This window comes from Pseudoalteromonas sp. TB64 (assembly GCF_000498095.1).
Taxonomy (GTDB): Bacteria; Pseudomonadota; Gammaproteobacteria; order Enterobacterales; family Alteromonadaceae; genus Pseudoalteromonas.
This window is the reverse complement of sequence record NZ_AUTQ01000079.1, coordinates 1-40,836: the sequence shown is the minus strand read 5'-3', so window position 1 is coordinate 40,836 and position 40,836 is coordinate 1. Positions and strand designations below refer to the sequence as shown.

Here is a 40,836-nt window from a genome sequence, read left to right as displayed (position 1 = left end):
CTGCCGGTATTAACATGGTAAAGCATGGTAATCGCAGTGTATCGAGTAATTCAGGCTCTGCCGATTTACTAAAAGCCTTGGGCATTAATATAGATATGAGCCCAGAGCAAGCAGCAAAATGCCTTGAGCAAACTAACTTTACCTTTTTGTTTGCACCGCACTATCACAGTGGTGTACGCCATGCGATGGGTGTGCGTACAGCGCTTAAAACACGTACTATTTTTAATATTTTAGGCCCGCTTGCTAACCCAGCGGCACCTGAAGTGCAATTACTCGGCGTGTATAACGAAGCGTTGTGTATGCCAATGGCACAAACTCTTAAAACCCTTGGCACAAAGCGCGCTATGATTGTTCACGGCTCGGGCACTGACGAAATAGCCCTACATGGTCCAACTACGGTTGTTGAGCTAAATAACGGTAATATTACCCAATATACGCTTAACCCAAGTGACTTTGACCTTGCAAACTATTCACTTGAACAGCTCGCTGGTGAAGGTCCACAATACAATGCAAAAGCAAGCCTCGCTATTTTAGAAGGTAAAGGCACAGAAGCCCACAATGCGGCCATTATTGTAAACGTAGCCGCACTGTTATACCTAACTGGTAAAGCACAATCATTAAAAGAAGGCGCGCAACAAGTACAAACATTATTAAGTTCAGGGCAAGCCATGAACACGTTAAATAAAATTATTGAGGTAAGTAATGGCTAATGTATTAGATAAAATCGTTGCTGATAAAAAATTAGAACTAATTGAGCGTAAAGCCGCACGCCCGCTTGAAAGCTTTAAACAGCAAGCAGTGCCTACAAGCCGTGATTTTTACAAAGCACTCGCAGCACCTGGCACACAGTTTATTTTAGAATGTAAAAAAGCATCTCCTTCAAAAGGCTTAATTAGAGAGCCATTTGATTTAACCGAAATCACCTCGGTTTATAAAAAATACGCTACCTGTATGAGTGTGTTAACTGATGCTAAATATTTTCAAGGCAGCTTTGACTACCTCGAATTTGTGCGTAGCCAAGTAGAACAACCGCTTATCTGTAAAGACTTTTTTATAGATGAGTACCAAGTGTACATGGCACGTATTTATGGCGGTGACGCTATATTATTAATGCTTTCAGTACTAGATGATGAAAGCTATAAAGCACTGTATGCCGTTGCCGATTCACTTAATATGTCGGTATTAACCGAAGTAAGTAATGAAGAAGAAGTACACCGCGCACTTGCGCTTGATGCACAAATTATTGGTATTAATAACCGTGATTTACGCGATTTAAGCACCAATTTAGCCACTACCGAAAAACTACGAAAGCTTATTCCGGCTGATAAAGTGGTTATTTCGGAGTCGGGGATTTACACCCATCAAGACGTAAAACGTTTAGCTCCTCTATGCGATGGCTTTTTAATTGGCAGCTCACTTATGAGTGAGCGTGATTTAGAGCAAGCATGCCGCCGTGTTATTTTTGGTGACAATAAAGTATGTGGTTTAACACGTAGCCAAGATGCACAAGCTGCGTATCAAAACGGTGCTATTTACGGCGGTTTGATTTTTCATCCTAAATCGCCACGCTATGTCGATTTAGATTGTGCAATAGAGCTTAGTAAAAGTGCACCACTTAATTTTGTTGGTGTGTTTGTCGATGCTCCAATTGAGCAAGTTGCTCAATACGCAAGTGTGCTAAAATTGGCGGCAGTTCAATTACATGGTCAAGAAAGTGACGATTACATCGCCGCTTTGCGTACACAGTTACCAACCGGCTGCGAAATTTGGAAAGCACAGGCAGTTAAAAATACATTACCTACTCCAGTAAATGGGGTTGATCGTCATCTTTACGATACACACAGCGACACTCAAGCTGGCGGTACTGGTAAAGCATTTGATTGGTCGGTGCTTAGCGGCGCAACCACACCATTTATGCTCGCTGGTGGCTTAAATCCAGATAATATTAAAGATGCGCTTTTTAAAGGTGCCTTAGGCCTTGATTTAAACTCAGGCGTTGAAGAATCTGCGGGTAAAAAGTGCCCTAACAAATTACATAATGCTTTTACAAGCATCAGAAATTATTGAGGTTAAAATGCAAAATCCAGCTTATTTTGGCGAGTTTGGCGGTATGTTTGTACCTGAGTTACTTGTCCCTGCGCTTAAACAGTTAGAAAACGAATTTAACAAAGCACAAAAAGATCCTGAGTTTCAGGCAGAGCTAAGTAAATTATTAAACGAGTATGCGGGTCGTCCTACCCCACTTACTTTAACGCGCAATTTAGTTAAAAATCCAAAAGTAAAACTGTACCTAAAGCGTGAAGATTTACTACACGGCGGCGCACATAAAACGAACCAAGTACTTGGTCAGGCGTTACTTACTAAGCGTATGGGTAAAAAACAAGTTATTGCTGAAACAGGTGCCGGTCAACACGGTGTTGCAACAGCGCTAGCGTGTGCCTTACTGGGTTTAAAATGTCGTATTTATATGGGTGCAAAAGACGTTGATCGTCAGCAACCTAACGTATTTAGAATGAAGTTAATGGGCGCAGAGGTTATTCCGGTAACAGCGGGTTCTGGCACATTAAAAGATGCAGTAAATGAAGCGCTGCGTGACTGGTCAGCAAACTACCAAGACGCACATTACCTACTAGGTACAGCTGCGGGTCCTCACCCATTCCCAACAATTGTACGCGAGTATCAAAAAATTATTGGTGAAGAAGCCAAACAACAAGTACTTAAAGCAGAAGGCCGTTTACCTGACGCTGTTATTGCCTGCGTTGGTGGTGGTTCAAACGCGATTGGTATGTTTACCGACTTTATTGACGAGCCAGGCGTTAAATTAATTGGTGTTGAGCCTGCTGGTAAAGGGCTTGATACAAATGAGCACGGTGCAACAATTTGTAAAGGCACAAAAGGCATATTGCACGGTACTTATACGTACATTATGCAAAATGATGATGGCCAAATTGAAGAGTCTTACTCTGTATCAGCGGGTCTTGATTACCCAGCTGTTGGTCCTCAGCATGCATTTTTACACGAAACTGGTCGCGCTCAATACGTTGGTATTACCGATACAGAAGCGCTTGATGCGTTTCAATCGCTTGCTAAAAATGAAGGGATTATTCCGGCACTTGAATCAAGCCATGCGTTAGCTTATGCGCTTAAGTACGCAGAGGAGCTAACCGAGGAAAGTGTTATAGTGATTAATTTAAGTGGTCGTGGCGATAAAGATTTAGCACACGTTCACAATGTACTAACTGAAAGAGGTCAGCTATGAGCCAAGTAAAAACGGATCATTACGGCAAAATGTTTGCAGCGCTTAACGAGCAAAAACAAGGTGCATTTGTACCATTTGTAACGATTGGCGACCCAGGTAAAGAACAAAGTATTGCGATTATTAAAAGTCTGATTGACGGCGGCGCTGATGCGCTTGAGCTTGGTATTCCGTTTTCAGATCCAATTGCAGATGGTCCAGTAATTCAAAAAGCTAATATTCGCGCCCTCGATGTGCACATTAACACACAAGATTGCTTTGATATTATTAAAGAAATACGTGAGTATAATGCCGATATTCCAATTGGCTTATTATTGTATTCAAACCTTGTGTTTAAACGCGGTATAGAAGCATTTTATAAAGATGCAAAAGCAGTAGGCGTAGACTCAATTTTAGTGGCTGATGTGCCTTTACATGAATCTAAAATGTTTAGAAAGTCAGCTATGGATAACGGTGTAGACCCAATTTTTATTGCAACACCAAATGCAGATGACGACACACTTCGCCAGTGCGCCTCTTACGGTCGTGGTTACACGTATTTACTATCGCGTGCAGGTGTTACCGGTACCGATACTAAAGCACAAATGCCTGCTGGTAATATTGTTACTAAATTAAAAGAATACCATGCAGCCCCTGCTCTTTTAGGGTTTGGTATTTCAACGCCAGATGATGTAAAAGCGGCTCTTAATGCAGGAGCAGCCGGTGCTATTTCAGGCTCTGCCGTGGTTAAAATTATTGAAGCTAACCTTAATGATTTACCTGTAATGACCGCGCAGCTAAAAGCTTTTGTAGCCGATATGAAAGCAGCTACATCGCTATAATCTAACTAGGGCGTGTTTTATACGCATTAAAAAAGGGCATTTTAAATGCCCTTTTTTTGTTTTTTAAAAAATCAAACGCTGTATCAATATCCAAACGTTTTAAAAGCAAATTAGTGAGCTTGGTGTTTACCCTCTAAAATCTCTTCAATAAATTTAGCATTAAATGCTTCTAAATCGGCGGGGCTTCGGCTTGTTACTAAGCCTTTATCTACACATACTTCTTGGTCAACCCAATTAGCGCCTGCATTAATTAAATCGCTTTTAATACTTGGAAAAGAGGTAATAGTACGGTCGCGCAATTTATTAATTTCAGCTAACAACCACGGAGCATGGCAAATTGCAGCAACGGGTTTGTTTTTTTCTGCTCCAAAAAAGCCATCAATAAAGGCTTTAGCATCTTTATCTTGACGTAAACTGTCTGGGTTAAATAAACCACCAGGGAGCATAAGCGCGTCGTAATCAGCGGGGTCTGCGTTTGTGACTAGTTTATCTACTGTTACTTTATCGCCCCACTTGTCTTCATCCCAGCCCGTAATTTGACCTTCTTTAATTGATACTATTTCGATGTTTGCACCGGCATCAAGTAATGCGCTGCGTGGAGATAAAAGCTCACTTTGCTCAAACCCATCAGTGGCTAAAATTGCGATTTTTTTGCCCTGTAAACGTGTGCTTGTTTGTAATGTACTCATTGAGATCTCCTTATTTGATACTAACCTGCATAAATTTTTGAGCAATTTAACGTCGTTAAATAGACCCCATATATAAGCAAATTGGTATTGTTTTAAAATATGTTCGAAACACACAGTTAAACAGCATAATGCATGCCGATTACAAGCGGTTGAAAATTAAGGAATAAATTAGAATAGAGTTTATGATGCTATGTAAATTATTTAGAGATTATGAATAATGTACATAAGTGCGAATCTATTTCCAACTCATGTAATTTAACGCCACCAAAAGCGAGGTATAAAACCTCACCTACAACATATACCTGTAGGTGCGAATTTACTTCGCGCTCATGTAACTTATCTATCAATACGGGGTTTAAAACCTTAAATAAATTTAAAGCAGATCTTTTAACGCTTTAGCAGGCTTAAAAATAGCTTTGTTTGCGCCTTCTATTTCAATTGCTGCGCCTGTTTGCGGGTTACGCCCAGTACGCGCTGGGTAATAACTTAGTGCAAACGTACCAAAGCCATTAATTTGAACTTGATCGCCTTCAGAAAGCGATTTAGTAATCACTTTTTGCAAGCTTGAAAGTGCAGCTTGAGCATCTTTTTTTGTTAATTCACTTTTGTGTGCAATGGCAGCAACGAGCTCTGCTTTATTCATTTTAGGCTCCTAAATACACGCCAAATCAGTGTTGGTTAAGCGTGGGAATACGATTATAAAAAAAATACCAAACCAAATTGGTAATAAAGCCACGCAGGCTAAGGGTTACAGGGCAACAAGTCAACCTTGTAGTTGCTAAGCTTTATGTGGTAAAAAGTCTTTGACTCTTTCTTGTATAATTTAGGTAGTATATGCACGCATTAATTGAATACATTCCACTCATACTGTTTTTTGCAGTGTTTAAACTCGTCGATATTTATTGGGCTACTGGTTTATTAATGGCTACAACGTTCATTCAAGTTGCTTATAGCTACTTTAAACATGGCTCTGTGCCTACTCGCCACTGGATATTTTTTGGCATTGCTGCCGTGTTTGGTACGCTAACGCTGGTACTTCATGATGAGCAATACATTAAATGGAAAGCAACACTCATATACGCAGGTTTAAGCTTAACGTTACTTGTTAGCCGTTATGTACTTAAAAAAAATCTAGTTAAAAAAGCGCTTAGTTCAATTCTCGAAAACGCTAACGATACAAAGCAAGCTATTGTTGTTCCAGAGCCGTTATGGGATAAACTTAACTTAATGTGGGTTGCTATTACTGCGGGTATAGCTGGGTTGAATATTTATATTGCGTATAACTTTTCGCTCGACTTTTGGGTCAACTTTAAAGTATTTGGCTTAATGGGTATTACCTTTGTAAGTATTTTTGCCACTATTATTGCCTTGTACAAATACCTCCCTAGTGAAGAAGAACCTGCAAAATAATTTTATAGATCACTTTGTAGATTACTAATCTCGTCATAAAAATGTCGTCTTAGCTTGATAGCTTATTAAAAAAACAAGTTGAGACGACCTTGAACGCCAATCAATATCGCTGGTTTGAATTCACCCTTATTTTTGTATTACTCCCCTTGTTGGGCTTTGGATTACGCGAGCATTTAGCTAACTGGCTTATCCCTGCACTTATTATATTAATGAGTGTGTGTTGTATGTTGCTACTGGGCGATCCCCATTTTAAACGTTTTAGGCTTACAAGCCTTGGGCAATTTTCTGCTGTTAAAAAACGTGTGTTTAGCTTCTTTTTTTTAGGTGCACTGTTCTCAGGTATGTTTTACGGGATTATTCATCAGGGCAACTGGTTTACCCTTCCCCGCAACTCGTTTAATGATTGGCTTTTACTGCTGTTGCTCTACCCAATACTGTCGGTTATCCCTCAAGAATTAATATTCAGAACCTACTTTTTTCATCGTTATAAACGAATCATGCCCAAAAAAGCGGTGCGTATAATAGTAAGTGCAACTGTATTTGCATTGGCGCATATTGTGTATGCAAATTGGATTGCAGTAGGTTTAGCGTTTTTAGGTGGTTTGCTGTTTGCTTATACCTATGCACAAAGTCGCTCAACCTTTGTGTGTGTTATTGAACATAGTTTATGGGGGCTCTGGATGTTTACCCTTGGAATTGGCAGCTACCTTGACTCTGGTGCATTTAATTAAAGTGACCTTTATTTAAAGTTACACAAAAAAGCCGCGACAAGCGCGGCCTTTATATTTAATTTTATACTTAAAAACCAAATATTTTTAAACCAAAAAACTTAGTCGCTACGGTGTTAATAAATATCACAGCTAATATAACTGGAATAAACGTTGAAAGTGAAAAATTAACGTATTTTTCCATAAAGCTGCCCGCATAATTAGGCGAGCCTAAGCTTAATTCCTGCGTTAAACGTGCTTTTTTCCAGCGGTACATAACAAACAAGCACACCATTAAGCCGTTAAGCGGTAATATAGTGTCGTAAAACACATCAACAATAATATCAAAAAAGCTTTTACCTTCACCACCATAACTAGTTATTGATGTAAGGCTATCTACCATACCAAACGACATGGTACATAAAATAGTAAGTAACCCCGTAGAAAGCGTTAAAATACCCAATGCTTTTTTACGGCTAATACCTTTACGGTCGCTTAGCGTTGCCGTTGGTACTTCTACTATAGAAACAAGTGAAGTGATAGCGGCAAAAAATACAAGTAGAAAGAATGAGAATGCCACAATAGATGCACCGGTATATCCAATATCATTTTGTAACGCTAATAATATTTTAGGTAAATAAACAAATATCATAGAAACTGATGAATCAGAAAGTGAAGCTGGGTCGGTGTTAGGATCAAAACTAAATATAGCTGGCAGCACCATTAAACCTGCAACAAATGCGACTAAAGAGTCGGTAATTGCAACCATTTTAGCGCTTCCTACAATATCGTCTTTTTTAGATATATAAGACGCGTAAGTCATTAAAATACCCATACCGAGCGATAATGAGAAAAATGCTTGGCTTAATGCGCCATTAAGTACACTTGCACTCATTTTAGAGAAGTCAGGAATAACGTAATACTCAACTCCTGCCATAGCGTTATCTAATGTTAATACATAAGTTACCAAGGCAAGCAGCATTACAAGCAGTGCTGGCATTATAAATTTTGCTGCTTTTTCAATACCTTGCTTAACACCACCTAATAATATTAAATTAACAATAATTACCACAACAGCCATGTAACCAAATACAGTGTAACTATTAATAAAGATATCAAAATGTTCCGGCTCAGCGAGTGAGTCTAAGTTACCCAATGCTGTTTGTGTTAAGTAACCAAAAATCCACACAGTGATTACCATATAAAAAACAGCAATCATAAATGGCGTTAATACTGCCATAAAGCCTGCAAGCTTCCACTTTTTATCGTTGTTAGCTAAAAGCTTGTACGCGCCAAGTGGATCTTTTTGGGCATTTCGACCCATCGCCATTTCGGCCATCATCACTGGTAAACAAATAAATGCGACAAATAATGCGTAAATTAATAAAAATGCGCCACCACCATTTTTGGTAGCAGAAACAGGAAAACCAACTAAATTACCAATACCGACTGCCGACCCTGCAGCAGCAAGTATAAATCCGAGGCGGGAGCTGAAGTGCTCTCTATTTTCGCTCATGCATTAACCTTGTTATTATTTTGTAGTATTTCAGCGACTCTACCAGTGTTTTACAGCGTTTTTCAAGCAATTACAGTGTAAAAATAAAATCGTAGTGTAAACTTTCAAAATAACGCTTTTAATTCACCAATTTTCAACGCTGTGGTAGTATTAATTTAATCAAATTTAACAATTTTTATGAGATTCCTTATGTTGTACATGATTCACTCAACAGACGTTGAAAACAGCTTAGAGTTTAGAAAAGCAGCACGCCCAGCACATTTAGCACGCCTTAGTGAACTTGATTCGCAAAACCGCTTACTTACTGCGGGTCCTTTTCCGGCAATTGATAGCGAAGATCCTCAAGAAGCGGGCTTTACTGGTTCATTAGTTGTTGCTGAATTTGAATCATTAGAAGCAGCACGAGAATGGGCTGCAGCGGACCCTTATGTTGCTGCCGGCGTTTATGAAAATACCGTTGTTAAACCATTTAAAAAAGTATTCCCTGCTTAGAAATGTGAGTAAACTCTGAGGCAGTGCTTTGCGCTACAATTCAGGGTTTGTTCACTACATTTTAATTAAAATTGCTAATGTAGAAGCTAATTAACGTTTTTACTTGAATTTTAGCAACTTAGTTAATTAAACTAAGTAGGTCTGGTCTAGGAGTTTCCATTATGCGCGTATTATTAAGCCTTAGCTTTATTGCTTGTATTAGCTTTGCAAATTTTGCTCAAGCAAATACAACAACGACTCAAACAGTACAAGCTGAGGTAAACAAAAAGAAAGCCGTAATACTTGCAAAGGAAACTATAGGTGGTAAGACCTTAAAAATTACCGAGAAAACAGATTTTTATACTGTACGAATACTCAAATCTGACGGCCACGTCGTTGATTTACATATAAATAAAAAAACCGGCGAAGTGAAGAAGGATTAAAAATGCGAATTTTAGTTATAGAAGACGATTTACATTTAGCAGACAACCTACGTAATGCCCTAGAAAAAGAGCGTTACAGCGTGGATTTATGCCACGATGGTGAAGCAGGTCTTTTCCACATTACAGAATACCCGCTTGATATGGCCGTAGTTGATTTAGGTTTACCTAAAATAGACGGTATTGAGCTAATTAATAAAGCACGTGCACAAGGCATAACCATTCCTATTTTAATCTTAACAGCGCGCGACCGCTGGCAGGATAAAGTAGAAGGTCTAGATGCTGGTGCAGATGACTACTTAACAAAACCATTTCATGTTGAAGAATTAATCGCACGTTGTAATGCATTAATTCGTCGTAGTGCAGGTAAAGCAAACCCTGAAATGACTGCGGGTCCTATTAAAATTCATACGCGTTCACAACAAGTATGGGTTGACGATAAAGAGCTAAGCCTTACCGCATATGAATACAAAGTACTTGAATACTTAATGGTTAACCCACAAAAAGTTATTTCTAAATCAGAATTGACTGAACATATTTACGATCAAGATTTCGACCTTGATTCAAACGTAATTGAAGTATTTGTTTTACGTTTGCGTAAAAAGTTAGACCCTGATGGTGTACTAAACCCAGTTGAAACACTACGTGGTCGTGGTTACAGGCTCAAAAGCCAGTGGTAATACCGCAAATATCGTTAAAAATAAGGCAAGGATTTATCCTTGTCTTTGTTTTATTAGTCGCCCTTCCTATATTATTTTATTCCATTGGCAAAGCATATTATGCCTCACTGGTTGATGCGACAGAAAAAACCCTCGAAGCTCAATTATACTCATTAATCTCTGAAGTCGACTTTACTGAGAACGGTATTGTTATGCCTAGTACTATTTTGGCACCAGAGTTGAATAGGTTAAATTCAGACACTTATGCAATGATTTACCGCGATGATGAACCTATTTGGCACTCTGAATCGGCTGTAAACCTAGATTTTATTCCGCAACAAATTCAAACCAAAGCTGGCGCGGCTGATTTTCGTCGTGTTGAATTTAAAAAATCAGCGTATTGGCAATTAAGCTTAACCGTTATTTTAAACAATATTGATCAATCAGAACAAGCGCGGTTTATTTTAGTTAAGCGTAACGACGCTCTCGTAAGATTAATGGATGGGTTTAAACAAACATTGGTTGATTGGATGTTTATAATGGGTGTTGCTATTGCGGGACTCATGGCGATTGGTTTTATTTGGAGCGCACGCCCCTTACAACGCCTAGATAAAGAAATTAAAGCAATTGAATCAGGTGATATTCAAGAAATTAAAGGGCTCTACCCAATTGAGTTGCAAACAATAAAAGCAGATCTAAATTTATTACTTGAGTCGCAGCAACGTCAAAAAGAGCGTTATAGAGCGTCATTAAGTGACTTAGCGCATGCTCTTAAAACACCGCTTGCGGTATTAAAATCAAGCCCATTAGCTAATGATGCCGACGCACAAGAGCAACTTGATCGCATTAATGTGATGATCGAACATCAATTAAAACGTGCGGCAACGGGCGCATCAGACACATGGAAAAAACAAACGCCTATTAAACCAGTGCTCGATTCTATTTTAAGTGCAATGGCAAAAGTTTACCGCGATAAAGACATTATTTTTAATTGCACTGTTTCTGATAAAGACTACTTTTTAGGTGATCAAACTGATTTATTAGAGCTACTTGGTAACCTGATAGATAACGCCTGTAAAGCATGTCGCTCACAAGTAGAAATACAAATAGTACAAAGTAAAACACTTTGTATTGGCATAAGTGACGATGGTCCTGGTGTGCCTGAAGACAAGCGAGAGTCTTTACTTACACGCGGTACCCGCCTTGATACATACGAAAGCGGTCATGGTGTAGGTATGGCAATAGTCTCTGACTTAGTAAAATCATATAACGGTGTACTAACTATAACAAAATCAGATAACTTGGGCGGCGCTCAATTTATTTTAGAGTTTAATTATAATGATAAAAAATAATTATTTATTACATCATATAGTAGCTTTATTTTTATTAGGGTTTAGCTCGTTTAGTTTTTCGGCTCAAGTATGTAGTTTGCCAGAAAACGCAACACCAAATGTAGCAAAGCGATATATTCAATGCCTTGATAGCGAAATAAATAAGGTAGAGCAAGTACAAGCTACTTGGATATTAAAACGTAAATTTGAGTTAACAAAAATAGAAGAAGAAACAGGTAATACACAAGTATTGCCTTTATTTATGCGCAGTATAAGTAACCACGAAAAGTATATAAAAAGTAGTTGCCAATGGCGCTATATATTAAAATCACCCAATGGAACTGCTGCTGCGATTAGCTATAAACTCTGTGAAATTGAGCTAATGAAGCAATTTACAGACGTATTAAAAACACCAGTTTAATATAGTACGATTAAAATAATGAGGGCAAAAGATTAAACTTTAATTTTTTGCCCTGCTAAAAACACACAAAATGGTACACAGTAAGTTAATATAGCAGGTAATACTTTTAAATTAGCGTCTGCAAACAATGCATCATACTGATTAATAACAAGTAAAACAGACCCGACAACAAGCGCCACCTTTGCTGCCATAAATAGCATTCTGCTTAGTTTACTATTTGAGGTATTAATTTCATCTACTATTAATGTGCCTTCAATTTTGCTCATTATTATTCAACTAATTTTAACTTAGCAGCATGCTTTTTCAAATAAGTAATAATATCCATCGACTCATATAGCCATTTTGTTTTATTACCAGCCTGAATAATTTTTAAACATGGTACCTGCTTTTTACCGCCCTCTTTAACAAGCTCTTCATTATATTCACTCACAAGCGATGTTTCGCGCAGCTCAACATTTAGCTCTTGATGGTTAATATATTTGACGACCATTTTACAAAATGGGCAATATTCTTTATAAAATAGCTCTACACGTAACGATGATTCTAAATTACTCATTATATTCTCCTTAGCGTTGATGCATGTATTATGGACTTAAATAAAAAACAAAAAATGATATTATGCATATAATTAATGTCATTTTGTTCAATTTTGGTAGGTGCAGTATCGATATATTAGCCAATGTACTAAAAGAAATTAGACTCAGTTCTCGCACATATTTTTGTGCCGACTTTGAAACACCTTGGGGTATGGATATTCCTAGTAGCCAGCATGGTGGCTTTCATATTGCTGTTACGGGCGAGTTTTACGTCTATATAAAACAAAACCATAAACATATTCATTTAAAAGAAGGTGACATTATTGCGTTTCCTTTAGGTGCCGCACATCAATTAAGTGATAACAATACAGATAAAGCAGCTGATTCATTGCTAAACGGTGAAAGCGTTGTAGAAGATATACTAAGCGGGAACAACCCTTTTGAACCCAAAGGACTTAGTAATTCATTAAATACTGTTTTATGCGGCGCATTTAATTATGACACTTCACTTAATCACCCACTGTTTAACGACTTACCTGAATATATTCATATTAAGTCGAGCGAGTTGCCGTGGTTACAAGGCTTGGTTAGCGTGCTCTCTAACGAGACCCGTACAGCTAAACCAGGCTATTCAGTATTAGTTGATAGATTAACAGAGGTATTATTTATTCAACTACTTCGTGCCCACATGCTTGAAAAAAATGCTGATAGCGGTTTTTTAAGCGCACTAAACGATTCCAAAATTAACGCTGCTTTAATCGCCGTTCATCAAGATTTGCAAGGCAACATAAATGTAGGGCAGCTAGGCGAATTAGTAGGAATGTCGCGCACTAGCTTTAATCAACGCTTTACAAAATTAGTCGGCGAGTCACCAAAAACATATTTAACTAATTTTCGCTTACAAAATGCTAAAAATAGCTTACTTAATAATAACAGCCCTATAATTCAAATTGCGGAAAATGCCGGATACAGTAGCGAAGCCGCTTTTAGTAAAGCTTTTAAACGCTATTACAAAGTCCCTCCAGGCTCGGTTCGCAAAAAATCTGCCGAGCAAACACTTGACAACTAACAGCGCTCAAAACAAACTACCTACTGATAGGTTAATCAAAATAAAGAGATAATATACATATGCATCAACCAGTAATTATTATAGGTGGCGGGATCGCCGGATTATACAGTGCATATCAATTGCAGCTGCTCAACATTCCTTACTTATTATTAGAGGCTAAATCGCAATTAGGTGGTCGAATACTTGCGGCGCAATCAACGGCTAGTAGCGATGTTAGTTTTGATTTAGGACCAACTTGGATTTTCCCTCACCAGCCAAAAATTCAAGAACTCGTTAAATCACTTAACTTACCCGTGTTTGAGCAATACACAAAGGGCGATGTTTTATATCAAGCGGATAGTACCGGCAAGCCTCAGCAAATAGCGGGCGCTGGTGAAATGCAGTTATTTAGACTTCGCCATGGCATGTACACACTAATTAATGCGCTACATAAACAACTAGACCCTAATTCAGTTCTATTAAATCACCGTGTTACCGAGCTAAAAAAGAGTAATGGTCGTTGGCACTTAGTTGTTAATAACAATGGGCAGTTAAAACACTTTAGCAGTGAGCATATAATGGCTGCTATGCCACCTCGTATGGTCGCTCATCATTTAACACCTGAGTTCTGGGCTGACAAAACACTAATTAACCGTTTAAATTCAGTGCCAACGTGGATGGCAGGGCAAGCTAAGTTTATTGCTATTTTTAAAGATGCTTTTTGGCGAAATACAAACTTGTCAGGACAATGTTTTAGCCGAGTAGGTCCAATGGTTGAAATACACGACGCCAGCGCCGCAGACAATAGCTCACCCGCATTATTTGGGTTTATAGGTGTGCCCTACTCAGCTCGTAGTCAAATATCAACAGAGCAACTAAAACAAGCCTGTATTACACAGCTTGCATATTTTTATGGGGATGATGCATACAACGCTACAGCATATTTTATTAAAGATTGGGCTAACGATGAATTTGTAGCTGATAAAAACGATCAAACTCAGCCATCGCAACATCCCGACTTTAACTTTACGGGGTTGAATGAGCAGTTAAATAGTTTAAATATACACTTTGTAGCAAGTGAATTTGCAAAGCAAGAAGCGGGATATTTAGAGGGTGCAATAAATGTAGTTGATGAAGTTATTGAGCTTTTAAAAGTATAGTTTTAAAAATAAATGTTTTAGTTACTTAGAGCTGTAATCTACAGCTCTAAGTATTTTTAATGCAGCAGTTAAAGAGCCGTTAATTAACTCTTAGTTACTTCTTCACCACTGCCAAGTAAGGTAGCAATCCATTTACCTTCAACACTGGCTTCTAAACCTATTTTTACAATCATTGTTAATGGTACAGATAAAAGCATACCGACTGTACCTAATAACCAGCCCCAAAATATTAATGACAAAAATACAACTAACGTAGAAAGACCTAGCCCTTTCCCTAAAAATTTAGGCTCTACAATGTTTCCCATGACGGTATTTATAGTTAAGTACCCTGCGCCAACAAGCCCTGCGACTAAAGGTCCTTGGGTGATCAATGCAAGTAATACTGCCGGTACNCGGCAGCGATAATAGACCCAATGTTAGGAATGTAATTAAACATGAAGGCAAGCACACCCCACAATATAAAGTAATCTACATCTAAAATCCAAAGGTAAAATGCAGCTATTATACCGGTACCCAAACTTACTAGCGTTTTAATTGCAAGGTATGAGTTTATTGATTCTAAAAAACGATCTATTTGTTTCATTTTACTGTCTGGATCTTCAAGTGCCATATGTATTTTATTGCTCAACATAGGTCCTTCAAACAACATAAAAATAACCGTTAAAATAATCAAAAACATGTTTGCCATTACGCCACCTAAACCAGTGAGCATATTGGTGGCTACATCAACCATTTTGCCAGGGTCGAACATATTAATTAACTGTTCTTTATTAATTAATATGTTGTACTGAGAGGCTAAATCAACAAGCCATACAAACTCTTCTTTAAGCTGTACTTTGTACTCAGGAAGTTGCTGCGAAAAATCATTTATAGACTGCCCAACCAGCCCACCAAGGCTCACACCTAAACCTACAATAATAAGCACCACTAACATAACAGCAACGCCTTTAGGAATTCGGTAGCGTGCGAAAAACTTAATAAGTGGATTACAAATAATGGCAATAAACGCCGCCAAAATAAACGGAATAATAATTACACTTGCTGCTTTTATGCCTGCGAGCACTACCACTAAGGAAGCAAAAACTATTAAGCTTTTATTTACTCCAGTTAAACTTGCCAATTCATTAATCCTTTTATTATTTATATGCCTTAAGTGTAAGGCAAAAGCTAATTAAATGAAATATTTACCAAGTGATCATAAAAACCTACCCCACGTATATATGTAGCAAAGCAATTAATTAGCGAGTATACATTTTAATCACTTGCTACTATTTTACCGTAAGGATTAATAATGCATATATTTATTACCGGCGCGACAGGTTTGATTGGCTCACATTTATGCCCATTTTTACTTCATCATAATCAAGTAACCGTTCTTAGTCGCAACCCTGCAAAAGCAAATGCACTCTTGAGTCACAAAGTGCATGCTATTAGCGATATAAATTTAGTTGATTTTAATAGTGTTGATGTTGTTATTAACTTAGTTGGAGAACCGATTGTTAATAAACGTTGGAGCGCAAAGCAGAAAAAAATAATACGAGACAGTCGTATCGATATCACACAACAGATAACCTCTGCCATAAAAGCCTGTTTTAACCCTCCTCATACATTTATTTCAGGCAGTGCAATTGGATTTTACGGTCGTCAGAATAGTGATTTTATTGATGAAAGTTTTGATAATCCACACGATGAATTTAGCCATCAACTCTGTAAAGATTGGGAAGACGCAGCAATAGCAGCACAGTCAACTCAAACCCGAGTGTGTTTATTGCGTACAGGTATTGTATTGGCTAAAAAAGAGGGAGCTTTAAGCAAAATGCTACCTGCGTTTAAATTATGTTTAGGCGGTCCTATCGGTAATGGCAAACAAGGTATGTCGTGGATACATATAGACGATATGACACAACTGATTCTATTTGTTATTGAACACAGCGAATTATCAGGTCCTATTAACGCAACAGCACCCAACCCAGTGAGTAACGCAATATTTAGTAAAAGTTTAGGAGAGGCATTATCACGCCCCGCATTTATGACAATGCCGGTGCCTGTACTTAAATTATTAATGGGAGAAATGTCAGACCTTTTAACTACGGGTCAGTTTATAATCCCAAGTAAAGCACTAAATCACGGCTACAAATTTCATCATTCTGAATTAAAATCAGCACTAAATAGCTTGGTTTAGCTTACGTTAATAACAATAAAGTTATAGTTATCAATAGGGACAAAAACCAAAACAAAAATCAGTACTTTTTACCCATATGGATATTAATTAATTAGTGCATAATGCTTAGCTTAATTTGGTCAATGTACTATTATTAATGTCGAAACTAGCAATTTTTTAGTAATAAAAAATTAAAATTTGGCTTTAGGTACAACACATTTAATTGAAATTAGTAGATTCAAAATAAACAAATATAACTGTCTAACACTACACATTTTATAAAAGAGAAAAACTAATGCTACATCTTCCTACAGTGATCTGTTTCTCTTTTATATTGAATATAATAATAGGTTTGTTTTTTTTCTCTGTGCATAACTTTAAAAAACAAACATCTTTTTTATTGCTTGGCTGTGCGTGTATTACATTTGCTATTGCGGAATTACTTGCTTGCTTACGCTTATTTATTAACGCGCCATTTGTAACACATTATATTGCCAGTATTTTTATTGTTTTAAGCCCTCTTTTAATTATTATAGGCTTACACAAATACAAACATACACAACAGCTAAATTTGCTCCCTATATACTGCATATTAGCTTTTTCAGCTTTACTACTATTGGGAATCTATCAGTACGAAGCAGGTCAAATGCTCATAAGTATGATTGTTGCAGGGCTATATTTTTACGCTGCATATATTATAAAAATTATGAACTTTGTTGCCAAATTACAAAAAAATGCACTGATTTTTTGTTTTTTAGCACATGGTGGAGTGATGTTGTTTCAAGTTACTCTACTCGCTATGCCTACCCAAAGTAACCACGCATCTTTACAAATAGTGCTGGCGAGCCATTTAATATTGGCTACATGCAGCGCATTAATATTGCCTTTTTTATTATTTTCAAATACTGAATACACACTATCAAGTATTGCTAATACTGACTTGTTAAGTCAGTTATTCAATCGTCGCGGTTTTTTTAATAAAGGGAAAGAGCAATTAAATAACCCTAACAATGCCAACAAAAGTGTTTCTATAATTATACTAGATATCGATTTTTTTAAGCGTGTTAACGACCGTTATGGTCACGAAACAGGCGACAATGCCATTAAATGGATTGCTCAAAATATAAAAGAGCAATTTAATGATATTGGCATTAGTGCTCGTATAGGCGGCGAAGAGTTTGCTATTTTATTGCCTAATTGCACATTAAGTGTAGCAAGACAATACGCTGAGCAACTACGAGAAAATATTAGTAGCAATCCTTTTTATTTTAAGGGTAACCATATTAACTTATCGGTTAGTGCCGGAGTTAGTAATGCAATTAACGGTGAAGTCAGTATTAAAGATTTACTGTCTCTTGCCGACAAGCGCCTTTATTTAGCAAAAGAAACCGGTCGCGATAAAGTTGTAACCTATGATGAAAAAAACTTATTAATGCAGAACTAATCGTTAATTGCAAACCAATCGCTTATAAACACTTGGCAGGTTTAACTTTGAGTTACAAATAACTTATCTATAAAATTGCTAGGTTTTATAGTTGTTTCAGGTAATGGTAATTATCTAAGCTAATCCGCTATACCTTTAAATATTCGACCGATAACTCTTAATATCCATAAAAACAATTCTATTGGTAGCTCTATCATACACTCAAGAGCATCGAGGAATTTATTTTCGCGAGCTTTCGTTGATCTTACTTTACTCGGCCAACAAAAATAGGCTATTACAAAGCAAGCAATACCACATAACATGCTGAATAAATTAAATCCTAAGTAAATAAAATACATTCCGGCAAAAAATAAGAAAGTAGCAATCAACGCTCTCAGTATTTCCATGATTAAGCTATCCTTGGTTTTATAGCGAACCTGAATTACCCGCTTTACATTTTTATAGATTAATTAGGTTTTTATTTAAATTCAATAATTTATCGCTATATTTTATTGTAAATTACAACAACGTTTTTACTCGTTCTAAATCAAACACAACACAATTGTAACTAGAGCATGTTGATTTTTCAGGATTAATATTTGTTTAATGTCGGGCAATAATCACGACACGTGGTTTGTAACCTAATGGACTCAGTAATCTTTCTGCGTTGTTATAATGACTTATATCCTTGTAAGAATAAGTAAAAACCGAGCAAAGCTTTCACCCCTTACCCACTTCCATGTAGCAACAAAGAGTTAATCGTCTCTAAAAACACCTCATGAGCAGCGTATGTATGGCGTTTAAACGGCGTTATCGCCTGTTTATAAAGATTAGGCACACTACATAGTGCTTTACCTACAAACCAACACACTACTGCAAATTTAACTTTCAAAGATAAACACAACTTAACTAACATCATAAAAAAAGCCCTTCATACGAAGGGCTTTGACATACACACAATAAAATTAATTACACTACTTACAAGAGAGCGTTGCCTCATCGGCTTTATTTGGTACTAATTGAATATTAGCCACAGATATTGATGCTTTGCTATTACTGCGTAAACTAAATGGGCTTGTTAAGCTCGCAAAATTAACACCCTGCTTAGCAAAACAACCTAAATCGATTGAAACCGACTGCCACTCATTTTCTATGCTTTTATCAACAATGTCGGCTAAATCAATGCTAGCGCCACAACTACCAGAGCAAGTCATTGCAAGTACTACGTCGTTAGTCAGCGCATCATTTAGTTTTATGTCGAAACTAATAACACCGTTTGCTTCAAGGTATGCAATCGTGTCCTCAGCAAAGCTTGTTACTATTTCAGCACTGGCTTTTTCTGCACCGCTAAAGTCAAATTGGCGTGCGTCTTCTTGCACTGTTTTGTCTTCAGTTCGGTATTTAATCGCGCCAAATTCGTGGGTGCTACTTGATACATCTAATATTTTATCACCAGACTTTAACAACAAACGCCAAGGTGCAACGGGCGCGCCTACTAATACATTCATATTGGTAAGTGCTGAGTTATCAAGTTTTGAATCTTCATCAAGGTCATCAGCCAAAACGTTTTTATCGCCATATGCTAATCCAAAACCATAAGGTAATAATGGGTCGTAGTTTTCGTCACCTTTATTTACTGCTGTTTGAATTGCTGTTTTAGGCCATGAAAACGACAACTTACCTGTAAAGTTATACTGAACTTTATCATCAGCTGATTTAAGTAATACATCGGCAATACCTGCGCCCTCTGTACCTGGCAACCAAGCTGCAACAAATGCGTCAGACGCATTTAATTCACTGTTAACCCACATAGGTCTGCCCGATATAAACACAGCTACAACAGGAATACCCTGCTCTTTTAACGAGTTCAAAAGCACTAATGATTTTTTATTGCCACGCTCAAATTCAAGGTTATCTCTATCGCCGTGCCCTTCTGCATATGGTTCTTCACCAAATACAACAATAGCAATATCAGGGCGTTGTTCAAATGTGCCATCTGCGCTCAATATTGCTTTACCACCAGCAGCACTAATTTGATCTTTTAGCCCTGAGTAAATCGATGTAGCACCAGGAAAATCAACATTTTTATTGTTCGTTCCTTGCCAAGTTATACTCCAGCCACCCGACTGCTTACCAATATTATCCGCAGCATCGCCAGCAATAAGTACATTTTGCTTTGGCGATAATGGTAAAATATTGTTTTTGTTTTTCAACAATACTAATGATTCACGTACGGCTTCTTTGGCAACTTCACGATGCTCTTTAGCGCCAATTAACTCTGTTTTACCAGAGAACTGACGTTTAGCTGGGCTTGGCTTATCAAATAACCCTGCGCGTAGCTTAACGCGTAAAACACGTGCCACAGCATCATCAATGCGATCCATGCTTATTTCACCAGTTTTAACTTGTGAAATTGTATTCTCGTAAAGCGGTTTCCAAGCACCGGTTGGTACCATAAAAATATCTAAACCGGCGTTAATTGCTTGTGGGCAGCTTTCGTTTGTACAGCCTTTAATTTGCCCGTGACCATTCCAATCGCCAACTACAAATCCATCAAACCCCATACGTGTTTTAAGTACATCGGTAAGTAAGTATTTATTGCCGTGGTTTTTTTTGCCATGCCAGCTGTTAAATGAAGCCATTACCGACTGACTACCAGCCGACAAACCACCTACATAGCCTTGTGCATGAATATCAAACAATTCTTGTTCGGTAGTAACATTGTCACCTTGGTCGTCACCATCAACTGTGCCGCCATCACCAATAAAGTGCTTAACGGTGCTTATTACTCTTTTATCACTTAAAAAGTCGCTATCGGCTCTACCTTGCAAACCATTTACAATGGCTGCTGAGTAGTCACGTACAATTTGTGGATCCTCAGAATAGCCCTCGTATGTTCTACCCCATCTATCGTCACGCACTACAGCAACGGTAGGTGCAAAAACCCAATCAATACCTGTCGCCATTACTTCAACAGCGGTAATTGCCGCTATTTTTTCAATTAACTCAGGGTTGTTAGCAGCACCTAAACCAATGTTATGAGGAAAAAGCGTAGCGCCAATTACATTATTATGACCATGTACTGCATCCGTACCCCACATTGTAGGAATTGCAATTCCATCAACAGAATCATCAATAGATGCTTGATACATTTTTTCAGCAAGCGCAACCCAATCGTTAGGTGTTGCATGTTTATCGCCATTTGGAAAAGCACCGCCGCCATTAAGGTATGAACCAAAACCATATTTACGCATGTCTTCAACTGTAATATCACGTATTTCTGGCTGAATCATTTGTGCTACTTTTTGCTCAAGCGTCATCTTTTGTAAATAATCGACAATTTTAGCTTCAATTACAGGGTCTTTTTTTACTGCAATTGAAAGCTTTGGCCAAATTTTAGCTGTTTTTGATTGCGCTTCAGCATTTATATTTTCAACATTGCCATCATTACTGCATCCACTTAGTGCGGTAACACTCCCCACTAATGTTGCAATCGCTAATGCATTAAGTTTAAACGTCGTTTTCATTACGATGACTCCTTCACTAACACAGGTTTGCTGCCACTTAAGCCGTAATAAACAATAAAGATGTAACATAAAATAGGTAAGAAAAATGACATCTGTACGCCTATAGCATCAGCAAATGCGCCTTGTATTAATGGCACTATTGCACCACCTACAATTGCTAAACATAAAATACCTGAACCCTGAGCGGTATGCTTACCAAGCCCGTTAAGTGCAAGGCTAAAAATTGTTGGAAACATAATTGAATTGAATAAACCAACTAATAAAATTGACCACATAGCAACAGCGCCGGTTGTACTCATTGCAACAATCACTAAAATAATTGCCATACAAGAGTTAAAACCAAGTACTTTACCTGCTGGTACCTTTTGCATAACGGCTGCGCCAATAAAGCGTCCAACCATCGCACCGCCCCAGTAATACGTTATGTAATGCGCTGCAACATGTTCTTTTAGCCCAGCTATGTTTTCTTGTGCTAAAAAGCTTACTAAAAAGCTACCAATAGCAACTTCTGCGCCTACATACATAAAAATACCTACGGCACCTAATGTTAGATGACGATACTGCCATGCACTGCCCTGTACAGCATCCGACTTTTCCGCTTCGGCTTCTTGCTCTTGCATAATATTAGGTAGTTTTAGCCAAGCAAAAATACCCGCTAACAAAATAAGCATGGCGGCTAATAGTAAATAAGGGAGTTGAACTGATTCAGCATTTTGCGAAGGCGTTAAAAATGCCTCAGATGCCGAGTCTAAAATTAATAAGGCACCAAATATTGGTGCAACCGTTGTACCTAGCGCATTAAATGCTTGCGTAAGAGTAAGGCGAGATGACGCCGTTTTTGAAGGACCTAGTAAACTCACATACGGATTAGCAGATACTTGTAATAATGTAATACCACTTGCAAGCACAAATAATGCGAATAAAAATACAGGGTAACTATGTAGTGCAGCAGCAGGGTAAAATAAAACACAGCCACCAGCCGCAATTAATAGTCCTGTTACAATCCCTTTTTTATAACCTACCTTTTTTACTATGTAACCACTCGGTAACGACATTAAAAAGTAAGCGCCAAAAAAGCAAAATTGAACCAGCATCGCTTGTACGTAGGTTAAATTAAATACGCCTTTTAAATGCGGAATTAAAATATCATTTAGGCAGGTTATAAATCCCCACATAAAAAATAATGTGGTTAAAGACGTTAATGCAAAACCATAACTCTTATCCTGAAAGTTTTGCGGTTGTGTGTGTGTTGTCAGTGGTGCTGAACTTGCCATGTGCTCTCCGTAATTTATTATTATAAATCTCTTCTTAAATCACTCTTTTAATTATTTAACTTCTATACACCTTTAAAGGCGCATTAAAGAGTTGACCTAAGAATTAATAAACACTAACCTTAAATGTAAGCGCTTTCATATGCAATTAAATACGAACAAGCTGAATATTTCAACACTTTTTATTTTTACTCAGCACATATATCAGTAATTAAGTATAAATACAGAGGTAAATTCTCTGTAAATAACTCTCAAAAGGTTTGTTATTAATGACAAAATTATCACTACCACCACATTCACCGCTATTATCTAAAAACTTTGTGTATGGTGTGGCTACGGCTTCTTTTCAAATTGAAGGGGGATCAGACGATCGCCTTCCATGTATTTGGGATACATTTTGCGATACCCCTAATAAAATAGTTGATAGCTCAGATGGGCACACAGCGTGCGATCACTATAACCTCTGGCGTGATGATATTAATATTATAGAGTCGCTAGGCGTAGATGCTTATAGGCTTTCTATTTCTTGGCCACGTGTTATGACCCAAAACGGTCAATTAAATCCTGTAGGCGTTAAATTTTATACCGATATTTTAGATGAGCTAAAACGTCGCAATATTAAAGCTTTTGTTACTTTGTACCACTGGGATTTACCGCAGTACTTGGAAGATGAAGGTGGTTGGCTTAACAGACAAACTGCTTATGCTTTTGAGCATTACGTAAATTTAATCACAAAAGCATTTGGAGAACGCGTGCATTCGTATGCCACGTTAAATGAACCATTTTGCAGTGCCTTTTTAGGTTACGAAATTGGTATTCATGCGCCAGGTAAAATAGGAAAAGAATACGGTCGTAAAGCCGCGCACCACTTATTATTAGCGCACGGACTTGCCATGACAGTGCTAAAACAAAACTCTCCTAATACCTTAAATGGCATAGTGCTTAATTTTACACCGTGTTACAGCCTTACCCAAAGTGATGAAGACTTAAAAGCCACTGCATTTGCAGACGACTATCTTAACCAATGGTACATCAAACCAATAATTGACGGTCAATACCCAAATATAATTAATCAATTACCATTAAGCCACCAGCCCGACATTCACGAAGGCGACATGGAATTAATTTCTCAATCTATTGATTATCTAGGTATAAACTTTTACACCCGCCAAGTTTATAAAGCGCACCCTACTGATATTTATGAACCAATTGCACCTACAGGTCCATTAACAGATATGGGATGGGAAATTTATCCGCAATCATTCACCGACTTACTTGTATCGCTAAATAAAACCTACACCCTACCGCCTATTTATATAACAGAGAATGGCGCGGCAATGCCCGATACATATAATAATGGCGAAGTTAACGACTTAGACCGTTTAAATTATTATAATGATCACTTAAATGCGGTTCATAATGCGGTTGAACAAGGTGTTACAATACATGGTTACTTTGCTTGGAGCTTAATGGACAACTTTGAATGGGCAGAAGGTTACTTAAAGCGCTTTGGTATTGTGTATGTAGATTATAAAACACAGCAACGTACTATTAAAAAAAGTGGACTTGCTTACAAAGCACTTATCTCTAACAGATAATTAATATACCCAAGCCTGCCTCTATATGCATAATTAAAGGTTTAACAGTGGCTTAGCATAAGGCGTTACTTTACAAAGTAGCAACCTTTAAAAGGAACAACAAGGGAAGTAATTCCCTGTGAAACGCCCATAGGTTTGGTTTAAAAGTGATTTATACAGCGTTATCAGTTTTAACAAAGATATAAACATCTCACAACGCAACTAAAATAAACATAAAGCGGGATAAAACAATCATGGTCAGTGTAAAAGAAAAAATAGCGTATGGCTTAGGCGACACCGCCAGTAATATTATTTTTCAAACAGTAATGATGTTTTTAATGCTGTACTACACCGATGTAGTGGGCTTATCGCCTGCAGTGGTAGGTACAATGTTTTTAGCTGTGCGTGTTTTTGATGCCGTGACTGACCCACTAATGGGAAACCTTGCTGATAAAACGCATACACGCTGGGGTCATTTTCGCCCCTACTTACTCTGGCTTGCCCTCCCTTTTGCCATTATTAGTATTTTAGCGTTTACTACACCTGATTTAGAAGGCACTGATAAAATAATTTATGCCTTTACTACCTACACTTTGCTCATGGTTGTCTACACCGCTATAAACATTCCTTATTGCGCATTAGGCGGAGTACTAACTGCAGATATAAAAGAGCGCGTTACAATTCAATCATATCGTTTTGTATTTGGAATGTTAGGCGGCGTAATTGTTGCCGGTTGTACAATGCCAATGGTTGAATATTTTGGTCAAGGCGATGCTGCCAAAGGCTACCAATACACAATGACCGCAATGAGTATTTTAGGCTTTGTATTATTTTTACTTTGTTTTTTAGGCACAAAAGAGCGAATTCAACAGCCAAAAGAGCAAAACATCCCTTTTGCTAAAAGTGTAAAAACATTAATAAAAAACGATCAATGGCGAACCCTTTGCTTAGCCGCATTCTTTTTGCTCACTGGGCAAGTATTAAGGCTGACCCTTGCTGTTTATTACGTAAAATATTATTTAGGTCGAGACGATCTAGTAACCTTATTTATGACTCTAGGTGTGGCGGCAAGCATGGTTGGTTGCGCCTTAGCTCAACCACTTGCCAAGCGCTTTTGTAAAATAAAAGCCTATATAAGTTTACAACTTATTGCCGCTGTTATTTGCGGTTTTAGTTACTTTATTAACAGTGATCAATTAGTACTCGCGTTTACTGCATTTATTTTGTGGAAATTCTTTTTAGACATGGCAACACCTCTGCTGTGGGCTAAAATGGCCGACACAATAGATTATGGTCACCAACAAACAGGCGTGCGTATTACTGGTTTGGTTTATTCTGGCGTCATATTCTTTATTAAAATGGGTGTGGCTGTGGGCGGNAAGCCGATACTGTACAAACACTCGATACCCAACACGGTATTTTGCTTTCATTTACTGTGTTACCTGCTTTTGGATCATTATTTGTAGCTTACATAATGAAAAAATATACACTGACAAATCAGGTTGTCGAAAATATCCAATCTAAACTAACAACTAGTTAAGGTATATACCCAAACCAGCTCAAAATGCAGAACTCAGGGTTGGTTTAAAAGCGATTTATACTGCGTTATTGATTTTAACAATAGAACCACTATTATTTGCGATCAATGCCTTGCCTAAATCACTTTTAAATACAACTGAAACTTACATCTTGAGGTGGTTTGGGTATTCACTCTAAGGTATGATTTAGCTGAAGAAGTAAGGATAAGCGAGTGAACAAATAACATGGCAACTATTTATCAAGTATCAGAACTTGCTGGCGTATCATTAGCCACCGTTTCACGTGTGATGAACAAAAATACCCGTGTGAGCGACAAAACTAAACAAAAAGTACTTGATGCAATGGAGCAGCTTGGTTACAAACCTAATTCGATAGCCCAATCTTTAGCATCTAACTGCACCAATAGTGTTGGTATATTAGTGTCTGAGTTACACGGCCCGTTCTTTGCTCAAATGATGGCTGGTATTGAGTCTGAGCTTCGCGCTGCTGGAAAACACGTTATTATTACCACCGGTCACAGTGAAGAAGACAAAGAAAAAGAAGGTATTGAGTTTTTAATTAGCCGACGTTGCGACGCTATTATTTTGCACGTAGAAGCCGTGTCAGACGAATATTTAATAAAGCTTAGCGAAGGCTCTACACCTGTTTATCTAATGAGCCGTTACGTAGAACCACTTAAAGAAAATTGCATAAGCCTAGATAACCAACTAGGTGGCTACCTTGCAACTAAATCGATATTAGACCAAGGGCATAATCAAATAGCCTATATTGCAGGTCCGCAATTTAAAGCCGATGCATTTAACCGGCTAGAAGGTCATAAACAAGCACTTGCTGAGGCTGATGTTAAATTTGAGCCTGCGCTTTATTATATAGGCGACTTTAACGAAACCGGTGGCAGCAAAGGCTTAAAACATTTTATAGATAGCAAAATTAACTTTACTGCACTTGTTTGCGCCAACGACGAAATGGCCTCTGGTGCTATGAAATATGCCAGAGAGCATGGGTATAACTTACCAAACGATTTATCTATTGTTGGGTTTGATAACGTTATTTTTGCAAACTACCTCTATCCTACCCTTACAACAATAGATAACCCTGTCGCTAAAATGGGTGAGATGGCTGCTAAATTAGTTCTTAAAGACGTGTATCAAAATAAAAACCTCGTTATAAATCGGTTTTTTGAACCCACTTTAATGCAGCGTGATTCATCAGCACCACTTGTTACATCCAATTGAATGTTAAAGTATAGAATAAAAAACCAGCCAAATTTTAAACGAGTATAATATCAAAGGATAATTTCAATCTATTTTTTCAACACGTTATGTTATCTATAAAAGTATGATTTTCTTGTAAAACGCACTATATTTGTTTGAAAGCTTTTTCGTTAAATTTTAAATATAACAAATGTGATAAATAATATTATGAAGTCAAAAATAAATAATAAAAATAATAAAAATCTAGTAACAATTATTGTCTTGTTAATAATTGGTATATCTATTTTTAGTTTTCAATATTTTGATTCTGGTGAAAAGTCAGTAACAATTTGGGAACAAACAGCAGATAAAGCGAAAGAAGCAGCATATATCAGTAAAATTGCTATTTATGATGAATCTTGTAATGAGATTATTTATGACGTTTTTTATGAAAATGTAAAAAATAGCCCCAAAGAAATAAGCGAACTTGGGATTAGTCATAAAGATGTGAATAGTGGTTATGCAAAAAAAGAAGATGGTACTGTTGATTATTCTTTTTGGATTAACTCAGAAGGTGGGAAAGGCTTAAGGGGTTTACCATTGAGTGAACTTAAAGATGGCAGTGGTTCAATCAAATATAGAGCTTGGATAACTCCTGAAACAAAATCTGCTGAAACAGATGGGTTTTCTGCATTTATTAGATCTTTTGATGATAACGATAATCAAATAAACCTTTTTGACCAAGTAGAAATTAAGCACACTAAGTTTTGGGACAATAGTTGTAGTTAAAAGCATTTAAACTTATAAAATTGGTTTTGCACCTAGCTTGAATCTGATCATATAGCAGATGAAAAAAATAAAAATAATACATATAAAAAACTGAGAGAATATCAATCTCTCAGTTTCCTAACAACCTAGCTAAATGTCGCTTTTTATGTGGCAATTACACATTCTTATTTAACCGCAACTCTAGCTACTTAACAATCCAAGGTGTTACTTTAATAACTTGCGATATATCGCCAAGTGCCGCATTATCATCTTCCCAGTTATCTTCAACTGCAAAGTAACATACTGACTTTTCGCACGTTATGCTTTTATCATCAAACTGCATTGGGCTTTTAAATGTAACTGCAACGCCCTTTTGCTCTGGTAATAAAAACCACATTAACTTGCTAACAAAAAAGCCCGATAAATCAGTTAATAATTCATCTAACTCGTCGTTAATAGTATACAAAGATTGCTTTGAAAGTGTGAGCCCTTCAAGTTCGTTTGCTTCTATTTGAAGTTTTAATTGGCAATCGTGATCTGGATTTTGTGGCTGCACCACAATAACCGCTTTATCGGTATCAAGTTGCTTATCAAACGGTAATAACAGCTGCGCTTTATCGGTAAAGTTAAGCGGATACTCGTTATTCTCAGTTAAAATAGTGCCACTTTTAATCGCACACGATTCATTTGTACCAATATCGCTTATATAAAAATTAACACGCGCGTATTGAAAATCGCCCTTATTAACAATTTTTAAGCGGTCGTAAAAACCATCATACGACATTACAAACTCTCTCGCATTTACGTTAAATGCTGTAATGCTTAGTAATACCAATGCCGTAACGTTGGTGTAATTTAAAATGCGTTTATTCATCAAAGTAAGCTCTATTTTGGTTAATCATGGTATTTAGCTCTTCTATATACGCTTCGCCGCGCTCAGAGTATGACAATAAACCATGCGTAAGCTCAGTGGCTACAATTGGTTTTTGTTCTAAGCGTAAGTTTTCACGAATAGCACGTAGATCTTTATATGCTGGGTGCGTGTTTATATTTTTAAAATAAGCGTTTATAGCAGCTCTTACCGATTTAAACGCAGCAACTTCGTGCGCAGCACCAGTATTACGGCGCTTTGGAACCATGCCACAGCCTTTTGAATAACACCACTGACCAAAAAAGTTAAGACCAATGCGTGCAAAACGCGATGTACCCCAAGCCGATTCGTTCGCAGCTTGCATAAGTGCTAATTCTTTAGGAATAATATCAACACGACGCAGTGCTTGCGTAAGTGTTAGCGTATCAAGCGTGGTTGGTAAGTCGTACGATTTTAAAATTTTAACAATGTCTTTGCTTTGTTTATTCTCAAGCGACAAATCGTTTTGTAGCATCATACGTGCAATTTCTAGTTTTGCGCGTTGCTGTAATATTTTTTTATTTTCGGCTTCAACATGCGGACGAATAAAATTAAAAAAGGCATGTTTTTTTTCTTTTACATCAGTAAATTCTGAAAACTTAGGTAGCTTAACGTTATGTAATGGTTTTTCTATTTTCTTTATTTTTTTAGATTCAGAGGTAGTTTGTCCATCTGTATCTACGTCATCACTTTGCATAAATGGATACGCAAGTGCCCATATAAAAAATATGGTTAACAAAAACTTAAAAATGGTTTTTAGCATGTATTCTCTCTTTAAATATTAGGGCGTGTTGACTTTTTGTGATTAAGTTTGCAGCAGTATGTTTAGCATTTAGGCAAGGCAGAGCCTATGCAGTGTGGTTATTCCCCATAAATAGGCGATAACGCAGCATAAATGCCAAACATGCGCTGCCCAACGGGCTCTTCCTAAGGGCAATTAGACCGCCTCTAGATTGAACAAATTTAATCCGCAAAGATCAACACGCCCTAGTTATGCATGGTCAATACACAAGCATACGAAGTCCCATTATACCTAAGCCACTTTGTAAACGCGAATAACCTAAATTCGCAATTTATAAGTGCATGGGTATACTGCTAGCGTAACTAATTATTTCTGAGTGAGCAGTATGGATAAACAATGGCAAAGCCGAATAATAGAACAGCACAAACATAGACCTAACGACAACCGCTCACCTTGGCAGGTTGATCGCTCTCGTATTATTCACGCTGCTGCATTTAGGCGATTACAAGCCAAAACCCAAATTATGGGCATTGGTTTGAACGATTTTTACCGTACTCGCCTTACTCACTCTTTAGAAGTATCGCAAATTGGCACCGGCATACTGCGCCATTTAAAAGCGCAACATAGCGATTTTACGCACTTTCCATCAACCGGACTGCTAGAAACACTGTGTTTAGCACACGATATTGGTCATCCGCCCTTTGGTCATGGTGGTGAAATAGCGCTAAATTACATGATGCGCGATCATGGTGGCTTTGAAGGCAACGCGCAAACACTGCGTATAGTTGCAAAGCTTGAGCCCTACAGCAACGGTCATGGGATGAACCTTACTCGTCGTACTTTATTAGGCTTTATAAAATATCCTGCATTTATAAACACGCTTTGGCATACCATTCCCGATACAACAACAGGTCGTGCATTTATAAAAGCAGATGATTGGCGACCAGCCAAGGGCTTATACAATGACGATGCAGCCATATTCAATTGGATAGTAGAACCACTGAGTCAAAACGATAAAACATTACTTGGTAACCATGCTGAAATAGATAAATACCGTGCTAAAACAACATATAAATCCCTCGATAGCGCCATTATGGAACATGCCGATGACATAGCATATGCCGTACATGACTTAGAAGATGCAATTGCAACGCATGTGCTTACGTTAGACGATTGGCAAACGCATGCTCTGCCTCATTTAAAAGCACTTAATTTTGACTGGTTAAACACCATGCTTGAGTCGCTCACCCAGCGTTTGTTTTCAAAAAATGACTACGAGCGAAAAGACGCCATAGGTGAGCTGGTTAATACCTTTATTATTCACATACATTTAGATATTCAAAACGATGCCTTTGAATGCCCTATTTTAAAGTACACCGCTAAATTAGATGCCCAATACGACAGTGTATTGCAAATACTTAAGCATTTTGTGTTTCAGCGTTTAATACGCGACCCCGAAATGCAGCAAATAGAGTTTAAAGGTCAAAACTTACTAATAGAGTTATTTACCGCGTTTGCTAGCGATCCGCTGCGTTTATTGCCCGAAACAACACAAGCGCAATACATAGAAGCCGAAAAGCAAAACCAAGGCATGCGTATAATTTGCGATTACTTAAGCGGAATGACCGACGAATACGCTTATAAAACGTACCAACGATTGTTTTCACCTATGCAGTAGTAATACCAATAGACGTAAGTAATATAAAACTGAGCATTATTAAAAAGGCCGAGTAAATTTAATCTACTCGGCCTTTTTAGCTTTTATATTTAGTTGGAACTTTTATAAAGATTTTACGCCCATGTTATATAGTGTAAAACCAAACATATCAGCGTACTGATCAATAATTTTACTAGTTGGTGTACCTGCACCATGACCCGCATTTGTTTCTATACGAATAAGTGTTGGGTTACTACCCGCTTGTTTTGATTGAAGCTCAGCCGCAAACTTAAACGAATGCGAAGGGACAACACGGTCATCATGATCGCCTGTCGTGATCATAGTGGCTGGATATTCAACACCGGCTTTTACATTATGAAGAGGTGAATAGCCTTTAATGTATTCAAACATTTCTTTGCTTTGCTCGCTCGTACCGTAGTCGTATGCCCAGCCAGCGCCCGCAGTAAATGTATGGTAACGTAGCATATCAAGTACGCCTACAGCAGGAAGAGCCACCTGAAATAAGTCAGGACGCTGGGTCATTACCGCGCCAACTAATAAACCACCATTAGATCCACCACGCAGTGCTAAACGCTTTTTAGATGTATACTTTTTATCTTTTAAATACTCAGCAGCTGCAATAAAATCATCAAACACATTTTGCTTTTGCAATTTAGTGCCTGCATTGTGCCAGTCTTTACCGTACTCACCACCACCACGAATATTAGCAACGGCATATACCCCGCCCTGCTCAAGCCATACAGCATTAACCGGACTAAAGCTTGGCGTTAAACTAATATTAAAACCACCGTAACCGTATAAAATAGTAGGGTTTGAACCATCAAGCTTAATACCTGTTTTATAGGTAATTACCATCGGTATTTTTGTACCGTCTTTTGATGTGTAAAACACTTGCTCAGACGTGTAATCATCACTATTAAAATCAATAGCCGACTTACGATAAACACCCGATTCACCGGTAGTTACATCAAACGTATACGTAGTGCCTGGTGTTTTATAATTAGTGAATGAGTAATAAAGCGTAGTTTGCTCTTTTTTACCACCAAAACCGCTTGCAGTACCCACACCTGGTAAGCTAATTTCGCGAATTAGCTCGCCTTTTTTGTTGTATTGTTTTACCTGCGAAATCGCATCAACCATATAGTTGGCAAAAAAGGTATCGCCACCTTTAGTCAGGTTTAGTACGTTTTTGGTTTCAGCAATTAAATCTACCCAATTTTCAGGGGTTGGGTTGTTTGCATCAACCGTGACTACTTTTTTGTTTGGCGCATTTAAATTAGTTACTAAAAACAGTTTACTGCCTTCGTTATCAATAACCGATGTATCTGAATCAGTATTTCCAACAACCGTTACAAATTCACTGTTTTCTTTTGTTAAATCTTTTATAAACAGCTTATTGCCTGAAGTAGACGTACTTGCTGAAATAAGTAAGTAATGTCCGTCATCAGTTACGTCAGCGCCAACATAGCGATGTTTTTGCGCATCAGTTTCACCAAATACAACTTGGTCAGCAGATTGAGCAGTGCTTAACTTATGGTAATACACTTTATGTTGATCTGTTTTAGCCGAAAGCTCACTACCTTTAGGTTTTTCGTAGCTTGAATAATAAAAACCTTCGTTACCTAACCAATCTATGCCACTAAATTTAACATCAACAAGTGCTTCTTCAACTTGCTCTTTAGTTTTTGTATCAATAACTATAATTTTACGCCAATCACTGCCGCCTTCCGATATTTGATACGCTAATAAAGAGCCATCTTTTGAAAACGATAAACCCGACATAGACGTCGTACCATCTTCACTAAACTTGTTTGGATCTAAAAATACTTCAACGTCGCCGCCATCTTTACTACGGTATAAAACATATTGATTTTGCAACCCATCATTTTTGTAAAAATAGGTGTAATCGCCTTCAGTAAAAGGAGGACCTATTTTTTCGTAATTCATTAATTTTTCAAGACGCTGCTTTAACTTATCGCGATAAGGTATTTGCTCTAAATAAGAAAACGTTAAATCGTTTTGAGTTTTAACCCACTGTGCAGTTTCTTCACTCATATCATCTTCTAACCAACGATACGGATCGCTAACTGCCTCTTCAAAGTAAGTGTCAACCACATCACCTTTTTTAGTTTCTGGATATACAACTGAATTTACTTGCTTCATAGGTGCTTTTACTTCTTCTTTAATTGCCATATTAGTTGGCTCTGAACAGCCGCTAAGTGCTAGTAGTACAGCACATGCTAAAGTTTGCTTAAACATTATGAGTTCCGTTCTTAATTGTTATTAATAGTGCACCTAAGTTATTAACTTTTAGTCCTTTTGTCTATTAAGATGAGCTCATCGGCATTTATCGCTGTAAACAAATGTAAACTTACGCTTTAATAGTTCATGATTTTCATTAAAAAGATAAAAGAGCAAACAATGCAAAGTACACACTCTACATTTAAAAGCTTTAAAGCCTTTTACCCTTATTATTTAAAAGAGCACCGTAACGTTACTTGCCGTCGTTTGCATTTTATAGGCAGCACGTTAGTCATTGTAGTAATTGCAATTACGTTATTAGCACAACAATACAGTTTATTATGGCTTTTACCTGTTATTGGATACGGATTTGCGTGGGTCGGGCACTTCTTTTTTGAAAAAAATCGCCCAGCTACTTTTAAGTATCCTTTTTATAGTTTGTGGGGAGATTGGGTTATGTTTAAAGATATGCTCGTAGGAAAAATTAAATTTTAACGATATTTTTTTATACCAATTACTTATAAAAACAAAGCTGCTTCGTTGTTTAAAGTATAGATTCTCATAAACAGTATTATATTTGTAGAACAACCACCAAATGTTAATTAAATTAACATTTGGTGGTTGGTTTTATATTTCTTTCTCGCAAATTTTATTTATAACTTAACAGCTACTTATTGTTAGCCCACTAAAAACAGAACACCATTGATAATTAACTCAACCCTCCATCACACCAATAGTCGTTAATTAAACGTTAATTTTAAAGTGCTTCTATAATTCATTATTCATCAATTACTTAGCATTTATCACTCTCATATAACTAAAACGATGATCATTATAAAAAATGACCAAATGTAATTATAAAAGCAGCTAGATTAATTGAATGTTATTCAATTGACTGACTTTGTTAATTAAGTATATGTTCAAGGTAACAAAAACGTTTATACCAATTCGCTTAATTAAGTGATCTATTTTGAGGATGGAAAAACGTGTTGATAGCTAGGCAAAAAATTCGCTATTTAGTTGTTCTCGGCAATTGCTCCTGCATTGCTCTACCCTCTGCATCCATGCAGTCGTAAATGAGAATTTTTTAACGCAGGTAGCGACACGTTTAGCCTCTAAAAATGATTAAGTATTATTGCGGGTTGGTATTAATAACCTTTTTGTACAAAAACTAAAATAATTCAACGGGTATGGGGAAATAAAACATGAATAAAAAGCCATTATTTCAATTACAACAATCGGTGCCACAAATATTACTCGCAATGAGCGCATCTGCCGCGCTACTAGGTTCGCTTTCTGTAAGCGCTGCAACACAAGACACTAAAGCAGAAGAAAACATAGAACAAATTAGCGTAATAGGCTCTCGCCGATTAGGTCGCACAGTAGAAGACAGCGCAGTACCAATAGATATTATAGGTGCAGACGCACTTAATAATTCAGGTCAAACAGAAACAAACGCGCTACTTAGCAGCCTATTACCCAGCTTTAACTTCCCGCAGGCATCCCTTACAGATGGTAGTGACCACGTACGCCCTGCTCAACTTCGTGGTTTAGCCCCCGATCACACATTAGTACTTGTTAATGGTAAACGCCGTCACAGTAATGCATTACTTAATTTAAATGGCTCAACGGGTCGTGGTTCTTCATCAGTTGATTTAAACGCGATTCCGGCAAATGCAATTGCTCGTATTGAAGTGTTACGCGATGGCGCAGCAGCGCAATATGGCTCTGATGCTATAGCTGGCGTTATTAATATTGTGCTTAAAAGTGCCAGTAGTGGTGGCTCTTTTTCAGCAAACTACGGCGCTAACGTTACTGAAATGGATGGAGTACCAGAACTAAAATCTGTATCTGAAGGCAGCGATGGCAATTTGGCATTTACCGAGGGCAGCGATCGCTCACTAACCGATGGTCAAACATTAACGCTACAAGGTAATATGGGGTTTGAACTTGGCGAAAATGGCTTTTTAAATATCTCAACAGAATACCGCGACCGCCATTCAACTAATCGCTCAGACTACGACCAACGCGAAAACTACGCGCGTTTAGATGACGGCTCCCTAGACCCACGCGAACTTACCGTAAATCGTTATAACCATAATTTTGGTAATGGCGATGTTGAAGATCTTTCTGTTTTTTATAACGCCGGATACCAGTTAACAAACAATGCCGACTTATATTCATTTGGCTCTTACAGCAAACGTGAAGGCGAAGGCGGCGGGTTTTATCGCCGTGCAAGTGATAGCCGTAATATAGAAGAAATTTACCCAGACGGATTTTTACCTGTTATTACTTCAGACATAAACGATTTTTCACTCGCTCTTGGTGTTAAAGGCTTTGTAAGCGAATGGAATTACGATGTATCGGCAGTGTACGGACAAGATGCATTTGAGTTTGGTGTTACTAATAGCTTAAATACTTCATTCGGACCTACTAGCCAAACTACATTTGATGCAGGCACACTGACGTACGACCAACTTACTTTAAACGTTGATTTGAGCCGTGAAGTAGACGTAAGCTTTTTAGAAAGCTCTGTAAACGTAGCGGTAGGTGCTGAGTACCGCCGCGAAGGTTACCAAATAGATGCAGGCGAAGAAGCCTCATACGCACAAGGTACGTTTGGTCCAGGTGGTGCAGTAACCGACCCTGTTGATGGTCCATTTGGTGCAGCCGGATCACAAGTATTCCCTGGGTTTACGCCAGAATCCGAAGGTGATAACAGCCGCCACAACGTAAGCTTTTACATCGATCTTGAAACTTACCTAACCGATGATTGGAACCTAACCGTTGCCGCTCGTTATGAGGATTACTCAGACTTTGGCGATACGCTTAATGGTAAAATTGCCACTCGTTACGCGTTAACTGAAGACCTAGCAATTCGTGCATCGGCCTCAACGGGCTTTAGAGCACCGTCGTTACAACAGCAATTTTTCACCTCAGTAGCCACTGTATTTGTTGATGGCGAACCAACCGAAACAGGTACTTTTGCGCCAGGTAGTGATGTAGCAAAAGCGCTTGGCTCACCTGGTCTTGATGCTGAGGAAGCAACAAACTACGGCGTTGGGTTTACATGGTCTACCGACTTTAACTTCAGCTTATCCGTTGATTATTACCAAATATTAATTGATGACCGAATCGTGCTATCAAACAACTTATCAGGTGCTGCAATTGAGCAATTACTTGAAGGTACAGGTGCTAATCAAGGGCGTTTTTTCTTAAACGCAATTGACAGTAAAACGCGCGGTGTTGATGTTGTAGCATCGTACAACCTAGCAACCGACGGTTATGGCGATGTTGCCTTTAATTTAGGTTACAACTACGGTAAAAATGAAGTTACCGATATAATTGATGCCCCTGCAGAGTTGCAAGGTGCTGGGTTTGATCAAGACAACTTATTCTCTGGTAACGAACTTCGTCGTTTTGAAGTAAGCACCCCACGCAACAAGTACAACCTAAGTGCAACATGGAATATGGACCAGTGGCGCACAACACTCAGAACAACGCGCTACGGTGAAACACAAGACCCTTCAGAAACACCAGAACTTAACGAAGTACTCAAGCCTAAATGGATCACTGACTTAGATGTCGCCTACTCGCTTAGTGAAAACGTATCGCTGAGCTTAGGTGCTAATAACATTTTTGATGTTTATCCTGACGCAACCCGCGAGAATGTTGACGAAGTAAGTACGTTCTCACGCTTATTTGCTTATTCTAGCTTCTCGCCATACGGATTTAACGGACGCTACGTGTACGGCAAAATAGAAATGAAGTTTTAATCATTGATTAAAATATCTGCATGACTAACAACCATGCAGATATTCCTACACAGTGTAAATATATTCAAAGTTAGAAAAACCGGCTTTAATGAGCTCTATAACTAAAACCAGAGCAAAGTAATCATAAGCAACTATTTAGTTTTGAAACCGATTAATTAATGAGAATTTATAGACTATTTGGTTTACATATTACAGGCTGGGCCAAAGATAATAAAAACAGATCAAATGAGCTTGTAAATAACTCAACGTTATTCAAATCCACCTCACCTTCAAAGCATGCTTCACCGTCTTTATTCTAAAAAAGACTTTCCCAAAATAGTCACCGCCAATACCTAAACAAATTTTATTGCCTATACCACCACCTGCTATCGCTAAAAGTTAATTCACTTTTGCTTTTGTAGCGGCCTTTTATATTTATTATCGATAACAATAAAGTAGGTAGTAACAATAAAATAAACGCCTATTTAAAATACATATTGGAGTAAATAAACCTGCAGCTTCCCTATTTGCCGAACCAAAAGTAAAACTGAGATTTCGCACATGGATTAATATTTATTAGGTGTTGAATACAGAGCAAATGATCAGTATGACGAAAACCAATAACATACTTCTGCCTTAATTGAAAAACTAAACAACCGCTCTAAACACGAATGTGTTACATAAAAAATCCGATATTAGAAAACCAATATCGGATTATTAAGGCGATTAAATTTTAGTTAACCAACCGTGTTTGTCTTCACTTTTACCCCATTGAATATCGTTCAATGCTTGGCGTAAACGTGCTGTAGTAGGACCAGGTTCACCAGTACCTACTTTATATTCTTTATCGTTATGAATAAACGTACCTACCGCAGTAAGTACCGCAGCAGTGCCCGAAAGCGCCGCTTCAGTACCTGGTTTTGCTGCACGTTCTAGTAGCTCAGTAACGCTAAAGTTACGCTCGCTTACCGTCATACCTAAATCTTTGGCTATGGTTAAAACACTACTGCGTGTAACACCGTGTAAAAAGGTGCTATCGAGTGCTTTAGTAATAATCTCGTTGCCGTCAATGAGTATAAAGTTAGCAGCACCGGTTTCTTGTACGTCGCCACCTGGGCAAAACAAAATTTGATCTGCTTGGTACTTTATACGTGCAGCACTAATAGGCGCTAAAGCACTGGCGTAGTTACCACCACTTTTTACCATACCCATGTGCGGAGCGCAGCGCATACCATCTTCTTCAAGTAGTACGCGTAGTGCAGTTGCACCACCTGCAAAGTAATCACCCACTGGCGATAGTAACGTATATAAAAGCGAGCTCATTGATGGCGCAGCTGCTTTACCAATTGCCGCCTCAGTACCAATATGAGTTGGGCGAATATACATAGAGCCCGGTGGTAATGGCGTTTCATCTGCGTATTCACGCATAATATCGATAATCATCGTTTTTAGCATATCGCCATCAAAACTCGGTAAGCTTAATAGCGCTGAGCTTTGTTGCATGCGTGCAATGTTTGCATCCATTCTAAAAAGATAAACAGAACCATCTTCATGGCGAAAGGCTTTTAAGCCTTCAAAACATGTACTTGAATAATGAAGAACGTGTGCACCAGCATGAAGTTCAAGTTTATCGGAAGGGACAATCGAGCTTTCGCTCCATTTATTATCAGAAAAACGAGCTTGAATCATCTGCGGCATAAACACGGTACCAAATGCGGCCATTTTAATCTCTCTTGTGTGGTCTATTTTCCTCCATTGTATGACAATCACCCGCCATTTAACCATAGCTAAAGTAAGGCTTTTTTAATTAACTAAGAGAATTTTTTGCAAGTGCTGTTTACAAATCAACCGCATTGGGTGCTATAAACAAAAAAATCGGTCTGTGCAGCTACACAGACCGATTTTTTCATTCGTTAATTAAAACATATTTATTTAAACGAATATTTAATAATACGTTTTAACACCGACGTATACTGCCTAAAAAAACCACCCGTATGGTAATCAACACCGTGTTTTTTTAAAACAGCTTGTACTTGAGGCGCTACTTCTTGATAGCGCGAAGACGGCATATCAGGAAATAAATGATGCTCTATTTGGCAACTTAAATGCCCTGTCAAAACATGAAACCAATGCGGCCCGTTAATATTAGACGAGCCCAATACTTGGCGGTAATACCACTGCCCTTGGGTTTCGTTTACGCAGTCTTCTTGTTTAAATGTTTGCGTTTCTTCGGTAAAGTGCCCACAAAATATGATGGTTGATGTCCATAAATTACGGATTAAGTTTGCCACTAAATTACCCGCTAATACCCATAAAAATAATGGGCCTGCAAGTAACGGGAATATCGCATAATCTTTAATTAACTGGCGAGCGCCTTTACTAAAAAAACGATGTTTTAGTGTTGAGTGCGATACAAGCCCTTCGCGGTTTTCTTTCTTTTTACCAATAAAAACACGCTCTGCAGCCAATTCGTGATACGACACGCCCCACTGAAATAGCACACTTAAATTAATGTATGTAATAAACTGCCATACATTTTTTAAACGCCAATTAAAATCGTCGCTCAGGCGTAATAACCCATAGCCAAAATCACGGTCTTTACCAATAATATTAGTATAAGTATGGTGCTCAAAATTATGAATACGGTGCCAACTTTGTCCATCGCACGCTATGTCCCACTCATAATGCTGTGAGTTAAGTTGCTTGTCGTTCATCCAGTCGTATTGACCGTGCATTACATTGTGACCAATTTCCATATTGTCTAAAATTTTAGCAAGCGCTAATAGCAGCACGCCTGCAACCCACAATAGTGGCTGAATAAAACCAAGCATAAGCAAAATTCGCCCGCTCCATTCACATACTCGCTGTTTGCGCACAACAGAGCGAATGTAGTCAGCATCTTGTTGACCTACTTTGCCAAGGGTGTCCATTTTAATGGCATCTAACTCGCTTGCGAGCATGTCATAGTTAATGTTTTTCATAATTGTAACTCCAAATCACTAACAGGTTGGCTTACGCAAAGTTGTATTAGCTGCTCGCCGTTGTCACTCAATTCACCTGTTTTTAAATTACGTACCACGCCTGACTTTTTAATACATTGGCATTGATGACAAATACCAATACCGCAACCGCGTTTAACGGGTAGCTTTTTTTCTTCAAACTGAGTCAATAAAACATCGTTGCCCGATACAACATGGGCACTGGCGTTAATTTTTACGTTAAATTGGCTGTCGTCGTTTAAGCTTGGTAGCGCTAAACCAAATGCTTCTTGGTAATAATTTAGCTTATGCGTTTTAGCAAAATCACTCACCGTTTGCATAAATGCTGCAGGACCACAGCAGTAAATGTCTGGATTTTCCCACGGCTTAATATTGCTAGTTATATCGCTTGATTGCTCACGCGTTAATAATAAAAACGAAAAATGCTCAAAACGCGCTGCTAACTCACTCAGTTCATCAACACATTGATGCTCAGTGGCTTTTGCGTAATACACCAACGACACTTTGTGCGTAGTTTGGCTTAAGTAATCATCAAGCATAGCTAGCATAGGTGTTATACCCGAGCCACCGGCAATAAAAGTGGCTGG

At 38.0% G+C, this 40,836-nt stretch carries 35 protein-coding genes and 2 pseudogenes; 22 read left to right on the top strand and 15 right to left on the bottom strand.

Annotation, left to right across the window (positions count from 1 at the left end):
- The 4 genes from trpD to trpA all read left to right on the top strand — a co-directional run.
- Window positions 1-710, top strand: a 710-nt coding sequence (gene trpD / locus L647_RS0104340; RefSeq protein ID WP_024610097.1) for an anthranilate phosphoribosyltransferase, incomplete at its 5' end; no start/stop codon positions are given.
- The gene (trpCF, locus tag L647_RS0104335; RefSeq protein WP_024610096.1) at window positions 703-2,067 is read left to right on the top strand and encodes a bifunctional indole-3-glycerol-phosphate synthase TrpC/phosphoribosylanthranilate isomerase TrpF; all 1,365 of its coding nucleotides are present in this window, start codon (window positions 703-705) and stop codon (window positions 2,065-2,067) included. The genes trpD and trpCF, both read left to right, overlap by 8 nt.
- A 7-nt stretch (window positions 2,068-2,074) precedes the next feature.
- On the top strand, window positions 2,075-3,259 hold the full coding sequence (trpB, locus tag L647_RS0104330) for a tryptophan synthase subunit beta (RefSeq protein WP_024590412.1): 1,185 nt from the start codon (window positions 2,075-2,077) through the stop codon (window positions 3,257-3,259).
- Complete coding sequence (gene trpA / locus L647_RS0104325; RefSeq protein ID WP_024610095.1) at window positions 3,256-4,077, top strand: tryptophan synthase subunit alpha; 822 nt, start codon at window positions 3,256-3,258, stop codon at window positions 4,075-4,077. Before trpB ends, trpA begins: the two co-directional genes overlap by 4 nt.
- A gap of 110 nt (window positions 4,078-4,187) precedes the next feature.
- Here the strand turns inward: trpA and L647_RS0104315 are convergent, their stop codons facing one another.
- Window positions 4,188-4,766 carry a type 1 glutamine amidotransferase domain-containing protein gene (locus tag L647_RS0104315; RefSeq protein WP_007582489.1) on the bottom strand — a complete coding sequence of 193 codons (579 nt, stop codon included), beginning with the start codon at window positions 4,764-4,766 and terminating at the stop codon, window positions 4,188-4,190.
- Window positions 4,767-5,139: 373 nt separating this feature from the next.
- Complete coding sequence (locus tag L647_RS0104310) at window positions 5,140-5,409, bottom strand: HU family DNA-binding protein (protein ID WP_024610094.1); 270 nt, start codon at window positions 5,407-5,409, stop codon at window positions 5,140-5,142.
- Between the two features lie 191 nt (window positions 5,410-5,600).
- Here L647_RS0104310 and L647_RS0104305 point away from each other — a divergent pair, with 191 nt between their 5' ends.
- Both L647_RS0104305 and L647_RS0104300 read left to right on the top strand, forming a co-directional pair.
- Entirely contained in the window at window positions 5,601-6,176 is a 576-nt protein-coding gene (locus L647_RS0104305; protein ID WP_024610093.1) for an inner membrane-spanning protein YciB, read from the top strand.
- 89 nt (window positions 6,177-6,265) lie between these two features.
- Window positions 6,266-6,907 carry a CPBP family intramembrane glutamic endopeptidase gene (locus tag L647_RS0104300; RefSeq protein ID WP_024610092.1) on the top strand — a complete coding sequence of 214 codons (642 nt, stop codon included), beginning with the start codon at window positions 6,266-6,268 and terminating at the stop codon, window positions 6,905-6,907.
- A 67-nt stretch (window positions 6,908-6,974) separates the two neighbouring features.
- On the opposite strand, the gene L647_RS0104295 is transcribed toward L647_RS0104300, so the two are convergent.
- Window positions 6,975-8,399: a sodium-dependent transporter gene (locus L647_RS0104295; RefSeq protein ID WP_024610091.1), complete on the bottom strand. Its 1,425-nt coding sequence runs from the start codon at window positions 8,397-8,399 to the stop codon at window positions 6,975-6,977.
- A 189-nt stretch (window positions 8,400-8,588) separates the two neighbouring features.
- On the opposite strand from L647_RS0104295, the gene L647_RS0104290 reads away from it, so the two are divergent.
- The 5 genes from L647_RS0104290 (at window position 8,589) to L647_RS0104270 (ending at window position 11,721) form a co-directional block, all read left to right on the top strand.
- Entirely contained in the window at window positions 8,589-8,891 is a 303-nt protein-coding gene (locus L647_RS0104290; RefSeq protein WP_024610090.1) for a YciI family protein, read from the top strand.
- A gap of 161 nt (window positions 8,892-9,052) precedes the next feature.
- On the top strand, window positions 9,053-9,313 hold the full coding sequence (locus tag L647_RS0104285; protein WP_024610089.1) for a PepSY domain-containing protein: 261 nt from the start codon (window positions 9,053-9,055) through the stop codon (window positions 9,311-9,313).
- 2 nt (window positions 9,314-9,315) lie between these two features.
- On the top strand, window positions 9,316-9,990 hold the full coding sequence (locus L647_RS0104280; protein ID WP_002959806.1) for a response regulator transcription factor: 675 nt from the start codon (window positions 9,316-9,318) through the stop codon (window positions 9,988-9,990).
- A complete protein-coding gene (locus L647_RS0104275) occupies window positions 9,984-11,321 on the top strand; it encodes an ATP-binding protein (RefSeq protein ID WP_024610088.1) in 1,338 nt (445 codons plus the stop codon). Before L647_RS0104280 ends, L647_RS0104275 begins: the two co-directional genes overlap by 7 nt.
- On the top strand, window positions 11,308-11,721 hold the full coding sequence (locus L647_RS0104270) for a hypothetical protein (RefSeq protein ID WP_024610087.1): 414 nt from the start codon (window positions 11,308-11,310) through the stop codon (window positions 11,719-11,721). The genes L647_RS0104275 and L647_RS0104270 overlap by 14 nt, the downstream gene beginning before the upstream one ends.
- A 32-nt stretch (window positions 11,722-11,753) precedes the next feature.
- Here the strand turns inward: L647_RS0104270 and nrtS are convergent, their stop codons facing one another.
- On the bottom strand, window positions 11,754-11,987 hold the full coding sequence (nrtS, locus tag L647_RS0104265) for a nitrate/nitrite transporter NrtS (protein ID WP_166113489.1): 234 nt from the start codon (window positions 11,985-11,987) through the stop codon (window positions 11,754-11,756).
- Between the two features lie 2 nt (window positions 11,988-11,989).
- Window positions 11,990-12,277, bottom strand: coding sequence for a glutaredoxin domain-containing protein (locus L647_RS0104260; protein WP_050581966.1), 288 nt, complete (start codon window positions 12,275-12,277; stop codon window positions 11,990-11,992).
- A 62-nt stretch (window positions 12,278-12,339) separates the two neighbouring features.
- On the opposite strand from L647_RS0104260, the gene L647_RS1000000124930 reads away from it, so the two are divergent.
- Complete coding sequence (locus L647_RS1000000124930) at window positions 12,340-13,326, top strand: AraC family transcriptional regulator (RefSeq protein ID WP_024610085.1); 987 nt, start codon at window positions 12,340-12,342, stop codon at window positions 13,324-13,326.
- A gap of 59 nt (window positions 13,327-13,385) precedes the next feature.
- Window positions 13,386-14,465, top strand: coding sequence for an FAD-dependent oxidoreductase (locus L647_RS0104250; protein ID WP_024610084.1), 1,080 nt, complete (start codon window positions 13,386-13,388; stop codon window positions 14,463-14,465).
- 83 nt (window positions 14,466-14,548) lie between these two features.
- Here the strand turns inward: L647_RS0104250 and L647_RS01000000123645 are convergent.
- Window positions 14,549-15,585 (bottom strand): annotated as a pseudogene (locus tag L647_RS01000000123645) (AI-2E family transporter).
- Window positions 15,586-15,756: 171 nt separating this feature from the next.
- On the opposite strand from L647_RS01000000123645, the gene L647_RS0104240 reads away from it, so the two are divergent.
- Together L647_RS0104240 and L647_RS0104235 are read left to right on the top strand one after the other, a co-directional pair.
- Complete coding sequence (locus tag L647_RS0104240; RefSeq protein WP_024610083.1) at window positions 15,757-16,647, top strand: TIGR01777 family oxidoreductase; 891 nt, start codon at window positions 15,757-15,759, stop codon at window positions 16,645-16,647.
- Window positions 16,648-16,921: 274 nt separating this feature from the next.
- The gene (locus tag L647_RS0104235; protein ID WP_024610082.1) at window positions 16,922-18,070 is read left to right on the top strand and encodes a GGDEF domain-containing protein; all 1,149 of its coding nucleotides are present in this window, start codon (window positions 16,922-16,924) and stop codon (window positions 18,068-18,070) included.
- A 119-nt stretch (window positions 18,071-18,189) separates the two neighbouring features.
- On the opposite strand, the gene L647_RS0104230 is transcribed toward L647_RS0104235, so the two are convergent.
- The 3 genes from L647_RS0104230 to L647_RS0104215 form a co-directional block, all read right to left on the bottom strand.
- Entirely contained in the window at window positions 18,190-18,456 is a 267-nt protein-coding gene (locus L647_RS0104230; RefSeq protein ID WP_024610081.1) for a hypothetical protein, read from the bottom strand.
- Window positions 18,457-19,023: 567 nt separating this feature from the next.
- Window positions 19,024-21,576 carry a glycoside hydrolase family 3 N-terminal domain-containing protein gene (locus L647_RS0104220; protein WP_024610079.1) on the bottom strand — a complete coding sequence of 851 codons (2,553 nt, stop codon included), beginning with the start codon at window positions 21,574-21,576 and terminating at the stop codon, window positions 19,024-19,026.
- Window positions 21,576-22,850, bottom strand: a complete 1,275-nt coding sequence (locus L647_RS0104215; RefSeq protein ID WP_024610078.1) for a sugar MFS transporter — start codon at window positions 22,848-22,850, stop codon at window positions 21,576-21,578. The genes L647_RS0104220 and L647_RS0104215 overlap by 1 nt, the downstream gene beginning before the upstream one ends.
- A 266-nt stretch (window positions 22,851-23,116) precedes the next feature.
- Here L647_RS0104215 and L647_RS0104210 point away from each other — a divergent pair, with 266 nt between their 5' ends.
- The 4 genes and pseudogenes from L647_RS0104210 (at window position 23,117) to L647_RS0104195 (ending at window position 27,945) form a co-directional block, all read left to right on the top strand.
- Window positions 23,117-24,445: a GH1 family beta-glucosidase gene (locus L647_RS0104210; protein ID WP_024610077.1), complete on the top strand. Its 1,329-nt coding sequence runs from the start codon at window positions 23,117-23,119 to the stop codon at window positions 24,443-24,445.
- A gap of 233 nt (window positions 24,446-24,678) precedes the next feature.
- Window positions 24,679-25,964 (top strand): annotated as a pseudogene (locus L647_RS01000000123640) (glycoside-pentoside-hexuronide (GPH):cation symporter).
- 223 nt (window positions 25,965-26,187) lie between these two features.
- The gene (locus L647_RS0104200) at window positions 26,188-27,198 is read left to right on the top strand and encodes a LacI family DNA-binding transcriptional regulator (protein WP_024610076.1); all 1,011 of its coding nucleotides are present in this window, start codon (window positions 26,188-26,190) and stop codon (window positions 27,196-27,198) included.
- 186 nt (window positions 27,199-27,384) lie between these two features.
- Window positions 27,385-27,945, top strand: a complete 561-nt coding sequence (locus tag L647_RS0104195; protein WP_139015422.1) for a hypothetical protein — start codon at window positions 27,385-27,387, stop codon at window positions 27,943-27,945.
- A 184-nt stretch (window positions 27,946-28,129) separates the two neighbouring features.
- Here the strand turns inward: L647_RS0104195 and L647_RS0104190 are convergent, their stop codons facing one another.
- Window positions 28,130-28,798: a DUF2987 domain-containing protein gene (locus L647_RS0104190; protein WP_024610074.1), complete on the bottom strand. Its 669-nt coding sequence runs from the start codon at window positions 28,796-28,798 to the stop codon at window positions 28,130-28,132.
- Window positions 28,791-29,597, bottom strand: coding sequence for a glucosaminidase domain-containing protein (locus L647_RS0104185; RefSeq protein WP_024610073.1), 807 nt, complete (start codon window positions 29,595-29,597; stop codon window positions 28,791-28,793). The genes L647_RS0104190 and L647_RS0104185 overlap by 8 nt, the downstream gene beginning before the upstream one ends.
- Window positions 29,598-29,961: 364 nt before the next feature.
- Between L647_RS0104185 and L647_RS0104180 the strand changes: the two genes are divergently transcribed.
- Window positions 29,962-31,254 carry an anti-phage deoxyguanosine triphosphatase gene (locus L647_RS0104180; protein ID WP_024610072.1) on the top strand — a complete coding sequence of 431 codons (1,293 nt, stop codon included), beginning with the start codon at window positions 29,962-29,964 and terminating at the stop codon, window positions 31,252-31,254.
- Window positions 31,255-31,356: 102 nt separating this feature from the next.
- Here the strand turns inward: L647_RS0104180 and L647_RS0104175 are convergent, their stop codons facing one another.
- Window positions 31,357-33,513 (bottom strand): prolyl oligopeptidase family serine peptidase, encoded by a 2,157-nt coding sequence (locus L647_RS0104175; protein WP_024610071.1) that lies wholly within the window; start codon window positions 33,511-33,513, stop codon window positions 31,357-31,359.
- A 162-nt stretch (window positions 33,514-33,675) separates the two neighbouring features.
- Between L647_RS0104175 and L647_RS0104170 the strand changes: the two genes are divergently transcribed.
- A complete protein-coding gene (locus L647_RS0104170) occupies window positions 33,676-33,990 on the top strand; it encodes a DUF962 domain-containing protein (RefSeq protein ID WP_024610070.1) in 315 nt (104 codons plus the stop codon).
- Between the two features lie 710 nt (window positions 33,991-34,700).
- A complete protein-coding gene (locus tag L647_RS0104165) occupies window positions 34,701-37,271 on the top strand; it encodes a TonB-dependent receptor (RefSeq protein ID WP_024610069.1) in 2,571 nt (856 codons plus the stop codon).
- Between the two features lie 705 nt (window positions 37,272-37,976).
- Here L647_RS0104165 and L647_RS0104160 read toward each other — a convergent pair.
- The 3 genes from L647_RS0104160 to L647_RS0104150 form a co-directional block, all read right to left on the bottom strand.
- Entirely contained in the window at window positions 37,977-39,035 is a 1,059-nt protein-coding gene (locus tag L647_RS0104160) for a branched-chain amino acid aminotransferase (RefSeq protein ID WP_275451922.1), read from the bottom strand.
- Window positions 39,036-39,178: 143 nt separating this feature from the next.
- Complete coding sequence (locus L647_RS0104155; protein WP_024610067.1) at window positions 39,179-40,231, bottom strand: acyl-CoA desaturase; 1,053 nt, start codon at window positions 40,229-40,231, stop codon at window positions 39,179-39,181.
- A partial coding sequence (locus L647_RS0104150) for an iron-sulfur cluster-binding domain-containing protein (RefSeq protein ID WP_024610066.1) occupies window positions 40,228-40,836 on the bottom strand: 609 nt, incomplete at its 5' end. The genes L647_RS0104150 and L647_RS0104155, both read right to left, overlap by 4 nt.

What these genes read in the sequence shown, in the direction of transcription:
- L647_RS0104160 (WP_275451922.1), bottom strand. Translation starts at nt 39,035, where the DNA reads ATGGTTAAATGGCGGGTGATTGTCATACAATGGAGGAAAATAGACCAC.
- L647_RS0104175 (WP_024610071.1), bottom strand. Translation starts at nt 33,513, where the DNA reads ATGTTTAAGCAAACTTTAGCATGTGCTGTACTACTAGCACTTAGCGGC.
- L647_RS0104235 (WP_024610082.1), top strand. Translation starts at nt 16,922, where the DNA reads ATGCTACATCTTCCTACAGTGATCTGTTTCTCTTTTATATTGAATATA.
- L647_RS0104210 (WP_024610077.1), top strand. Translation starts at nt 23,117, where the DNA reads ATGACAAAATTATCACTACCACCACATTCACCGCTATTATCTAAAAAC.
- L647_RS0104310 (WP_024610094.1), bottom strand. Translation starts at nt 5,409, where the DNA reads ATGAATAAAGCAGAGCTCGTTGCTGCCATTGCACACAAAAGTGAATTA.
- L647_RS0104305 (WP_024610093.1), top strand. Translation starts at nt 5,601, where the DNA reads ATGCACGCATTAATTGAATACATTCCACTCATACTGTTTTTTGCAGTG.
- L647_RS0104190 (WP_024610074.1), bottom strand. Translation starts at nt 28,798, where the DNA reads ATGAATAAACGCATTTTAAATTACACCAACGTTACGGCATTGGTATTA.
- L647_RS0104285 (WP_024610089.1), top strand. Translation starts at nt 9,053, where the DNA reads ATGCGCGTATTATTAAGCCTTAGCTTTATTGCTTGTATTAGCTTTGCA.
- L647_RS0104200 (WP_024610076.1), top strand. Translation starts at nt 26,188, where the DNA reads ATGGCAACTATTTATCAAGTATCAGAACTTGCTGGCGTATCATTAGCC.
- trpB (WP_024590412.1), top strand. Translation starts at nt 2,075, where the DNA reads ATGCAAAATCCAGCTTATTTTGGCGAGTTTGGCGGTATGTTTGTACCT.
- L647_RS0104315 (WP_007582489.1), bottom strand. Translation starts at nt 4,766, where the DNA reads ATGAGTACATTACAAACAAGCACACGTTTACAGGGCAAAAAAATCGCA.
- L647_RS0104185 (WP_024610073.1), bottom strand. Translation starts at nt 29,597, where the DNA reads ATGCTAAAAACCATTTTTAAGTTTTTGTTAACCATATTTTTTATATGG.
- L647_RS0104195 (WP_139015422.1), top strand. Translation starts at nt 27,385, where the DNA reads ATGAAGTCAAAAATAAATAATAAAAATAATAAAAATCTAGTAACAATT.
- L647_RS0104290 (WP_024610090.1), top strand. Translation starts at nt 8,589, where the DNA reads ATGTTGTACATGATTCACTCAACAGACGTTGAAAACAGCTTAGAGTTT.
- L647_RS0104270 (WP_024610087.1), top strand. Translation starts at nt 11,308, where the DNA reads ATGATAAAAAATAATTATTTATTACATCATATAGTAGCTTTATTTTTA.
- L647_RS0104180 (WP_024610072.1), top strand. Translation starts at nt 29,962, where the DNA reads ATGGATAAACAATGGCAAAGCCGAATAATAGAACAGCACAAACATAGA.
- L647_RS1000000124930 (WP_024610085.1), top strand. Translation starts at nt 12,340, where the DNA reads ATGCATATAATTAATGTCATTTTGTTCAATTTTGGTAGGTGCAGTATC.
- L647_RS0104220 (WP_024610079.1), bottom strand. Translation starts at nt 21,576, where the DNA reads ATGAAAACGACGTTTAAACTTAATGCATTAGCGATTGCAACATTAGTG.
- L647_RS0104260 (WP_050581966.1), bottom strand. Translation starts at nt 12,277, where the DNA reads ATGAGTAATTTAGAATCATCGTTACGTGTAGAGCTATTTTATAAAGAA.
- trpA (WP_024610095.1), top strand. Translation starts at nt 3,256, where the DNA reads ATGAGCCAAGTAAAAACGGATCATTACGGCAAAATGTTTGCAGCGCTT.
- L647_RS0104295 (WP_024610091.1), bottom strand. Translation starts at nt 8,399, where the DNA reads ATGAGCGAAAATAGAGAGCACTTCAGCTCCCGCCTCGGATTTATACTT.
- L647_RS0104170 (WP_024610070.1), top strand. Translation starts at nt 33,676, where the DNA reads ATGCAAAGTACACACTCTACATTTAAAAGCTTTAAAGCCTTTTACCCT.
- L647_RS0104165 (WP_024610069.1), top strand. Translation starts at nt 34,701, where the DNA reads ATGAATAAAAAGCCATTATTTCAATTACAACAATCGGTGCCACAAATA.
- trpCF (WP_024610096.1), top strand. Translation starts at nt 703, where the DNA reads ATGGCTAATGTATTAGATAAAATCGTTGCTGATAAAAAATTAGAACTA.
- L647_RS0104155 (WP_024610067.1), bottom strand. Translation starts at nt 40,231, where the DNA reads ATGAAAAACATTAACTATGACATGCTCGCAAGCGAGTTAGATGCCATT.
- L647_RS0104250 (WP_024610084.1), top strand. Translation starts at nt 13,386, where the DNA reads ATGCATCAACCAGTAATTATTATAGGTGGCGGGATCGCCGGATTATAC.
- L647_RS0104230 (WP_024610081.1), bottom strand. Translation starts at nt 18,456, where the DNA reads ATGGAAATACTGAGAGCGTTGATTGCTACTTTCTTATTTTTTGCCGGA.
- L647_RS0104280 (WP_002959806.1), top strand. Translation starts at nt 9,316, where the DNA reads ATGCGAATTTTAGTTATAGAAGACGATTTACATTTAGCAGACAACCTA.
- L647_RS0104240 (WP_024610083.1), top strand. Translation starts at nt 15,757, where the DNA reads ATGCATATATTTATTACCGGCGCGACAGGTTTGATTGGCTCACATTTA.
- L647_RS0104215 (WP_024610078.1), bottom strand. Translation starts at nt 22,850, where the DNA reads ATGGCAAGTTCAGCACCACTGACAACACACACACAACCGCAAAACTTT.
- nrtS (WP_166113489.1), bottom strand. Translation starts at nt 11,987, where the DNA reads ATGAGCAAAATTGAAGGCACATTAATAGTAGATGAAATTAATACCTCA.